General features: G+C 61.2%; 39 protein-coding genes and 8 pseudogenes (1 of these 47 running past the window's edge). 25 read left to right on the forward strand and 22 right to left on the reverse strand.

The features are described 5' to 3' along the window. From B0G75_RS35555 to B0G75_RS35570, 4 genes and pseudogenes are all read left to right on the forward strand, one after another. Positions 1 to 275, forward strand: a 275-nt coding sequence (locus tag B0G75_RS35555) for a TetR/AcrR family transcriptional regulator C-terminal domain-containing protein (RefSeq protein WP_181309421.1), incomplete at its 5' end; no start/stop codon positions are given. After that, positions 269 to 364, forward strand: a pseudogene (locus B0G75_RS35560) (IS5/IS1182 family transposase); the annotation flags it as partial. The gene B0G75_RS35555 and the pseudogene B0G75_RS35560, both read left to right, overlap by 7 nt. Before the next feature lie 33 nt (positions 365 to 397). Then, positions 398 to 484, forward strand: a pseudogene (locus tag B0G75_RS35565) (IS6 family transposase); the annotation flags it as partial. Positions 485 to 1244: 760 nt separating this feature from the next. Continuing rightward, positions 1245 to 2344, forward strand: a pseudogene (locus B0G75_RS35570) (exo-alpha-sialidase). Positions 2345 to 2521: 177 nt separating this feature from the next. Here B0G75_RS35570 and B0G75_RS35580 read toward each other — a convergent pair. Beyond that, positions 2522 to 2982, reverse strand: a pseudogene (locus tag B0G75_RS35580) (DDE-type integrase/transposase/recombinase); the annotation flags it as partial. A 462-nt stretch (positions 2983 to 3444) separates the two neighbouring features. Here B0G75_RS35580 and B0G75_RS35590 point away from each other — a divergent pair. Next, on the forward strand, positions 3445 to 4380 hold the full coding sequence (locus B0G75_RS35590) for a substrate-binding domain-containing protein (RefSeq protein WP_106314429.1): 936 nt from the start codon (positions 3445 to 3447) through the stop codon (positions 4378 to 4380). Positions 4381 to 5023: 643 nt separating this feature from the next. Here the strand turns inward: B0G75_RS35590 and B0G75_RS35595 are convergent. The 4 genes from B0G75_RS35595 to B0G75_RS35610 all read right to left on the reverse strand — a co-directional run bounded on the left by B0G75_RS35595 (position 5024) and on the right by B0G75_RS35610 (position 9693). After that, positions 5024 to 5953 (reverse strand): D-2-hydroxyacid dehydrogenase, encoded by a 930-nt coding sequence (locus B0G75_RS35595; protein ID WP_258194858.1) that lies wholly within the window; start codon positions 5951 to 5953, stop codon positions 5024 to 5026. 17 nt (positions 5954 to 5970) lie between these two features. Further along, on the reverse strand, positions 5971 to 6681 hold the full coding sequence (locus B0G75_RS35600; protein ID WP_106314431.1) for a GntR family transcriptional regulator: 711 nt from the start codon (positions 6679 to 6681) through the stop codon (positions 5971 to 5973). 34 nt (positions 6682 to 6715) lie between these two features. Further along, positions 6716 to 8587, reverse strand: a complete 1872-nt coding sequence (locus tag B0G75_RS35605) for a TRAP transporter large permease subunit (RefSeq protein ID WP_181309426.1) — start codon at positions 8585 to 8587, stop codon at positions 6716 to 6718. A 77-nt stretch (positions 8588 to 8664) separates the two neighbouring features. Then, a complete protein-coding gene (locus tag B0G75_RS35610; RefSeq protein WP_146142580.1) occupies positions 8665 to 9693 on the reverse strand; it encodes a TRAP transporter substrate-binding protein in 1029 nt (342 codons plus the stop codon). A 241-nt stretch (positions 9694 to 9934) separates the two neighbouring features. Between B0G75_RS35610 and B0G75_RS35615 the strand changes: the two genes are divergently transcribed. The 9 genes and pseudogenes from B0G75_RS35615 to B0G75_RS41670 all read left to right on the forward strand — a co-directional run. Beyond that, entirely contained in the window at positions 9935 to 11416 is a 1482-nt protein-coding gene (locus tag B0G75_RS35615) for an NAD-dependent succinate-semialdehyde dehydrogenase (protein WP_106314433.1), read from the forward strand. Between the two features lie 12 nt (positions 11417 to 11428). After that, positions 11429 to 12253, forward strand: a complete 825-nt coding sequence (locus B0G75_RS35620) for an HpcH/HpaI aldolase/citrate lyase family protein (protein ID WP_181309423.1) — start codon at positions 11429 to 11431, stop codon at positions 12251 to 12253. Between the two features lie 20 nt (positions 12254 to 12273). Beyond that, positions 12274 to 13455 carry an acyl-CoA dehydrogenase family protein gene (locus B0G75_RS35625; protein ID WP_106314435.1) on the forward strand — a complete coding sequence of 394 codons (1182 nt, stop codon included), beginning with the start codon at positions 12274 to 12276 and terminating at the stop codon, positions 13453 to 13455. Between the two features lie 12 nt (positions 13456 to 13467). Next, the gene (locus B0G75_RS35630; RefSeq protein ID WP_106314436.1) at positions 13468 to 15246 is read left to right on the forward strand and encodes an FAD-dependent oxidoreductase; all 1779 of its coding nucleotides are present in this window, start codon (positions 13468 to 13470) and stop codon (positions 15244 to 15246) included. Continuing rightward, positions 15239 to 16462, forward strand: a complete 1224-nt coding sequence (locus B0G75_RS35635; RefSeq protein WP_106314437.1) for a CaiB/BaiF CoA-transferase family protein — start codon at positions 15239 to 15241, stop codon at positions 16460 to 16462. The genes B0G75_RS35630 and B0G75_RS35635 overlap by 8 nt, the downstream gene beginning before the upstream one ends. Continuing rightward, on the forward strand, positions 16459 to 18099 hold the full coding sequence (locus tag B0G75_RS35640; protein ID WP_106314438.1) for a GMC family oxidoreductase: 1641 nt from the start codon (positions 16459 to 16461) through the stop codon (positions 18097 to 18099). The genes B0G75_RS35635 and B0G75_RS35640 overlap by 4 nt, the downstream gene beginning before the upstream one ends. Continuing rightward, positions 18096 to 18845: an electron transfer flavoprotein subunit beta/FixA family protein gene (locus B0G75_RS35645; protein WP_106314439.1), complete on the forward strand. Its 750-nt coding sequence runs from the start codon at positions 18096 to 18098 to the stop codon at positions 18843 to 18845. The genes B0G75_RS35640 and B0G75_RS35645 overlap by 4 nt, the downstream gene beginning before the upstream one ends. 31 nt (positions 18846 to 18876) lie before the next feature. Then, a complete protein-coding gene (locus B0G75_RS35650) occupies positions 18877 to 19812 on the forward strand; it encodes an electron transfer flavoprotein subunit alpha/FixB family protein (RefSeq protein WP_106314475.1) in 936 nt (311 codons plus the stop codon). 379 nt (positions 19813 to 20191) lie between these two features. Beyond that, positions 20192 to 20338: pseudogene (locus tag B0G75_RS41670) on the forward strand (DDE-type integrase/transposase/recombinase); the annotation flags it as partial. 96 nt (positions 20339 to 20434) lie between these two features. Here the strand turns inward: B0G75_RS41670 and B0G75_RS35660 are convergent. After that, the gene (locus tag B0G75_RS35660) at positions 20435 to 20914 is read right to left on the reverse strand and encodes a hypothetical protein (protein WP_106314440.1); all 480 of its coding nucleotides are present in this window, start codon (positions 20912 to 20914) and stop codon (positions 20435 to 20437) included. A 328-nt stretch (positions 20915 to 21242) separates the two neighbouring features. Between B0G75_RS35660 and B0G75_RS42115 the strand changes: the two genes are divergently transcribed. After that, on the forward strand, positions 21243 to 21461 hold the full coding sequence (locus B0G75_RS42115; protein ID WP_374956945.1) for a hypothetical protein: 219 nt from the start codon (positions 21243 to 21245) through the stop codon (positions 21459 to 21461). Between the two features lie 223 nt (positions 21462 to 21684). Further along, positions 21685 to 22173, forward strand: coding sequence for a GNAT family N-acetyltransferase (locus B0G75_RS35670; RefSeq protein WP_106314476.1), 489 nt, complete (start codon positions 21685 to 21687; stop codon positions 22171 to 22173). 394 nt (positions 22174 to 22567) lie between these two features. Here B0G75_RS35670 and B0G75_RS35675 read toward each other — a convergent pair whose 3' ends face one another. The 3 genes from B0G75_RS35675 to B0G75_RS35685 form a co-directional block, all read right to left on the reverse strand. Continuing rightward, positions 22568 to 24754, reverse strand: a complete 2187-nt coding sequence (locus B0G75_RS35675; RefSeq protein ID WP_106314441.1) for a TonB-dependent siderophore receptor — start codon at positions 24752 to 24754, stop codon at positions 22568 to 22570. A 198-nt stretch (positions 24755 to 24952) separates the two neighbouring features. Further along, positions 24953 to 27271 (reverse strand): sensor histidine kinase, encoded by a 2319-nt coding sequence (locus B0G75_RS35680; RefSeq protein ID WP_106314442.1) that lies wholly within the window; start codon positions 27269 to 27271, stop codon positions 24953 to 24955. Between the two features lie 7 nt (positions 27272 to 27278). After that, a complete protein-coding gene (locus tag B0G75_RS35685; protein WP_106314443.1) occupies positions 27279 to 28088 on the reverse strand; it encodes a response regulator in 810 nt (269 codons plus the stop codon). A gap of 363 nt (positions 28089 to 28451) precedes the next feature. On the opposite strand from B0G75_RS35685, the gene B0G75_RS35690 reads away from it, so the two are divergent. The 3 genes from B0G75_RS35690 to B0G75_RS35700 all read left to right on the forward strand — a co-directional run bounded on the left by B0G75_RS35690 (position 28452) and on the right by B0G75_RS35700 (position 38600). Next, the gene (locus B0G75_RS35690; protein WP_106314444.1) at positions 28452 to 30419 is read left to right on the forward strand and encodes a YadA-like family protein; all 1968 of its coding nucleotides are present in this window, start codon (positions 28452 to 28454) and stop codon (positions 30417 to 30419) included. A 952-nt stretch (positions 30420 to 31371) separates the two neighbouring features. Next, on the forward strand, positions 31372 to 37797 hold the full coding sequence (locus B0G75_RS35695) for an ESPR-type extended signal peptide-containing protein (RefSeq protein ID WP_106314445.1): 6426 nt from the start codon (positions 31372 to 31374) through the stop codon (positions 37795 to 37797). A gap of 80 nt (positions 37798 to 37877) precedes the next feature. Continuing rightward, the gene (locus tag B0G75_RS35700) at positions 37878 to 38600 is read left to right on the forward strand and encodes an OmpA family protein (protein WP_106314446.1); all 723 of its coding nucleotides are present in this window, start codon (positions 37878 to 37880) and stop codon (positions 38598 to 38600) included. 11 nt (positions 38601 to 38611) lie between these two features. On the opposite strand, the pseudogene B0G75_RS35705 reads toward B0G75_RS35700, so the two are convergent. Next, positions 38612 to 38806: pseudogene (locus B0G75_RS35705) on the reverse strand (IS6 family transposase); the annotation flags it as partial. A 189-nt stretch (positions 38807 to 38995) separates the two neighbouring features. Here B0G75_RS35705 and B0G75_RS35710 point away from each other — a divergent pair. Further along, entirely contained in the window at positions 38996 to 39787 is a 792-nt protein-coding gene (locus tag B0G75_RS35710; RefSeq protein ID WP_106314477.1) for an IclR family transcriptional regulator, read from the forward strand. A 13-nt stretch (positions 39788 to 39800) separates the two neighbouring features. Here the strand turns inward: B0G75_RS35710 and B0G75_RS35715 are convergent, their stop codons facing one another. Continuing rightward, entirely contained in the window at positions 39801 to 41132 is a 1332-nt protein-coding gene (locus B0G75_RS35715) for an MFS transporter (RefSeq protein WP_106314447.1), read from the reverse strand. 284 nt (positions 41133 to 41416) lie between these two features. Here B0G75_RS35715 and B0G75_RS35720 point away from each other — a divergent pair, with 284 nt between their 5' ends. Continuing rightward, entirely contained in the window at positions 41417 to 42199 is a 783-nt protein-coding gene (locus B0G75_RS35720) for an enoyl-CoA hydratase/isomerase family protein (RefSeq protein WP_106314478.1), read from the forward strand. Between the two features lie 23 nt (positions 42200 to 42222). Continuing rightward, entirely contained in the window at positions 42223 to 44337 is a 2115-nt protein-coding gene (locus tag B0G75_RS35725; RefSeq protein ID WP_181309424.1) for an acetate--CoA ligase family protein, read from the forward strand. 186 nt (positions 44338 to 44523) lie between these two features. Here the strand turns inward: B0G75_RS35725 and B0G75_RS35730 are convergent, their stop codons facing one another. From B0G75_RS35730 to B0G75_RS35770, 9 genes are all read right to left on the reverse strand, one after another. Continuing rightward, positions 44524 to 46392 carry a serine hydrolase gene (locus B0G75_RS35730; RefSeq protein ID WP_106314449.1) on the reverse strand — a complete coding sequence of 623 codons (1869 nt, stop codon included), beginning with the start codon at positions 46390 to 46392 and terminating at the stop codon, positions 44524 to 44526. Between the two features lie 455 nt (positions 46393 to 46847). Further along, positions 46848 to 47570, reverse strand: a complete 723-nt coding sequence (gene arsH / locus B0G75_RS35735; RefSeq protein WP_106314450.1) for an arsenical resistance protein ArsH — start codon at positions 47568 to 47570, stop codon at positions 46848 to 46850. A 30-nt stretch (positions 47571 to 47600) separates the two neighbouring features. Beyond that, positions 47601 to 48671, reverse strand: a complete 1071-nt coding sequence (gene arsB / locus B0G75_RS35740) for an ACR3 family arsenite efflux transporter (RefSeq protein ID WP_106314451.1) — start codon at positions 48669 to 48671, stop codon at positions 47601 to 47603. 22 nt (positions 48672 to 48693) lie between these two features. Then, positions 48694 to 49188, reverse strand: a complete 495-nt coding sequence (locus B0G75_RS35745; protein WP_106314452.1) for an arsenate reductase ArsC — start codon at positions 49186 to 49188, stop codon at positions 48694 to 48696. Between the two features lie 23 nt (positions 49189 to 49211). Then, complete coding sequence (locus B0G75_RS35750) at positions 49212 to 49688, reverse strand: ArsI/CadI family heavy metal resistance metalloenzyme (RefSeq protein ID WP_106314453.1); 477 nt, start codon at positions 49686 to 49688, stop codon at positions 49212 to 49214. A 12-nt stretch (positions 49689 to 49700) separates the two neighbouring features. Next, the gene (locus B0G75_RS35755) at positions 49701 to 50024 is read right to left on the reverse strand and encodes a helix-turn-helix transcriptional regulator (RefSeq protein ID WP_106314479.1); all 324 of its coding nucleotides are present in this window, start codon (positions 50022 to 50024) and stop codon (positions 49701 to 49703) included. 201 nt (positions 50025 to 50225) lie between these two features. Further along, positions 50226 to 50852, reverse strand: coding sequence for an NADPH-dependent F420 reductase (locus B0G75_RS35760; protein ID WP_258194864.1), 627 nt, complete (start codon positions 50850 to 50852; stop codon positions 50226 to 50228). A 69-nt stretch (positions 50853 to 50921) separates the two neighbouring features. Next, on the reverse strand, positions 50922 to 51893 hold the full coding sequence (locus tag B0G75_RS35765) for an SDR family oxidoreductase (RefSeq protein WP_106314455.1): 972 nt from the start codon (positions 51891 to 51893) through the stop codon (positions 50922 to 50924). A gap of 46 nt (positions 51894 to 51939) precedes the next feature. Continuing rightward, entirely contained in the window at positions 51940 to 52575 is a 636-nt protein-coding gene (locus B0G75_RS35770) for an NADPH-dependent F420 reductase (RefSeq protein WP_106314456.1), read from the reverse strand. A 126-nt stretch (positions 52576 to 52701) separates the two neighbouring features. On the opposite strand from B0G75_RS35770, the gene B0G75_RS35775 reads away from it, so the two are divergent. After that, on the forward strand, positions 52702 to 53154 hold the full coding sequence (locus B0G75_RS35775; RefSeq protein WP_106314457.1) for a helix-turn-helix domain-containing protein: 453 nt from the start codon (positions 52702 to 52704) through the stop codon (positions 53152 to 53154). A gap of 240 nt (positions 53155 to 53394) precedes the next feature. Here the strand turns inward: B0G75_RS35775 and B0G75_RS35780 are convergent, their stop codons facing one another. Then, positions 53395 to 55608: a response regulator gene (locus B0G75_RS35780; protein WP_258194861.1), complete on the reverse strand. Its 2214-nt coding sequence runs from the start codon at positions 55606 to 55608 to the stop codon at positions 53395 to 53397. A 142-nt stretch (positions 55609 to 55750) separates the two neighbouring features. Between B0G75_RS35780 and B0G75_RS35785 the strand changes: the two are divergent. Further along, positions 55751 to 56164 (forward strand): annotated as a pseudogene (locus B0G75_RS35785) (formate dehydrogenase); the annotation flags it as partial. A 585-nt stretch (positions 56165 to 56749) separates the two neighbouring features. On the opposite strand, the pseudogene B0G75_RS35790 reads toward B0G75_RS35785, so the two are convergent. Continuing rightward, positions 56750 to 57311: pseudogene (locus B0G75_RS35790) on the reverse strand (NAD-dependent epimerase/dehydratase family protein); the annotation flags it as partial. Positions 57312 to 57663: 352 nt separating this feature from the next. On the opposite strand from B0G75_RS35790, the gene B0G75_RS35795 reads away from it, so the two are divergent. Continuing rightward, positions 57664 to 57671, forward strand: the beginning of a protein-coding gene (locus tag B0G75_RS35795) for a transposase (protein WP_258194865.1). The gene runs 304 nt beyond the window's last position; the window shows 8 of its 312 coding nt (coding positions 1-8); its start codon is at positions 57664 to 57666; its stop codon lies off the right edge, out of view.

Genomic DNA, 57671 nt, shown 5'->3' on the forward strand with positions numbered 1-57671 from the left:
CGAATCAAAAGTCGTTAAGCAAGCTCCATTACGAAGCCGGGCCCGCCTATGTCATCGCCCAAATCGAGGCTCTATTGCGTCAGTTGCACGCGAAGGCGGTTCTGAACGTGCCCGATCCTCTCCGGTCCGCCCGCTTGTTTGCTGCGCTTTTCAAAGGATCCGATCTCCTGCTTATCGCACGCTTCGATGACGCGAGAGCAGAGGACGACAACGAAATCGAATCCTATTGCCGGTCGGCCGTCGCCATGTTCATCGCCGCGCACGGTGGCATCTAAAGGCGCGCTATCGCGGCTTGATGAAGAACCCGCAGCAGTTGCACCCGCTGTTCGCTCTGAGCAATCTGTGGATGACACGCGAACGACTATGCACGAGTCCACTGCATGAACGCAAAAGCCGCCCGATCCGACAGCACTTCTCGCTGAAGCGGCATCTGCTGCGCGCTTCGCTCTATCGGAAACATCTCGCGGTTCGATTCACGGCTTGACACGAATTCACGGAAGTCACCCAAAATTCGCCCGCGGATTTCTGAGCGGCGCCGCCTGCCGCAACTTTGTCTCGCTATGGGCAACGTGACAGCGCCCTGAAGAGATATACGCTTCCATTACGTGACGATATGTGTTTTTGTTCTAACGTCAAAGCTCACCAGGAAGCCGACGGCATCGAAGTTGGTTTCAGGATATCCCTACAGAAAAATCATCCATTGCGGTCTTGATTCATGCGGAAGACTAGGCAAAACTGACTGCACCGCAATTAGCGTATGCGGCTCCCTTGCCTGCTCGACCACAGGTTTCCTGTGCAGATCAACGCATCGCAGAAAAATGATCGACCATGTGCTCTTGGGTTCTGGCATGCCCCTCAAGCCGGAATCTCTTAGCCGACCTTATGGGTCGGTTTTTTTTGTGCAATATATAAGAATTGCTTAGTAATTTGGTTGCAAAAAACGCTCGCCCCCGGGGGGGTATTGACACGAGAAGCCACGTCAACATATGTGGCTAACCGTCGCAGATCGGCCCAAAGGGCGTCATCCGATCTGGCTGTTCTGTGTTGGCCATGTTGCAGCAACGACGGCTTTGACAAACATGCTGGCGCTGAAGACGCCAGACTCATAATCGCGCCAGCTCAGAGAGTTTCAAAGGAGGTTTTGGAAAGAAATTGAGCCTCTTCCGAAACAAAATATTCGGATCGGTTCTCATCCCCAGCGTCTCTGAAAACCAGTCCATAATCACAATACCGGCTCAATCTGTATGACGCGGCAAAGAATTTCATATTTTCGACATATATATTTCGTTATCCTTTCTTTTTTGTCTGTGCAATCTTCTGCGAAAAGCGGAAATAATTTTGATGTGATCGTATCGACGGAAGTCGTGAATCCCTCGCAGAATATTGCATTTTGTCATGCTTCGACGGTCGCATTTTCGGGAGGCCATTTGGTGGCGGCATGGCTGGCTGGCAGCAAAGAAGCGGCGAACGACGTTGGCGTCTGGGTGGCGCGCTTCTCCGGCAAGCAATGGAGCACGCCTGTCCGCGTCGCAGACGGTCGCTCGCCTGACGGTGAAGCGCTGACGGTAATTAACCCGATTCTCTTTTCGCCCAAACGCGGTCCGTTAATGTTGTTCTACAGCCGAGGGAAATTGCCGGCTGATTGGCATCCTCTCCGGATGACCTCACTTGACGGCGGCGCGACGTGGTCGAAACCAGTTGCTCTTGGTCCAGGTGTCTCTGGGCCAGCGAAAGACAAGCCGCTCGAGTTATCAAACGGAATCGTGATAGCAGGAAGCAGCACCGAGTATGACGGATGGAGAATCCACTTCGAGCGTTCCATGGATGGAGGCAATACGTGGCATGTCGTGTACCCCGCAGTCGGGCCGCGTACGGTTCAGGCTATCCAGCCTACAATTCTCGACCATAGTCACGGGCAGTTGCAGGCGCTAGTTCGGACGAAAAGCGGCTTTGTATTCAGCACCAAGTCGAGAGATTGGGGGAAACGTGGAGCGTTCTCGCGCCGTTAGATATCCCTAACTCAAATTCTGGTCTGGACGCGGTGACCTTGACTGACGGCCGCGATCTAATCGTCACGAATCCTCTACCTTACGTCGAAGGTCGTTGGGACCGACACAAGCTGTCTGTCTTCATCTCGGCTGACCACCAGACTTATCGCGACGTGTTGGACCTTGAGAACGAGGCGAATCAGGAGTTTTCCTATCCTGCGGTAATTCAGGCCCCTGACGGGATGGTTCACATTACCTACACATGGAAAAAGATTCATATAAAGCATGTCGTGCTTGATCCGAGGCGAATCTACGCGCCTCGTTCGACGTTGTCAGCCGCGACCGACCATCAATAGCTGGTTCCAATCAGCGCTCAAGCTGTTGGTGCACACAATTGCCGCTAGGCGTGTTCACTGAAATGCTAGCGGCCAAAACGCCGGATGGTTTTCTGCCTAATGCGTTGCGTGCAATTAGCGCCATTCGTCACCTATTGCGCCGGTACAACAATTCATGAAATTCGCCGGGCTTCGCCGTCAATCGCATCCCTGGTGCCGATGATCAACGAAGCGGGCAACGAGCTGTTTGTATGGGGCGCGGCGCGCAACAGATGCCGCTTGAGCGCGAAATGTTGCCGGATCGGACCGAAGCACGATAGGAATTTATGCGTGCGTTCGGGTCGCGAAAGCCGCGTATGCGGCGCTCCCGTTCGCGCGTCGGTCGATGACTGCTCTTGGCCCGGTTGTTCAGCCGGACTGCAGCTTTGACGAACACGTGCTTCACGCTCGCGAGCTCCGGGATTTCGGTTTTGGCCGCCGGGTGGCTGCGCAACTGATCAGTGACGATCTTGCGCGGAACCGGACTCGACCGCAGCACACGCTTGAAAAAGCGTTTGGCCGCGACTTTGTCGCGCCGCTTTGATGCGATGAGCAAAGCCTTTACCAAACTGGTCCCACCAGCCTCGAATGGTCTCGTATGTCACGATCACACCGCGCTCGACGCGCCATCTTCTCCGACTGGCCTCGCAACCTGGCAACGCCGTCCACGCATCTGGTGGTCTTGCATGGTGCGTGACTTGGCTAGCAGTGAACACATACGATGCAAGGCGAGTATGGCCTGCTGATCGGCCGTCTTCGGTGCCACCGACCGCATGCCGGTTGCGGCCCTCGACGGATCGCTTAGCCCGCTTGTCGGTGATGCCTTCGAGCTTCGTCTTGTACGCCTGGGCGACGAGCGACTCCGGATCCTCGCGAAAGACCTCTAAAAATCAGATGGCGTTGGAGTTCGTCATCGATAGGTGAAGATGGCAGGCCGCCGGTCATCGGCTTATTATCCTGAAAAAGGTCGCTGAATTGGCACGGGGCAACGATTCTGCTTGGTGGTGCGATTCTTCATAACAGGGAAATGCCTTCCCGCAAGCTTATGCGGTCAGGTCGAGGCCACTTCCAGTGGACACGCCATGCTTGGACTTCTGAGATTTTTTGTGCTGCTTTGGTCGTTGGCGGGGATGGTGCCGACCGCGCACGCCATCACAATCGGTGTCGTGCTACCGGGCTCATCGCTTGTCTTCTACCAGACATTGCTTAAGGGAATACAACGGTCGGCCGATGATCATCATGTAGATCTCCTGATTCGCAGCCCGTCCGATGGGGAATCGCTCGATACATCGAATATCCAGCTCCGCATTATCGATTACATGGTGACGCAGGGAGTCTCGGGTGTGCTACTGGCACCGGAACCATTGGCCGGCGACACGCGGGTTTCAATCCCTGTCCCTGTGATACTTGTGGATCGGTATAGCGCCGATTACGACGGCCTCTCGACCGTCTACACAGACAATTTCGGCGCAGGCAGGAAGGCGGCGCTCAGCCTGCTGCCGGTTCTAAAAAAGGGCGCGAAAGTGGCAATGCTGCGACTCGCGCCCAACGTGAGTTCGACTGCCGCGAGAGAAAGCGGATTCTTAAGCGTTGCCCGCAAAGAGGGTTGGGACGTGGTGATCGATACCTACGTAGGGTATCGACCCCGCGATGCTGAAGTGTCGATCGCTGAGGCGATAAACAGCTATCCAGGCCGCCTGGATGCCGTTTTCGCGCCGGCCGAACCAATTGCCTACGGCGCTCTGCGGGTAATCGAGACCGCGCCTATCGCCCAGCGCCCGCGCCTCGTGCTATTCGACTGGCGACCGGAGTTCCTGGAAGGCCTCAAAAGAGGAATCGTGTATGCCGCCATATTGCAGGACCCTTACCGCATGGGTTATCTCGCCTTGGCGTCTATGGTCGAGGCACTGAAGGGTCATCCGCCACCCCGCACTCTATTCGTCGGAGTGGCCACCGTTACGCCACAAAACATGAACGACCCAGCGATACGGTCGTTGTTAGCGAAGTACGCGAAATAAGCGGCGTGAGTCACAAACGTCATCAATAACGCGAGGCGGGGAACGGTACAGCTTAGATGCTTGCCGTCGGTCTGTTAGCCTTGAGCTTTTGACGATCACGAGCCAATGAGCAAGTTGAAAGATCCGGAGTGCTTGTTCAACGGCGTCATTTCGACCGCTAAGTCATCGTCCTTTGCGTTGGTATCCGCGCTACAAGCTCGGTCCTGGCTAACCGGCGATACGGTGCGCTTGTCCACTGCAGAGTCACGCCTCGTGTCCTTTCCACTTCGAGGAGCACCTTTGAAGGAACCTGAATTCGTTGCGATTGTTCAAACCTTGGCTCGGAATCAAGATCGCGACAGCGGGTTGCTCATCACGGCCGCCGTCCACGAGAGATATTTGATTGGCCAGTGTCGGCCGAGAAGTCTGCTGCGCGATTACGCACTGGGCTCCCCGGCCTCAGGACTGTTTCTATTGAAGACGACTATATCGAGAAGCGATGGCTGGCTGCATTTGAGGAATGCATGCACCCCGTAACGGTCAAGTGGATTCAGGCCATGCTCATAGACGGCCGTCACGGCAAGTAAGATCGGATGGCTCGTGCGTCGGTACGATTAGCATTCGCTCGCACGCTGACGCGGAACGGCCCCTCCAAGTGCTGTTCTCAATGCTGCGCATAATGCTCCGCGATGCCTCGTGCGAGTTGCGTGACGAGCCGCGTCATGGCCACCTGGGTCCGCCATGCAACATGCGGCGTCACGATCAGATCGGTCCGCGCGCTGGATAGCAGCGGATGATCGGCCGCGGGCGGTTCCTGCTCGAGGACGTCGAGCGCGGCATTCGCGATCAGCTTGCGGTCGAGTGCTTCGATCAGCGCCTCCTCGTCGACGATACCGCCGCGCGCGGCGTTCACGAGTGACGCGCTGCGCTTCATTCGCTCAAATTCGGCGAGACCGAACAAATGCCGCGTTTCGTCCGTAAGCGGGCAATGCAGGCTGATCGTATCGGCCTCACGCAGTACATCGTCAAATGCCACATAGCCGTCGCGCACGTAACTCGCGCGCTTGCGCTCCGCGAACAGCACCCGCATGCCGAACGCACCGGCCAGTTCGGCGAGACGTTTTCCACCGTGACCCGCACCGACGACACCGAGCGTCGATCCGTGCAGATCCTGGATCGGATGCAGTTCGGCGTAAAAGGTGGGTGATCCGCTCCAGCCGCCAGCATAGACGTCGTGCCAGTAAGGCATAAGGTTGCGGCGGAGCGCGAGCATCAACGCGAACGCGTGCTCGGGCACGGAAATCGTCGAATAGCCCGGACACGCGACGACGCCGATGCCCCGTTTGCGACATGTTTCGGTATCCAGATGATTGACGCCCGCGGCCGGCACGCCGATCAGTTCCAGATGCGGCAACTGATCGAGCACATCGCCCGACAGTGGAACCTTGTTGGTCACGACGATATGCGCAGCGCGGCAACGCTCTACCACTTGTTCCGGCGTCGAAGACTGATATTCGACCCAGCGATGCGGAAACGGAAAATCCGGTAGACCGGCCGACAGCGTCGCGCGGTCCAGAAAGACGATGGTTTTCAACAAGCTGCTCCACTTCATTAACGTTCGGACGGGCTCGTGGACACAGTGTCGAGCATGCGTTTCTTTCCCGTCTGCACGTGGTTCTCGAAAGCCTCCGCAGCCGCGTCGGCTTGGCCCGCGCGCAGCGCCTCGAAAAGTTCGCGATGCTCTTTCGAGGAGCGCTGCATCTGCGCGAATGAATACACGCCCTTGTGAAGGTAGAGCGTCAACTCGTCTTCGACGGCCTGATTGATCGTGATCAGCCGTGGATTCTTGGTCGCCGCCATTAACTGACGGTGGAACTCGGTGTTCAGGGTCTGATACTCACGGCTATCGCGATCGGCCACGGCCGCGTCCATCTGGTCAAGGATGAGCCCGAGCAGATGCTCCTCGTCGGTCGTCAGGCGCAGCGCGGCGAGGCGTCCCGCCGTGCGCGCGAGTCCGGCGCGGATTTCGTAGAGGTCCATTGCCTCTTCTAGCGACAGCCGCCGCACTTCCGCGCCCCGGTTCGGCACAATGCGAACGAGCCCCGCCTGCTCAAGCGAGCGTAACGCCTCACGCGCCGAATTACGGCCGACGCCGATCTGGTTGGCGAGCGCCTGCTCGTTCACGCGTTCACCGGGGCGCAACTCCCCCCGCTGGATCATGGCGCGCACCTGATCGCGGATGTCGTCGAGTTTCGACGCGATCACCTCCGGTGCGCGGGCGTTCACCTTGCTGTTCGGTTCACCATTGAGCGCGCTTTTCATGACGATTGCCTTGTCTGTGCCATTTTTTCGCTACCTATTTTACGTACAGAAAACCTACCGATACCCATGGAACCAGCACTATCACAACGAGAGCCCCCGCCAATGCCCCCAGATACGGCCAAACGCGGCGCATCGCGGCGGACGGGTCGACCTTGCTGACCGCGCACGCCGCATAAAAGCCAAGGCCAAGCGGGGGGGCGAACAGGCCCAGTCCCATCGCGAACACCACGACCATTGCATAGTGCACATCCGAGATGCCCATGGCGCGCGCGATCGGGAACAGTAGCGGCCCGAATAGTACGATCGCCGGGATCCCTTCAAGAAAGCTGCCGAGCATCACGAACGTAATCGCGGAGATCGCCAGGAAGCCGAGCTTGCCCCCCGGCGCAGCCATCATCATAGAGGCGAGTTGGGCGGAGAAGCCAGACTGCGTGAGCGCCCATCCCATCGCGGTTGCACACCCGATGATGATCAGAATCGCGCCGGACAGCGACGCCGTTTCCACCAGAATAGGGTAGAGCCGGCTCCAGTCGAAGCGGCGATACAGTAGCAAACCCACCACACAAGTGTAAGCCACGCCGATTGTCGCCACCTCCGTCGCCGTCGCGATGCCTTCCACCACGGCCGCGCGAATCACGAAGGGTAGTGCGAGCGCAGGCAGCGAGATCAGGAGCGCGCGGCCGACCTCGCGCCGGGAGGCCCGTTGCACGCCTTGCAGGCTTTCCCTGCGGCTCTTGAACCACACCACTGCCGCGAGCGCTACCGCGCCGACCACGGCGGGCATGAAGCCGCCTGTGAACAGCGCCGCGATCGAAACTCCCGTCACCGAACCGATCGTGATCAGCACGAGGCTGGGCGGAATGGTTTCCGACATGGCAGCCGCCGAACTGAGCATTGCGACGAGGTCGCCTTCGTTTGCGCCGCGCTTTTTCATTTCCGGGAACAGGCCGGGCGCGAGCGCGGCCATATCCGCCACTTTCGAGCCGGAGATGCCGGACACGAGGTACATAGCGCCGATTAGCACGTAGGCGAGGCCGCCACGCTTGTGTCCGATCAGTGAAGCGAGGAAACGGATCATCGCTTCGGCAAGTCCCATCGCCTCCATCAGTGCGCCCAGCAGGATGAACAGCGGGACGGCGAGCAGGATCAGGCTCGACATTCCTTGATTCATCGTGCTCACGACAATGGTCAACGGCGCGCCAGTGACGGTTGCGAGATAAGCAAACGTACACACGCCGAATGCGACCATGATCGGCACACTGAGACAGATGATCGTGATCACGCCGACGGCGAAAAACAGGATCAGGCTCAGCGCGGTCAGTGGCGCGAGCGCTTGCCGTGCGATGTAAAGCGCAATTGCAACACCGGCCACGAGCGCGAAAGCCTTCAGGCAATCGCGAAGCGACGAGCGCTCGAGCAACCGCGTAACGGCGAGCACGAGCATCAGCGCAGCCGCCACGGGAATCGCGGCCGCGGGAATGGCGTTGGGCAGATCGAGCGCCGGCGTGCTGATGATCCATTCGTTCATCGCCCAGTCGGTTGCCGGCCGAACCAGCAGCAGCACGAAAGTCATCACGATGAAATTGCCGACCGTCTCCGCAAACGCACGGTTTTGCGGGGACATTCTGGCGACGAATATCGTCAGCCGCATATGTTCGCCGCGGCGCAACGCCACCACTGCGCCCAGCATCGACATCCAGATGAACAGGATCGACGCAAGTTCGTCACCCCAGATCAACGGATCCTGCAACACGTAGCGGCAGAAAACGTTGGTGAGGAGCAGCACCACTTCGGCTACCAGCAGCAACGCGGCGGGCACTTCGGTGATCCACTTGATGACCGTGTCGAGTGTGCTGCCGACGCGCACGACCTTCGATGCCGCATGTCGTTCCTTCGGCGCGCCCATGTCGTGGGCGAACACCTGCTCGGGATGAACTCGGGAAGTCATGACTCGTTCTCCAGAAACTCTTCGGTGGTCCGCGCTCATGCGAGCTTCTGCGTGTACTTCTCGAGCAACGCCCAGGCTTCATCGCCGTATTTCTTGCGCCACTGGTCGTAGAAGCCGGCCCTTTGTAGCGAGGCGCGGAACGGCTGGGTGTCGGGCTTGTTGAACGCCATGCCGTGCGATCGCAACGTTTCGACGAGCGATGTGCTCAGTGCGGCGACGTCCGCCCGTTCGGCCACCGCAGCCGCATTCAGGTGTTTCGCCACAATGGTCTGTAAGTCCGGTGGCAGGTTGCCCCACGAACGCGCGTTGCCAAGGAACCAGAAACCGTCCCAGATATGGCCGGTCAACGAGCAGTACTTCTGGACTTCATAAAAGCGGCCGGTTTCGATCAGCGCGAGCGGGTTTTCTTCCGCGTCGACCACCCGGGTTTGCAGTGCCGAATAGGCTTCGCTGAAGTTGATGCTGGTGGGCGATGCGTCGAGTGCCTTGAACATCGAGGTCCAAAGAGGGCTGACCGGCACACGGATTTTCAGGCCCTTGAGGTCGGTCGGACTCAGCACCGGCTTGACCGAGCTCGTGAGATGGCGAAAGCCGTTGTCCCACGGTTTTTCCATCGCGATGAGTCCCACCTTCGAAATCGCCGTGCGGATGTAGCGCCCGAGGTCGCCGTCCATCGCCGCCCACACCTGGTTGTAGTCCTTGAACGCGAAGCCGATGCCGTTGATCGCGGAGACCGGCACCAGCGTCGACAGCACCACGCCACCTTGAGTGAGGAAGTCGATGGCCCCCGAACGAACCTGCGACAGCATATCGGTATCCGTCCCCATCTGACCGTTCGGGAAAATCTGCAACTCTACGCGGCCGCCGGTTTCTTTCCTGATGGCGTCCGCCGCTTCTTTTGCGCGGACATTGAGCGGATGGGACAGCGCCAGGTTGTTCGCGTACTTCAGCTTGAACTGCGCGGTCTGGGCGCGGGCCAGCGATGGAACGAAACCGGTCCCGGTTGTCGCCACCGCGGCTGCTCCGAGGGTTTGAAGAAAGGTACGACGGGAATACGAACTCATTTTGTCTCGCTCCATGGAAAAGGGAGGGCTGCATGACGCATTCGGCGGCGCCGCGGCGTTCTTTTTAGCGATCCGTCGGCTTCGCAAGTGCATGCGACAGATCGTATTTCGCTGACACACACTTTAAAAGTGTTGACACTTAGCTGTCAAGGTGTTGATATAAGAAAAAGAGTGCATGCACTCAAACACCGGGAAAGCACCTGGAAGGTGGGTGGTCCGTGATACTTATCAGGAGGAGGCAATGGAACTAGAAGGGCACTATCGCGAGCACGGCTTGCTGATCGCCGGTCGCTGGCAGTCTGCGACGGCTGACAACGGGCAGATCTCGATCAATCCGGCGACCGAAGAGCGGCTGGGCTATATGCCGCTGGCCACGCAGGCACAGGTCACAGAGGCCATCGATGCCGCGGCCGAGGCTTCAGCCGCAATGCGCAAGCTCACAGCGTGGGAGCGCACAGCACTGCTGCGCCGAGCCGCAACGCTCATCCGCGAACGCGCGCCGCAGCTCGCACGAGTCGTGGCACTGGAAACCGGCAAGCCGATCGCCCAGGCCACTGGGGAAGCTAACGCGTCAGCTGAGTCGATCGACTGGTTCGCCGACGAAGCACGGCGCGTGTTCGGCATGTCATACGAAAGCCGCGTCAAGGGCGGGCGGTATCTGGTGCATTACGAGCCGCTCGGTGTGATCGCCGCCTTCACGCCGTGGAATTTCCCGTTGCTGCTGCTGGCCCGCAAGATGGGACCGGCGCTGGCCGCGGGCAACGCGATCGTGATCCGGCCGTCAAACGAAGCCGCCGGTGCGACGATGGGACTGGTGCGCTGCTTCGTCGACGCCGGGTTCCCCGAGGGCGCGATCAATCTGGTGATCGGCAAAGCTGACGCAATTACGCCGACGGTCATGGCCGATCCACGCGTGGCGAAGATCAGCTTCACCGGCTCGGTGCCCATCGGTCGTCAGATCGTCGAGATGTCCGCGAAGACGCTCAAAAAGGTCACGATGGAACTCGGCGGCCATGCGCCCGTGATCGTGCATCGCGACGCAGACATTGATGCTTTCGCGCATCTCGCGTCGCTGGGCAAGTTCCGTAATGCGGGCCAGGTTTGCGCGTCGCCGACGCGGTTCTATATCCACGACTCGATTTTCGACAAGACTGTGAAGGCGCTGGTCGAGCGCTCGACGGCGCTACGCGTCGGCGATCCGCTGCAGCAGAACACCGACCTCGGTCCGCTGACCACGTCGAAGCGCCGCGAGGCGATCGAACGCCTCGTCGACGAAGCCGTGAGTGAAGGCGCCAGCGTGCTATGCGGTGGCCGCCGTCCAGCGCAATTCGGCCGCGGCTGGTTCTACGAGCCGACACTCATTGCTAATCCCGCTCCGCACATTGGCCTGATGAACGACGAGCCGTTCGGCCCGGTCGGCACTCTCAACCGGTTCACGACGATGGACGAAGTCATCGCCGAGGCGAACCGGCTGCCATTCGCGCTTGCGGCCTATGTCTTTACGCGCTCGATGCGCAACACGCTGGAAACAACCGAGCGCTTGCAGGCCGGCGTCGTCGGCGTGAATACGTTCGTGGCGTCGACGGCGGAGACGCCATTCGGCGGCAGTAAGGACAGCGGGTTTGGACGTGAAGGTGGTCCGAACGCGATCCGCGACTATCTGGACACCAAATTCATCAACCTCGAACTGGCTAACGACGAGCCGCTCGACGCAACCGCCTGAATGGAATCCATCATGCAAACCATCAAGAACCACGCAAAAGCGCAATTGGCCGCAGGTGAATTGGCACTCGGCATGGGGCTGCGCCAGGCTCGCACGGTCGACATCGCGCAGATCGCGCAGACGGCCGGCTTCGACTGGCTGTTCATCGATATGGAACACAACTCCATGGACATCGACACCGCCGCGCAAATTTGCGCGGCGGCTCTGGTGGGCGGTGTGACGCCGATCATCCGCGTGCCGGGCCATGAGCCGTTCCACGCCACACGACTGCTCGATACCGGCGCGATGGGCATCGTGGTGCCGCACGTCAGTACGCCCGAACAGGCCATGCAGATCGCCAGTATGTGCCGCTTCCCGCCAGCCGGCGGTCGGTCGATCCCGGGCATGCTGCCGCAGGTCGGCTTCGAGGCTCTCCCGATCGCCGATGTGGTTCGGGCGATCAACGACGAGGTGCTCGTGGTAGCAATGATAGAAACCCGCGAAGGCCTCGAGAACGTCGACGCGATCGCGGCGGTGCCGGGCATCGACGTGCTGCTGGTCGGCGCGACCGACCTTGCGGCGGATCTTGGTATCACTGGACAACTTGGCCATACGCGTGTGGCGGCCGCGATCGACGCCGTGTGCGCCGCATGCCACCGGCACGGCAAGGTACCGGGCGTGGGCGGCGTGTACGACGAAGCGCTGATGACCGCCTACGTGCAGAAAGGCGCGCGGTTCATTCTCAGCGGCTCGGATCTCGCGTTTCTGATGACGGGGGCGAAGTCGCGTTCGCAAATGTTGCGTGCCATTCCGCTCGAGCACGCAGAAGAAGTCTTGGCGCAACGCAAGGTGTCCTGATCGGACAAGGAGGAGACACAGTGAATCCCGAATACGCAAGCAATCTCGTCAACCGGCGCGACCTTAAACCGTATCTGAACGCCGATCAATTCGAATTCCGCGATTCAGTGAATCGTGTGCTGACGCGCCATGCGTCGCCGGAATACGTCCGCCAGTGCGACGAAGAGAAGCGCTTCCCGGAGGAACTCGTGAAGGTGGCCGCCGAACAGGGTTGGTTCGGCATCACGCTGCCCGAAGAGTACGGTGGCGTCGGTGGCTATCTCGACATGGCCGCTTATCTGGAGATCGTCGCCTATCACACCATTGCGCTTGCGCGCTTCTGGAACGCGAACGTGAACATGGTGGGCGGCGCGCTGGCTCGTTTCGCGCCGGACGATATCAAGGGCGAGGTGTTGCCGAAGCTCGCTGAAGGTCGTGCCTTTCTCGCCTTCGCCCTGAGCGAAAACGGCTCCGGCTCGGATGCTGCCTCGCTGACGACGCGCGGCGTGGCTGACGGAAACGACTTCATATTGGACGGCACCAAGATGTGGATTTCCGGCGCGATGCAGGCCGACTATATCTTGACCGCTGTGCGCACCAATCCGGAAGCGAAGAAGCACGACGGGATCAGCCTCTTTCTGGTACCTAAAGAATCCAAAGGCCTGACGATCAATCCGATCGACCTGCTCGGCGGCCACGCCATTCGCACCTGCGAAGTGGTGTACGACGGCGTCCGTGTTCCGCGAGAAATGATTGTGGGCGGCTTGCACGTGGGCTGGAAGAAACTCACCACGGTGCTGTCAAAGGAGCGCATCGCTTTGTCGGCGATGTGTGTGGGCGGCGCTCAGGCCGCGATCGATCTTGCACGCTGGTATGCGAACGATCGCAAGCAGTTTGGGCAGTCGATCATCGATTTCCAGGCGGTGTCGCACTTGCTCGCCGACATGCAGACTCGCGTCGATGCTGCTCGCATGATGGCGTTTCGCGCGGCCAAACTGCTCGACCAAGGCGAAACGTGCGACGTCGAGTCGTCACAGGCGAAGTACCTCGCATCGGATACATACGTGCAGGTCGCCACTGACGGCATCCAGATCATGGGCGCCAATGGCTACTCCGCCGAATACGCGATGCAGCGCCATTACCGCGAAGCCAAGATGTTCCAGATCTTCGGCGGCACCAATCAAATCCAGCGCAACATCGTGGCGCGCGCGCTTAAATCGTAAGCGGAGACAGACGTGACGGCAGTTCAGACATTTGAGAAACTCGGCTTTGGCGTCGACTACGCGCAAGCCGACGTAGTAGTGGTTGGCGGTGGCGGCGCGGCTTCGCGTGCAGCGGTGTCGGCGGCACAGGCTGGTGCGAAGGTCCTCGTGCTCGCAAAGGCGCCGGTCGGGCAGGGCGGTAGCACCGTGCACGGCGCGAGCGAAATCATGAGCATGGGAGCGGCCGGCTATGGCAGCGCCGACGACAGCGCCGCGGTGCATTACGAAGACACGATGCGTCCGGCGGGCGGTTTCATCGACCGCGAGCTGGTGCGCGTGCTGGCGGAGGACGCACCGAAGCGCATTGCTGACCTGATCAAACTCGGCGTGCCGTTCGACCGGGTCAACGATGGCTATAAACTCATCCGCAGCGACTTCGGCACGTATGCGCGTGCGCTGGGCGTCAAGGGGAAAACTGGCAAAGCCTTCGTGAGCGCGCTCGCGGACGAAGCGAGGAAGCTCGGAGTCGAGACGCGTCAGCCAGCGGCGCTCATCGACCTTTTGCGTGATACAAGTGGGCGCGTAAGCGGCGTGGTTGCGATGGATCTCGCATCGCGGCGGCTGCTGGTGGTTTCCGCGAGCGCCGTTGTGCTTGGCACCGGCGGTGCGCATGGTCTGTTCTCGCAGCAAGTCTCGACAGCCGAAATGACCGGTGACGGCCAGGCCATCTGCTTCCGCCATGGCGCCGAACTTGTAAACATGGAGTTTCACCAGTTCGGGCCGGCGATGGTGCACCCTTACGTGCAACTCTTCAGCAAGTCCTGCTTCATTCTGCATCCGAGGATGCTCAATCGCGACGGTCACGAGTTCCTGGCAGACTACCTGCCGGCAGGCGTGACGCCTGAAGCGGCGATGGACGAGAAAGTGTTCCCGTTCACGATCTCGAATGAATCGCGCTACATCGATATCGCGATCGCAGCGGAAATCGCTCAGGGCAGAGGTACGGAACGCGGTGCGGTGCACTTCTCGTTCGCCGGCATTCCGGACGAGCAGTTGGCGGCCACTATTCCGAACACCCTGCGCTGGATGCGCGCGAAGGGACTCGACCCGAAGCGCGATCTGCTCGAAGTCGGGATTGCGTTCCAATGCCTGAACGGTGGCGTGCGGATGACGAACACCGACGCGATGTCGACCATCGAGGGGCTGTTCGTAGTGGGGGAACTCGCTGGCGGCGTGCGTGGCCCGGATCGTCCGGGCGGCAACTCGCTTGCCGAAGGTCAGGTTTTCGGACATCGCGCAGGCGTCGGCGCGGCCGTGTTTGCGCGCGACAGTGGCGCGCCGGGGAAGCACGACGTAGCACCGCTCGCAACGCGCCTCGGAACAGCGCTAAAACCGAACGCCTCGTTCGACGCTCAACGTATCGCCGCCGATCTGCGCGCGGCGATGCAAGCGCATTGCCTCGTCGAGAAGACGGGGAGTGGTCTGAACATCGCGTTAGCCGCCGTTCGCGAGGCGCGCGCGCAGTTCGCCGCGGGTGGCGCTGCCTCACCGCCGCAAGCGATCGATGCGTTGACGATCGACAACATGGCGACCACTGCCGAAGTCATCTTGCAGGCGTGTATCGAGCGGCGCGAGTCGCGCAGCAGCCACTACCGCACCGACTTTCCCGAGCGCGACGATGCCCGTTTCGGCCATGCGTTGACCATCACGCGTGGTGAGGCCGACCCGTTCCGCCTCGCCTTCGACGTGCTCGATTACCCGCGGGCCGAATTGACGGACGCATCGCATTTGCAGGCGGCACACCATGGATAAGAAACAAGTCGGCCCGTTGTCGGGTTACCGCATTCTCGATCTCACCGTCATGACCGCTGGTCCGGTCGGTACCGTGCTGCTTGCTGACCTCGGCGCGGACGTGGTCAAAGTCGAGGAGCCAATGGCGGGTGACCTCTCGCGCAAACTGGGCAATCAGTTCGTCCAAGGCGAAAGCGTGCAGTTCCTTTCGCAAAACCGCAACAAGCGCAGCATCCGCCTCGATCTGAAGTCGCCGCAAGGGCGCGATGCGTTTTTGCGCATGGCGGAGCAGGCGGATGTCGTCGTTGAGAACTTTCGGCCGGGCACGGTGGATCGGCTGGGCATCGGCTACGCGGCCGTCAAGGCGCGCAATCCTAAGATCGTCTACGCCAGCGTGTCGGCGTTCGGACAAAGCGGTCCCTACGCCGCATGGCCCGCGAACGATCCGATCGTGCAGGCAGTGGCCGGCCTCATGGACATGACGGGCGAAGCTGGCGGCAATCCGGTCCGGCTCGGTGCGCCGTTGCCGGACTTCGGCGCGGCGGCGCTGCTCGCGTTTGGGATTTCGGCCGCGTTGCTACATCGCGAACGGCATGGCGAAGGCCAGCGAATTGATACGTCGCTGCTCTCAGCCGCGCTTTTCAGCACCATCCCGCGCGACGGCGAGACGCTGAGAAGCGGCAAAGCGCCGGAGCGTCTCGGCAGCGGTCATCCAACGATGGTGCCGTACCGCAACTATCAGGGCTCCGATGGCCGTTATTTCTTTGCGGCCTGCTTCACCGAGAAATTCTGGCAGAACCTTTGCCGCGCGCTGGGCCGCGAAGAATTGCTGAGTGATGAACGCTTCATCGGCAACACCGCGCGAACTGCGAATCGGCATGCACTCGACGTGATCCTCGAGCAGCACTTTCTGCTGCACACCGCGGAACATTGGGTAGCGCATCTGAGCGCCGCGGACGTGCCATGCGCGATCGTGCAGGACTATCACACCGCGCTGACGCAGGACCCGCAGATCTCGCATAACCATGCGGTTGTCGAGATCGAGCATCCGGTCGCGGGTAGGGTAACGAACATCGCGAGTCCGGTGAATTTTCACGCCAGCCCCGTCGCCTACCGTCGTCCGCCGCCTACGCTCGGACAACATACGGCTGAAGTACTTGCCGAATACGGCTTCGGCGAGGAGGAGATCGCAGCACTGGAAGGTCGCGAATTAGCCGCTGCCGGAGCGAAGTCATGAAATCGTACACAGCGGATTATGTGATCGTCGGCGCGGGGACGGCGGGCTGCGTGCTCGCAAACCGTCTGACCGAAGATCCAACCATCAACGTGATTCTGGTCGAAGCCGGCGAGCGCGATCGTCACCCGTTCATCCATGTGCCGGCAGGCTTCGTGCGATTGCTCGATCATCCCACTGTGACATGGCGCTATCGCACTGAGGCCGACGCCGAGACGAATGGCCGTGCCATCCTGTTTCCACGCGGACGCGGGCTCGGCGGCTCCAGTGCCATTAACGGCCTGCTGTATGTGCGCCCGTTCGCGGAGGATATCGATAGCTGGGAGCAGTCGGGCGCGAATGGTTGGAACTTCAAAAACTGTCTGCCGTTTTACAGCCGCTCGGAAACGTGGACCGAGGGCAGCAGCCCGCAACGAGGCACTCACGGTCCGATCCAGGTCAGCCGCGTGAAGAACCCGCCGGAGATTTGCGGTGTTGTCGTCCAGGCCGCCCAGATGACGGGTCTCGATTTCGTCGACGATCCGAACAGCGACACGCGCGGTCCGTCGATCTGGTACTACCAGCAAACGCGCGACGGACGTCGCCGGTCGAGCGCAGCGCGCGGTTATCTACGGCCGGCAATGGCGCGCACGAATCTTACGGTAGTGACCGGCCTTCAGGTGTCCAGTCTCGAGATGAACGGCACGCATGTGAGCGGCATCAATGGGACGACGGGCGCGGACATTCCGGTGCAGATCCGCGCGACCCGCGAGGTGATTCTGAGCGCGGGTGTGGTCGGCACGCCGAGGCTGCTCGAAATGAGTGGCATCGGCGACAGGGCTGTGCTGGACAATGCAGGCGTTAAGACGCGGGTCGCGTTGCCTGGCGTGGGCAACAATCTGCAAGACCACTATGTCGTTCGGCTCGGCTATAGAGTGCGCGGTGCCGGTACCGCGAACGAGCGCGCCCACGGACTTGCGCTCGCGCGCGAGATGATGCGCTACGCCGTGTCAGGGACCGGCGTATTGACCTATAGTGCGGCGCTAGTCGGCGGCTTTGCGCAGACGCGCCTCGCCACCCGGCCGGACGTGCAGTTCGTGATTGCGCCCGGCAGCTTTGCCGAGGGACGAATCGGCGTGCTCGAGTCGGAGCCCGGTGTCTCGTGCGGCGTCTGGCAGATGCGCCCGGAGAGCCGTGGGCATGTGCATATCACTAGCAGCGAGATCACGGCAGCGCCGACCATTGCACCGTCATACCTGAGCAGTGAACTCGACCGCAACACGATGGTGGAAGGACTCAAGATTGGCCGGCGGATCTTCGCTCAACCGGAGATCGCCCGCTATATCGTCGATGAAACCGTACCGGGCCGTCAGGCCGACACCGATGAAGCGCTGCTGCAATACGTGCGTGACAATGGCTCGACTGTGTACCACGCGGTTGGCACGTGTCGGATGGGCGAGGACGAAATGAGCGTTGTTGATTCTGAAATGCGGGTGCGCGGAACGACGGGCCTGCGCGTCGTCGACGGCTCGGTGATGCCGACGATAACCTCGACCAACACCAATGCGACGGTGCTCATGCTGGCTGAACGCGCGGCTGACATGATCCGTTCGCCAAAGGCGGCGCACGCGTCGTCGATATATTCGAAGGAGACGATATGAAAATCCTGGTGAGTGTAAAGCGGGTAGTCGATTACAACGTGAAGGTTCGAGTCAAGTCGGACGGCACGGGCGTCGACGTTGCGAACGTGAAGATGTCGATGAATCCGTTCGATGAGATCGCGGTTGAAGAAGCGGTGCGTCTGAAGGAAGCGGGCGTGGCGACGGAAGTGATCGCTGTGTCGGCGGGTGTCACGCAGTCGCAGGAAACGCTGCGCACGGCGCTGGCGATCGGCGCGGATCGCGCGATCCTGATCGAGTCTTCGCAAGAACTGCAGCCGCTGGCCGTGGCCAAGCTGATGAAGGCGCTGGTCGACAAGGAGCAGCCGCAGCTGGTCATTCTCGGCAAGCAGGCTATCGACGACGATTCGAACCAGACTGGCCAGATGCTCGCTGCGCTGGCTGGTCTGCCGCAAGCGACGTTTGCATCGAAGGTGGTCGTCGCTGACGGCAAGGCAACCGTTTCGCGTGAAGTCGATGGCGGCGCTGAAACGCTGTCTTTAAAGCTGCCTGCTGTCGTCACGACCGACCTGCGCCTGAACGAGCCGCGCTACGTCACGCTGCCGAACATCATGAAGGCGAAGAAGAAGCCGCTGGAAGTTCTCAAGCCGGAAGACCTCGGCGTCGATGTCACACCGCGCCTTAAGACGCTGAAGGTTGTCGAGCCGCCCAAGCGCTCCGCCGGTGTGAAGGTGCCGGATGTGAAGACGCTGGTCGAGAAGCTGAAGACCGAAGCCAAGGTGCTGTGAGCAGCCCACGGAGACGAATGAAATGACGAATCTGGTGAATCTCGTAATAGCAGAACACGACAACACGTCGATCAAGGGCGCGACGCTGAACACGATCGCAGCCGCGCAGAAAGTCGGCGGCGATATTCATGTGCTGGTCGCAGGTCAGAATGCGCAGGCTGCAGCGGATGCGGCGGCGAAGATCGCCGGTGTTTCCAAAGTGTTGCTGGCCGACGCGCCGCAACTGGCTGAAGGGCTCGCTGAAAACGTCGAGGCAACGGTGCTGAACATCGCGAAGGACTACTCGCACATCTTCGCGCCGGCCACCGCCTACGGCAAGAACATCACGCCGCGTATCGCAGCGAAGCTGGATGTCGCGCAGATCAGCGATATCACCGCAGTCGATTCCGCCGACACGTTCGAGCGTCCGATCTATGCGGGCAACGCAATCGCAACGGTGCAGTCGGCTGATCCGATCAAAGTCATCACCGTACGCACGACGAGCTTCGACGCAGTTGCGGCCGAAGGCGGCAGCGCGACGGTGGAGAAGACCGAAGCAGCCGCGGACGCGGGCATCTCGCAGTTCGTCAGTCGTGATGTGACAAAGCTGGATCGTCCCGAACTGAGGTCCGCGAAGATCATCGTCTCGGGCGGCCGCGGTCTGGGCAGCGGCGAGAATTACACCAAGGTTCTCGAGCCGCTGGCCGACAAGCTGAACGCGGCGCTCGGCGCATCGCGTGCAGCCGTCGACGCGGGCTTCGTGCCGAACGACTATCAGGTGGGACAAACCGGCAAGATCGTCGCGCCGCAACTGTACGTGGCTGTCGGCATCTCGGGTGCGATTCAGCATCTGGCCGGCATGAAGGACTCGAAGGTGATCGTCGCGATCAACAAGGACGTGGAAGCGCCGATTTTCAGCGTCGCCGATTATGCTCTGGTGGGCGATCTGTTCACGGTCGTGCCTGAACTTCGCGATGCACTGAAGTAGCTAAGCCCTCACCACTTACACGACTAAGGTTGCGGCTAGGTGTGTTCACGACCCACTTGAGGTTGTAGGTATATCCGACCGACCGGAATACGAAGAGCAGGCCCCCATATACCCGAAGATGGAGCAGTTGGGGCCTTTCGCTGATCCTGCGGAACGCTTCGTTGTTCGCCTCTTTGTCATCTGCGATGAACAGATCGTGGAGCTTGATGCCGGTGTGCCATGCATCCAGCCTCGCGCGGATCTTGTTCGTCGTAGACCGGGCGAAGGCGATCAAAACTCAGCGGCGTGCTCCAGCGACGATTACCCTGGACGGCTGTGCGGCATCGCATCGAGCCGTCCGCGAAATGAAGACTGACGAGTCGCTGCCCCGACGAACAAATTGCGATCCTCGAAATACCTGAACAATCTGATAGAGCAAGATCATCGGTCCATCAAGTCGCGGGTAAACGTGATGCTCGGGTTCAAACGCTTGCGCAACGCGGCCGTCACCATCTCCGGCACCGAGCTGATGCATCGCATTCGCAAAAGGTCAGTTTGGTCTCAGATGAAACCGTCCGAGGCCTGGCCATCCGTCGGGGCGCGCGCCGTGGCCCCGACGACGGGGCCGTCCGGCGCGCTCTCCTTACTGCTTCTTCGCTGCATCGACCTTCGCATCGGCCGCCTTCTTGTTAGCGTCGTTCTGGGCCTGAACCTTTTCTTTGTCAGCTTTCGCTTGCGCTACGTTGGCATCCTGAGCGGCATCGTGCTTTTTCTTGTCGGCCTTGAGCTGGGCGTCATGCTTTTTCTTGTCCGCCTTTGCTTGCGCCTTGGCGGCATCACCGCGCGCCTCCGACGCCTCGCCTACGGTGGTCGCCTTCTCGACCTTCGCTGCCTTCTTGTCAGCTGTGGCTTGCGCTGCGGCCTTATCTTCATTCGCAGAGGCCTGCGCCTTGTCTGCATCGCTTTGTGCTTCAGCCTTCTTTTTGTTAGCCGTAGCCTGCGCTTCACTCTTTTCGCTATTTGCCTTCGCCTGTGCCTTGGCACTGTCAGTAGGTGCGGCCGTTTGCGCGAATGCCGACGTAATGATCAGGGCAGACGCAACAGCGGTGATAATCTTCTTCATAATAATAGACTCCCTTGAAAATGCACTGCACGAGACAGTGCTATCTGTAGCAACGCCGACAGTCGCGTCGACGTTGACCCTCCTCCCCTGGCAAATCGTAACAAGTCGAAACCAATTGCAACGCCCCTGCCGCCATACCACTGCGCCTTTTAACGGCGATGCACTGGATAACTGTCGGTCAGCCAAAGGTAGAACTCCTGCGTGCAGTCCGCGCGTCTGAAACTCATTTCTCACGGAGCAATTTGCGCGCCCGACGGCAGGCCGACATCGTAGAGACGGCTCGATTCGGCGCAGTCGTTGGCAGCCGCGCTTTCGCGACTCGATCGTCGTGCGGGAGGACGTTACTGGACTTGCGTACCGCATTGACCGCAGCATTGTGACGCAGCGTCACGCCGGCATCCTGGCCGGCGCGCGCGATTGTGCTCGAGAGTTCGTCCGCTGTCCGTTGCCAGCCGGGGCCGACTACTCTCTCGCGGACGTGCTGCTGGATGTGCTCGCGCCGCTCGGTGTCCCAATCTACGGGGGGCTTCCCTGTTGGACATGGTGAGCGCAATCTGTCATGGGTGGTGGGGCGGCAAGTCGAAATCCGCGAAGGCGTGTTGCTGCGATAGCGTTGCCTTTCGCATACCCTTACGATCCGTGATCGATGGGTCGGTGGAGGGGGTTCGGCCAATTGCGGGCCTTCGGGATGAAGGCGTAGATTGGTGACAATCGATTTGTGGCGTTATTATTGGCAGCGCCGCATGACCGTTTTCCGGAAGCCGCCTTCAATGAACATCGCCTATTCCCCTACGGCGCAGTCCGATGCCGAAACACTCGTTGCCATTCGTATCGCCGCGATGCGCGAGAGCCTGGAGCGTGTCGATCGTTTCGACCCGCAGCGCGCGCGGGAGCGGTTTCTAACGTCGTTCGATCCTGCGTTGTGTCGATTCATCGAGGTCAATGGCGTTCGCTCTGGCTTCATTCTCATTCGCCCGCAAGCCGATCACTGGTTACTCGATCACTTTTATATTCTGCCGGAGCACCAGGGAAAGGGTATCGGCGCGACCGTCCTACGCGACGTCTTCACGAGCGCGGACGCGCAAGGCATGCCAGTCCGTCTCGGCGCCTTGCGCGGCAGTGATTCGAACCGTTTTTACAGACGGCACGGCTTCGTACAGACTAGTGAAGACGAATGGGACATCTACTATGCTCGTCAACCGGTCGAGCGAAGGCAAGCAGCAAGGCTCCATTCATCTTATAGCGACAGGCGTGGTTGAATCGCGGCCGCAGGCCCAGCCGTAACGGCCCTCCATGCCGCACTGAGATCGGCACTACCCGAAACGGCACGCGTAAGACATCGGCGTCGGGCTGGATTGCGGTCCACACCTTCGACAGATCGACTCATCTTCGCATTTCGTTTAGGTTTATTCGATGCCTGCCCTCAAGCACAGGCTCGTGAGCGAACGACGGCACGCGCGGGCAGGCGTTGGATAAACCTAAACGAGAGGGCTCATTCGTCGATATCACAGCGGCCCTTCGCGATTGCCGCTGCCGACCGACCGCTGTGCCGGAGTCGCCAATGCCGGTCTGGAACGCGTCGGTGCTCAAGGACGCCGGCGGGTGCGACAACTTAAGCCGCCGCTGGAGTCACACAAAATCGGGGATGCGTTACTACCAGGTGTATTTCGCGTTGGCCAGCACGGTCCGTTCATTGCCGAATGCGCAAATCGAGTACGATTGGCAGCCGCTGATGTAGTGACGGTCGAACAGGTTTGCGGCGTTCAGTATGAAACGCCAGTTGCGCATCTGATAGTGGAGTGCCGCGTCGTACAGCGTATAGCTTGCGACCGTCAGCGAGTTATCCGCCGCACCCGCGGACGCGCTCTGGTAGCGGATCCCGCCGCCGATCCCGAAGCCGGCGAGCGCTCCTGTATGCCACGTCCAGTCGGTCCACAGCGACGCCATCTGGCGAGGGCGGGGAATGTCGACCGGCCAGTTGTTCAGCGATGCGTCGTTTGCCTTTACGTTTTTCACGTCCTGATAGATGTACGACGCGATAATGGAGAGTTCGCGCGTCACGTTTCCGACCGCGCTCAGCTCGATGCCGCGTGAACGCACCTCTCCCGTCTGCACGGAAGACGTTCCTGTGGGGTCGAGATTCGTCGGTGCCGGTGTCACGACGTTCGTCTGGTTGATCTGATAGACAGCTGCGCTCAACATCAGGTTCTTGCCGGGCGGCTGCCAGCGCAGGCCGGCCTCGATCTGCCTGCCGCGCGTGGGCTCGGGCAGTCCGCCGCCGAACATCCTCACACCAATGACCGGATTAAACGATGTCGAATAGCCGATATATGGCGATAGTCCGTAGTCGCCCTCGTACGTGAGGCCGACGCGACCGGAAAACGCGCTGACATCCTGTTTCGTTTGCCTACCGGCCCTGTGGTCGTCCAGGTGCGTGTCGACCCAATCCTCGCGGCCGCCGAACGTCAAGGTCCAACGATTCCATTTGAGCTGGTCCTGCGCGTACACGCCGAACGTGTTCATCGTGGTGTACTGGTCCTGGCGGCCGAGTGACGTCGGGCCCGAGAAGATCGCGGTCGTGACCGGCGTGTAGACCGGGTTGTAGATGTTCAGCTCCGGCGCCAGCGCGAGCCACACGCTGTCGGTCGTCGTCTGCCGGTTGTACTGAAAGCCGAGCAGCACAATATGCTCGAGCTGGCCGGTACCAAAACGTGCCTGCGCGTTGTTGTCTATGTCGAAGCGGCTGTAGTTGGGCTGAAACAGCCCTGCATAACGCGTGATGTCGGTCGTACTACCCTCCGCAAGGCCACCGCCAAAGACCGTCGCGTCGCTGAGCGACAGGTGCATCCAGCGCAGGTTCTGGCTTAACTTCCAGATGGAATCGAGGTCGTGCGAGAACTGGTAACCGAGCGACCACTGCTTCTTGCGGTAGTCATTGAATGTGGGTTCTCCCGTGTAGACGTCATGCGACAACTGCCCATTCGGGTTGGGCACTACGGTGCCTTGCGCGGGCAGGAAGTTATGCGAAATATCATTCCAGTCTTGCAGGTAGGTCGCCGTGAGCGTCAGCGAAGTGCCGGAATCCGGTCGCCAGCGAAACGACGGCGCAAGCGCGACGCGCTGGTCCGCATTCGGTCCGGTCACCGCGTTGCCGTCGCGTGCGTCCCCAACGAAGCGATACGCGTACTTGCCATCGGCGTCGAGCCTGTCGCCGATGTCGAACATTATCTGCTTGCGCGCGTAGTTGCCGACCTGCACGCCCACCTCGCGCACGCGCTCGCCGTCGGCTCGCCTGGTTTGCACGTCGACGATCGCGCCCGGATCTCCTGCCCCATACAGAACCGATGTCGGCCCGCGTAGCACAGTGATGCTGTCGATCATGTACGGGTCGACGCGCCAACTCGCGATGGGTGTTGTATTCGGCGCCTGCAATCCGTCGATGAACAAGGTGGGGGTAAAGCCGCGCAGCACCGCATACAGGTCTGTGCGGCTGTCGGATCCAAACGATGCGAAGCCTGGCACGTAGCGCAGCGCCTGGTTGAGGTCGGTTGCGCCAGTCATTTCGATCTGTTGCTCAGTGACGACGTTGATCGTTTGCGGAACTTCGGTAATCGGTGTGTCGGTCTTCGTGCCGGTCGCGGTGCGTTTGCCGACCAGCCCGACTGACGCCGCGCTTGCCGCGTCTTGCACTTTGATCTCCGACAGCGTGACCTCGGGTTTCAGATTGTCATTCGCTGACTGTGCCGCCTGCGCGTACGCGTGACCGGCTGCCGCTGCGCAAAACATCCCGTTAACTGTAACTGTGATCGCACGCTGCCTCGCCCCGGTTGTCCACACCATCTTCTGCTGCTCCCTTTCTCTTGGCAGCCTGCTCGGCCGGCCTGTTTCTCAAAGAGCGACAGCCGTCCGGCCGCCGCCTCATTTTTCCGCGGTGAGCGTCGCGCGCTTCAGTGGTGTGTCTCTCTTCGTTGCATTGCGCACGAATGTTTCGAGGACATCGGCCGAAGTTGTACTAGCTTGAAAGCAGCCAAGGCTACGTTAGCAGGCGCGTGAGCCTTCATACGTTTCGTGCGGTGCGAGAGCACGAGCCTCGATGCCTGCGAAATCCAACGCTTCGAGGCAATGCCGCATGTCGGTCAGAAACGCGACGCAGGTGGGGTGGGCGGTGGTCATGTTTTCTATCCATCGCTCTATGTCAGTCAGGCGTCCGTTCTTCGCAAGAACGGCCAGTTCCCGGCGATCGCTTTCTGGAGGGACGGCAACAGCGAACCCGTGTTTGCGTTGTGAGCGAATAGGAACTGAACCGCCAGAAGAATGCTCTACGATGTTCGACGGCAGCGCATCCTCATCTGCCTCAGATGGAACGATGAGTTCGAAAGTAAACGAGGTGCCGCGATGCGGCGCACTTGACACGCGCAAATCGCCGCCCATGGTGTTGACAATGCGCTGCGCAATGATAAGGCCAAGCCCCGTGCTACCGTTCACAGCCTGTATCCGGCGAAAAGCCGTAAAGAGTTTCGACTGCGTTTCGATGTCGATGCCAATGCCGGTATCAGCGACTTCAAAACTCATGTGCCATTGATCGTCCTGCAGGCGCGCGCTCACTGTCATCGTGACGGAGCCGTCGCGGGTGAACTTGGACGCGTTCGAGAGCAGGTTGAGCAGTACCTGTTGCAGCCGGCGGCCGTCGATCGTCAGTCGACGGGGCAACGACGTCAGTGCCTGATAGTTGAACTGGTTGTTCAACTGCGAGCAGAGTGCGAGCGCATATTCTGCAATGTCATCGAGAAGTGCAGGCAGGTCGGTTGCGACCGGAGCGATCTCCAACGGCTGCAACTCAGTTTTCGCATACCCGACCAGTTCGTCGATCAGGCCGAGTTGATAGTTCACGCTGCGCTCGATTGCCTGGATCGGCTTAACCTGCTTCGAATCCGCCATTTCCCGCAACTGTCTGGCATAACCCGTGATCGTAGCAAGCGGCGCACGGAGGTCATGACTCACGTAACCCAAGGTTTCGATCAGTTGCTGGTTTTTCTCCTCGACGTAAAGCAATGCTTCGTTCAACTCCAGTGTGCGCTGCGCAACTTGTTCGCGCAGGCGGTCGCGTTCGGTTCTTTGCAAGTCTGCGAGTTCAGTTCTTGCCGCTATTCGCTGCTTTCCCACGTGGTTTATCCACGCTGCAAGCACAATGAGGTTGGTGGCCAAACCAATGATTGCAACGACGGGGTTCGGATGAATGTCGGACTTCAACCAGACGAGCGCCGTCGGCAATGAGCCAAGCGTTTCGAGCATGCGCAACGCAAAGCTGAACAGCGAGAAGATCATGACGAGCAGCATGATCCGCGCGGTGGGGGTCGACTGACGCGCGAGGTGTGCAGCAATAATCACCGTGAAGACGCCGAACAGGGCATTGACATACACGCCGACTTGCGCGAACGCGAATAGATTGCCGAATGCGGCGCCTATCGCCGCGACACACTCCAGCAACGCAAACCCGAACAGTATGTAGCGCGCGGGCAGATTTGCTTTTTCACTGCGAGAGATGCGCAAGATGAAGACGATGAACAGCATGACGGCAGTACATCCAAGCACCGTCACACTTCTGGCGCTCCACCCGGTTGCGAACGGCCACAGATATATCTTCGTATAGCCGCGATCCGCAGCTTCGAACAGTGCTGTCACGGCACACAGCGCGGCCAGTACAAGGAACGAGATACTGCGGGAAAAATAGGCGATGAGCAGCGCGCACCATGCCAGCGCGAGCGTGCCGCCAATCAATCCGCCGTCCCAGAGCGCTGCGCGCATCTGCAGCGCGTCGTATGCCGCTGCGGAATACAGTTTCGGTTCGAGCGTGAGCGCAGTATCGCTGGCTGCCCGGACGAGAAAAAGGCGCTGTTCACCGGGAGCGAGCGTGAAATCCATCAACCGATATCGCGCCGGAGAGGACTGGGGCACTGAGCGAGCGGGATCGATGCCGGCGTGTGTCCAGTGGTTGCCGGACCGGGTGTAAAAGTCCACTGTCTGAAGGCGCGCGTCCGGGAACACGAGCACGAGCGAAAGGGCTGTTGGGCCACTATTGCTCACCGACATGCGCAGCCACCATGCCGAGCGGGTGAACCCTGGTGTCAATCGGCTCCGCTGCACGGGACGGAAGCCTGGCGCGGGTCTCGCGGACAGTGTGAGGATATCGTCCAGGTTCATCTTGCCCGAGACGTCTTCGAATACCTGCAGTTGATCCAGGGTGGGAACTGCTTGTGTCCGCGCCCCCGAGGTGTCGAGACCGATGGCCGACGAATGGGTGGTCCACCAGCTCAGACACAACACCAACAACAAGCGAAGCCACCGGGTCGTCGTCATGATGTCGTCACTCTGCCTCGAGGGCGGATTCCACGGTGTCAGCCAGATCCCGGCTGCGAAATTCCTCCCGATAGCTCGACGGGGGCATACCGAATCGTTCGCGAAACGCAGTGGCAAAATTCGCGGCACTGGAAAAGCCAATTTCTTCGGCAATGCTGGCGATACTCAATGACGTGCTGCTCAACAGCTTTTGTGCAATCCGCAGCCGTTCGTCCCGGAGATGCTCGAATACTGTCTTGCCAAGGTTGTCCCTAAACGCACGCGACAGCCGTTTTTCGTTGGTCCCCACCAGGCGCGCGAGTTGTTCGACCGTCGGCGCGTCGTTCAGCCTCTGCGACAAGTGCCGGATGGCAGCGCGAACGATGACGCTGTTGCCCGTGAAGTCCGAAGTGGACACTTCTTGGTCGGCATACCGGTTGCCGCGTGTTCGGGCGAGGTGGACACGAATCCGTGCAAGTACCTCGTCGGGCTCGAAAGGCTTCAATACGTAGTCCACGCCCCCGATTTCCAGACCGTTGATCCGATCTTGAAGGTCTCCGGCCACGGTGAGGAATATGACCGGAATCGCGGAGGTGCGAGGGTCCGCGGCAAGCAGCCGGCAGGCGGCGAATCCATCCATGCGTGGCATTCGTACGTCCATCAGGATCAGATCGGGTGAGATCGCCAGTGCTCGCTGATAAGCCTGCGACCCGTCGAATCCGACGCTGATCCGGCACCCGGCGTTGCGCAGCACATCGATTAGCAATCGAAGCTGATCCGGCTGGTCGTCTACCAGAAGAAGATGGGCGTCCGTGAGGGCATTGTTTCGGGGCGACATCGTGTAGGCGGAAGGAGCTGACAGGTGAACTTCTGATTAACGGCGGCGGATCGCGCGGCTTGAATTTCGCGGAGATCGGTCGACAGCTTAGTGCCGCGAAGAGTACCAGATTGTTAATTCAATTTAAATCGAGCGCTTTCCGCACGGATAGCAAAAGAATTTTCCCTCCGGCAAAGCACTTCGTCCCTCCGGCAAAACGATTGCCGCAATAACGCTGCACATAATTCCTCGCGGCCTTACAAAAAGTTGCTCATTAATGCATTTGTAAGCATGGGCGCAGTGGCGTGTTTCCGGCGATAGAGCGGGGCGGAGACCGGATATGGATCCTTTTATTGACTATCAGACAAGCGAGAGCGGAACGTAATGAACAAGAGCCGATATAAGTTGGTTTGGAATCGTCGAGTTGGCGCGCTAGTCGCGGCAGCCGAGACGCAGCGCGGCGTGCAGGGCGAGCCGGGGCAAGCAGAAATGGGTAAGACCGGTATCCCACTGAAATCAAAGGCGGCGCTGGCAGTACTGACGGCAGTGATACTGCTGCCGGTGGGTCAGGCGTACGCAGATAACCTCGCTGTCGGTGGCGAAAACGCTGGTCAGACTGCGACCATCGGGGGCGCCACGGCGCCCTCCGCGAGCACGGGCGGAGTGTTCCCCGCGGTCGCTGGTGCGGACGGTTCAAGCCAGAATACGGCTGTCGGCATAAATGTCTCGGCGCAAGGCGGTGCCGCAACTGCAGTGGGTGATACGGTCACAGCGAATGGTACGAATGCCACGGCGGTCGGCGCCAATTCGGTCGCAAATGGCGCGAGAGCCGTTGCGATCGGCGGCGGGGCGACCACGACGACCGGCGACGCGACTGCAATCGGTGCTCTTGCACACACTACTTCTGAATTTTCAACCGCTGTCGGTACCAATAGTTCGGCCGCTGGCGGAACGGCGCTGGGTTTCCAGGCAAGTGCGAACGCGTCTGACGCTACGGCAGTCGGAGTGGATTCCGTTGCGTCAGGGATCGGTAGCGTTGCAATTGCCCGCGCACAGGCGACCGGCCAGAACGCAATTGCGATCGGTGAGTCTTCAGCGGCAACCAACGTAGCTGCCGTGGCCGTAGGTGCCGGGGCGAACGCGAGCAACAACAGCGCCACGGCAATTGGTCCCTTAGCGACGGCAAGCGGCGGTAGCTCGACGGCGCTCGGCAACTCCAGCGTGGCGAGTGGCGGATCGGCCATTGCAATTGGCCAGTCGTCAACTTCATCATCACTCACTTCCATCGCAGTCGGATTTAATGCGAATGCCGCATCGGCCAATGCGATCGCGCTGGGCACGCTCACACAGGCCACAGGTGCAAATTCAATCGCGATTGGTAACGCGGCGGCGGCTTCGACCGCAGAATCGACAGCGCTCGGTTCCGGCGCGGTTACACGTGCAGCAACGAACGTGAGTAGCGTCACGCTGAACGGAGTCACCTTCGGTGGCTTCGCCGGCGCAACGCCGACCGGTGTCGTGAGTATCGGCGCGGTCGGTCAGGAACATCAGTTGCAAAATGTCGCCGCCGGTCGAATAAGCGCCACCAGCACGGACGCGGTAAACGGCTCGCAGCTTTTCTCGATTGCTTCGCAGGTCTCGGCACTCTCGACCAATCTGGCGTCAATCACCACTACGGTCGACAAGATCTCGACGTCCGGCTCGAATGGCACGGCCACTGACGACACCGGCACCGCAGTGGGCAAAAATTCGGTGGTGTCAGTTCCGAACGGAACCGCTGTGGGCAACGGTGCGAACGTTTCGGGGCAAGACGGTACGGCAATCGGCACGAACACGACAGTCACGGCTGCACGTGCAACCGCCGTCGGCACGAATTCCAGAGTCACAGGGACGGATTCGACTGCAATCGGCACCAACAGCCAGGCCACCGCGAATAATTCGGTTGCCCTGGGTGCAAATTCTGTCGCGGACCGGGACAACACGGTTTCGGTCGGCGCGCCGGGTGCTGAGCGTCAGATCACCAACGTTGCAGACGGTACGGCTCCGACTGACGCAGTCAACGTGCGACAGATGAATGATGCAATCAACAGCGTTCGCGATGACGTGCAGAAATATCGTCGTGACGCGAACGCTGGTACAGCGTCCGCAATCGCCATGGCGAATTTGCCGCAAGCTGTGTTGCCGGGTGAGAAGGTTGTTGCACTCGCAGGCGGCAACTACGGTGGACAGTCCGCAATGGCTGTCGGGCTGTCGGTCGCGACGCAGAAGTGGATGGTGAAAGGCTCCGTCACGACGGGTGTTTCGGGTCACGGTTCCGTGGGTGCTGGCGCGGGCGTCGGCTACCGCTGGTAAGTAGCTTGACTGTCTTCCGCTGCTGCCGCCCTTGTGCTGCAGCAGCGGGCAGACAGGCAAGAAACAGAGAACCTGCCGGGCCGGCCTCCCTGAATGGATTTCTTCTTTCCTTACCCTTAACTGCCTCGCATTTTTTAATGCACCTTGCTACACGCAACTGGCGTTAAAAAATAGAGAAATAATTGCAAATTTCCTGAAATGATTGTCAGGAAATCCTGACCCTTTTCGGAGTTGCTAATAGGGTTAGTGGAATCTGGTTGTTACATTTGGAATAACCGGATATCGCCAAAGGCTTTTTGTAGACAAATGAAAAGACCTATGAGAAAGTTCGCGCGGGCACTCATCTTTCCTTTCATTACACGACTCAAATAAAGGGAGCCGCCGCATTCCATGCGAATAGCGCGCCGGCCTTCGTCTCACATAGTGCTCAATGCGTTGCGAGAAAGAAAAACGGTGCGTGTAGCTGGCGCAAGACTACTTGTCATGCCACGGGCCGGCGAAACGTTGCAAGAGGCTACTGAGGGGGCAGTATCGATGAGCATCCCAGTCGGAACAGGGTCGGGCGCTGCCCCGGCTAAGAAATCACATCAGTCTGGCCGGCAACTGGTGCTCCGCCACGCGATCGCCTTTCCTTTGCGTCTCCCCTTCGGACCTTCATAAGCCAGGCATTCGTCAAGCGTCTGAGGAGCCAGTGTTTCGAAAACCGGCGCTCTGATCGACCTTCGATATTTACTTAGTCATGCGAATCGCATTGCCAGCGCGGGTATGCGCTCGTGCTAGGGATTCATGAGTCGCCCGGGGTAGGAGGAGTTTGCCGCAGATCCAAAGCCAAGGTGGCGCGCGCCGAAGCTAGACCATTAAACAAGATAAGTAGGCATCCTGAATATGTGAGATGCATGCACATGCTCGTACTTGTGAACTTCGAATTTCAATTAACTGGTGAGGCAACGACATGAACAGAGCATATCGGACCATCTGGAACAAGGCGCTAGGCGCCTTCGTAGCCGCGTCGGAGCTGGATACGTCGCGCGGCAAGGGGAAATCGGGAGCGGCTGCTTCCGTATGCGACGCACGCGGTGGCGAGCAGGATGCCGCGGCGTCGCCCGGTTCGGGACCGCGTGTCGTTACCGTACTGTTGCTAATGGGTTTCGGGGGATGGGGCGCGCAGGCGCAAGCGCAGGTGAGCTGCGCGTCGGCACCCTATAACTTCTATAGTGGCAGCACGACGTGCGTGGGTTTTCAGTCCACGGCGTCTGGTGGCGGAGCCACCGCGGTAGGTTATGGCGCCAGTAGTACGGGCATTAATGCCTTGTCCTTCGGTTTTCAGGCCATTGCTAATGGTGTAAATGCCATTTACGTGGGGGCGCGCACTGCTCCGGGCACCGGCGCAACCTCGCAATCGGCGATCGGCATCGGTACGGATGTCACCGCCAGCGGAACGTCGGCTATCGGGATTGGCGTCGATGTTGTCTCGAGCGGGAATGTGTCCACTGCTGTCGGCCCGTTGGCGAAAGCAACCGGGGACAACAGCGTTGCAATGGGTTCGAGTGCCAACGCTGCCGCCTCGGGCGCGGTCGCATTGGGCAGCGGAGCCACTGGCTCCCAGACCAACGGCATAGCCGTTGGCTCGGGAGCCAGCGCCACCGGTGCAAACGCCCTTTATCTGGGCGCGCGCACCGCTGCAGGCACCGGTTCGACCGGAACGGCCTCCATCGCCATCGGCACTGATGTCACCTCGACCGCCGATTATGCTGCGGCGATTGGCTTCCAGGCCGTGGCAAGCGGACCCGCAGCCGTCGGAGTCGGTTATATCGCCGCAGCCTCCGGGACGCATGCTGTCGCTGTCGGCTTCCAGTCCATCGCCAGCGGACTCAACGCCGTTTATCTCGGACCGCGCTCTGTCGCCGGCACGGGCGCGACGGCTGCGGGCGCGATTGGCGTCGGCACGGACGTGACTGCGTCGGGTCCCTCTTCACTCGCCGCCGGCACAGTGTCCAAAGCGACGGCCCAGAATGCCGTGGCTTTGGGAGCAGGCGCCGCCGCCTCGGGGCTCAACGCGCTCGGCATGATGAACGGCTCGCAAGCCACCGGTGCTAATTCAATAGCGTTGGGGTCATCCGATACCGTTGCGGAAGGCGGGGCGTCTGCCCCGGCGACGGTGGCAGGCGCCGCGGCGTCGGGCATTCGCGCAATTGCGATCGGCTCCGGCGCGAGCTCGGCGGGTTCCTCGTCCATCGCAATAGGCGATTCGGCGCTGACCGGCGCCAACACAGATGCGCTCGCCATGGGTACCTCCGCAACGGCTAACGCGGCTAATGCTTCCGCCATCGGCAATGCGGCAAGAGCGCTCGCCGCCTCGACGGTTGCGATCGGCGACGGCAGCACCGTCACCGCGGCCGCCGGCGCCGGTTCGTTCGCCGGCGGCCATAACTCCCAAGTACTCGGCGGGACGGGCGCAGTCGCACTCGGTCAGGCGCAGACTGCGAGCGGCAACGGCGCAGTCGCGATTGGCGATCCCAATACCGCGAGCGGCAATGGCGCGGTCGCCGTGGGCGCGAACAATACCGCCACGGGCGACGGCGCGGTAGCGCAGGGCAACGGCAATACCGCCAATGGTCAAGGCGCGGTCGCGCTGGGCAACGCGAGCACCGCGAACGGCGCGAGCGCGCTGGCATTCGGCGATTCGGCGGTGGCCAACCAGACCCATGCGGTCGCACTCGGTGCCGGCGCATCGACCAGCAACGCGAACGACGTCGCGTTGGGCGCGGGCAGTGCGACCGCAGCGCCCCATACGGGCACCACTGCGCTTTACGGCGGCACCGCAGCCGGCATCGCGAACGCGGCCAATGGCGTGGTGTCGGTCGGCTCTGCTGGCAAAGACCGGCAACTGCAGAACGTGGCAGCCGGTGTAATTTCGGCTACCAGCACCGACGCGATCAACGGCTCGCAACTGAATACTGTTGTCACCGGCGTCAATAACCTTGGCGCGTCGACGGCTGGCTCATTAGGTGGCGGCGCCAGTTATAGCGCGACGACCGGCGCTATCACCGGCTTTAGCCAGCCGGTCAACGCCGTCAGCGCTACCGGAGCCGTCAGCGGACCCAACCCGCAGACGACGGTTGCCGGTGCATTAACCGCGCTGAATACGAATATCGACAACACGGCCAATATCGCGGTGAAGTATGACGCGGCGGGTGGTACGAAGATCACGCTCGGTGCGACCGGCGGGGCGGGAGCCGGGTCTCCGGTGACTATCACCAACATGGCGCCGGCCGCATTGAATGCCACGAGCACGGATGCGGTGAATGGGTCCCAGCTGTTCGCCACTAACCAGCAGGTGTCGACCAATACCACAGCGATTGCCAACATCAACAATGGCGGCGGGATCAAATATTTCCACACCAATTCGGTGTTGGCCGACAGTGTTCCCACCGGCACTGACGCAATCGCGGTGGGACCAGTCGCCAATGCGTACGGTAACGGTTCGATCGCCCAGGGCCTGAATGCGGTGGCCGGCGTAAATGGCGCACCGACGACAGCTAACGACATAGCGTTGGGCAACGGGGCTCAAGCCACGGGTGGCGACTCGATCGCTCAGGGCACCGGAGCAATCGCGAACACGGCCGGCGCCATTGCGATCGGTCGGACGGCAACCGCCACCGGCGGCAAGGCGGTATCGATCGGCGTGGGCAATACCGCCAGCGGTAACGGCGCGGTCGCCATCGGCGATCCGAACTCGGCGATCGGGACCGGTGCGATAACCATGGGCGCGAACAATACGTCAAACGGCCAAGGCGCGGTGGCGCTCGGCAATGCCAATATCGCGACCGGCCAGGGCGCCGTCGCGCTGGGCAATGCATCGCAAGCGAACAACGCGGGTTCGATCGCGTTCGGCGACGCCGCAACGGTGTCGGCCGCGGCGACGCAAGGCGTGGCGATCGGCTCGGGCGCCGCAGTCACCAACGCCGGTGCTGTGGCTCTGGGCGCGGGAAGCACGACAGCCGCCGCGGTGGGGACGCCAGGCGCGACGATCAATGGGACCGCGTACACGTTTGCCGGCACCGCGCCGGCAAGCACGGTCAGCGTCGGCAAAGCGGGCGCCGAACGCACGGTGACGAATGTTGCGGCAGGCCAGTTGAACTCGGCCAGTACCGACGCGGTGAACGGCTCGCAGTTGTACGCGACCGATCAGGCCGTCGACGCGCTCGCCACGACGGTAACCGCCAACAAGACGCACTACTACAGCGTCAACGACGGCGGCACGCAAGGCGCCAACTATGCCGACGACGGCGCCACCGGCGTCAACGCGCTGGCTGCGGGTGTCGGCGCTCTGGCTTCCGGCGTAAGCAGCACGGCGTTGGGTAATGGCGCGCAGGCGCTGGCGAACAACGCAACCGCATTCGGGCTGCAAGCGACGGCTTCGGTTGTCGGCGGCGTGGCGATCGGCTCGGGCTCGGTTTCGGATCGCACGGTGCTGCCCGGAGCGGGATCGATCGCCAACGGCTCCCACGCGATTCCGTTCAATACCTCCGATGAGACATTGCTCGGCGCAGTGTCCGTCGGCAGCAGCACGGCCTATCGGCAGTTGACCAACGTGGCCGACGGCACGCAGGCGCAAGATGCGGTCACCGTCAGGCAACTGGCGGGCGCATTGTCGTCGTTTTCGGTGACGGGCACGAACTATTTCCACGCCAATTCGACGGCGGCCGATTCGCTCGCTGTGGGCGCGGAGTCGATCGCGGTCGGACCGACGACTGTCGTCAACGGCGACAACGGCGTAGGTGTCGGCAACGGAGCGGCGGTCGATGCAACGGCGCCCGGCGGTGTTGCGATTGGCCAACAATCGCATTCGGCCGCGGCCGACGCCATGGCGCTTGGCAGCGGCGCGGTCGCGAGTGGCGCGCAATCGATTGCGCAGGGCGCCAACGCGAATGCCGCGAACCAGGGCGGCGTGGCGGTCGGCTCCGGCGCGCAAAGCAGCGCTACCGACGCTGTAGCGCTAGGTGCCGGGGCCAGCTCGACGTTCGCCAATAGCGTGGCGCTGGGCAGCGGATCGACAACGGCCGCGGCGGTGGCGACACCGGGTGTCACCATCAACGGCACGGCCTACACCTACGCGGGTACGGCTCCGACCAGCACGGTCAGCGTGGGCAGCGCGGGTCACGAGCGTACGGTGACCAACGTGGCGGCAGGCCGGGTGAGCGGGACCAGCACCGACGCAGTGAACGGTTCGCAGTTGTATGCAACCGATCAGGCAGTCAGCAGTCTGTCCACGGCGGTAACCGCCAACAAGACGCACTACTACAGCGTCAACGACGGCGGTACTCAGAGTGCCAACTACGCCGACGACGGCGCCACCGGCACCAACTCGCTTGCGGCGGGCGTGGCTGCCAGCGCGAGCGGCTCTGGCAGCACGGCTTTGGGTCGTGGTGCAGTGGCGAACAATGCCAACGCGGTCGCGCTTGGCAGCGGTTCGACCACCGCTGCAGCAGTGGCAACGACCGGCGACACGATCAACGGCACGGCCTACACGTACGCGGGGACAGCCCCGACGAGCACGGTGAGCGTGGGCAGTGCAGGCAATGAGCGCACGGTGACCAACGTGGCGGCAGGCCGGGTGAGCGCGACCAGTACCGATGCAGTGAACGGTTCGCAACTGTACGCGACGGATCAGGCTGTCGACAACCTCGCCGGTGTAGTCACGGCCAGCAAAACGCACTACTACAGCGTCAACGACGGCGGCACGCAGGGTGGCAACTACAACAACAATGGCGCGACCGGCGTCAATGCGCTGGCGGCGGGTGTGGGGGCGACGGCCGCGGGGGGGAGCAGCTTCGCCGGCGGCAACGGCGCTGCCGCGCAGGCGGACAACGCGCTTGCATTGGGCGCGCTGTCGAGCGCATCGGTGGCGGGCGGAGTCGCGATCGGCTCGGGGTCCGTGTCCAATCGCGTAGTCCTGTCCGGTATCGGTTCAATTGCGAATGGCACCCATGCGATTCCCTTCAACACGTCTGATCAAACCTTGCTCGGCGCCGTGTCTTTCGGCAGCGCGGCGGGCAATACCTATCGCCAGTTGACCAACGTCGCGGACGGCACGCAGGCCCAGGACGCGGTCACGATCAGACAGCTTGCGGGCGCGCTCTCGTCGTTCGCTGTTTCTGGACAGTTGTACTTCCATGCGAATTCGACGGCGGCGGATTCGCTGGCTGTCGGCGCGCAGTCGATTGCCGTCGGACCGACCACCGTGGTCAACGGTGACAACGGCGTGGGCATCGGCAACGGCGCCATCGTCGACTCCACGGCGCCAGGCGGCGTCGCGATTGGCGAGAGCTCGAACGCGGCCCAGGCCGATGCGATTGCGCTCGGCAGCGGCTCGATCGCAAGTGGTGCGCAGTCGATCGCGCAAGGCGCGAACGCAAAGGCCGCCAACGCGGGCGGCATTGCTATCGGCTCGGGGGCGCAAAGCAGCGCCGTCGATGCGGTCGCGATGGGCTCGGGAGCGATCGCGACGATGGCAAACAGTGTTGCGCTGGGCGCGGGATCGGTGACGACGGTTGGCGCGTTGAGCAATTACATCGCGTACGGATTGAGCAGTCCGCAGTCGTCCGCGGGTGAAGTCAATATCGGCAATCGGCAGATTACCGGTGTGGCTGCCGGCAAGGCCGGAACCGATGCGGTGAATGTCTCGCAACTGGACGCGGTGTCGACCCGACTGACCACTCTGATCGACCAGCGGACCACCAACAACGGCGGCAGCTTCTCGTCCTCGCCCGGCACGCCGACGCCACCGTCGTCCACGGGTTCGAATTCGTCAGCGGGCGGCCAGGGTGCATCGGCATCCGCGTCGAATAGCACGGCGGTCGGCAACAGTTCGCAAGCGAGCGCGACGGGTGCGACCGCTGTCGGGGTTGGCGCGGCCGCGAGTGGGAATAACTCGGTGGCGCTAGGGGCGGGCAGCACGGACGGAGGCCGCAGCAACGTGGTGTCCGTCGGCTCGCTTAACGATACGCGGCAGGTGGCGAACGTAGCTGCGGGAACGCAAGGGACGGACGCCGTCAACGTGGACCAGCTCAATGCCGGGCTCGCACAGGCCAACGCCTATACCGACCAACGCGTGGATCAGTTGCAATCGGGCATCAACTCGGTCGCGCGCAATGCCTACTCCGGCATCGCCGCGGCGACCGCATTGACGATGATTCCGGAGGTTGACAAAGACAAGACGTTGTCATTCGGCGTCGGCACAGCGGGCTTCCGTGGCTACCAGGCCGTGGCGCTGGGCGGAACCGCTCGTCTCACGGAGAACATCAAGATGAAAGCGGGTGTCGGCATGAGCCCTGGCGGCACAACCTTCGGCATGGGCGCGGCCATGCAATGGTAGTGCGCGGACGCCTTCGCTCAAGTGCGGAGAACGTGATCGCGCACCGAACCGGGCGTGCGAAAAATAATATGGAGAACACAATGAATCATCTTTCTGGATGGAGTTTGTCGCTGAGCCTGGTTTTTCTTGCGGGATGTTCGAGTGCTTCCGGGCCGGCGTTTAACGCATATACGGTTACGGCCGCGGACGGCTCGCGGCTTCATCAGGTCGAATGTCATGGGATATTCGAAGGACCTGCTACCTGTATGAAGGTCGCCCAACGGATATGTCAGGGAGAGCCGGTTCGCCCGGTGCAGAAAGTCGGACGCCTGCTGCCGGACAATGATCAGGCCGATGTCACGCGGCGGCTCACCTTCGCGTGTGGTGACGCGCCGGATACCCCGGCTTCAGCGGCCTCGCAGCCGGTCGCACCTGTGGCGCAAACGGTCGATGAGTTCGTGCTGCAAAGCGATGCCCTGTTTGCCTTCGGGCGGTCAAGCCGCGCTTCGATCTTACCGGGCGGAGCGTCCGCTCTTGACCAGGTCATTGCGCGTATCAGGCAAAGTCGCGGCGTTCAGTCGATTTCGGTTGTAGGTCACACTGACCGTCTGGGGCCTGAAACGGTCAACTATCCATTGTCCCGCGCGCGTGCCCAGACAGTGAGGGAGTACATGATCGATCATGGACTGAACGGTGAGTTGATTCACGCAACGGGCGTGGGCTCCAGCAATGCAACAGCGCATTGTCCGGACGGCGGCAGCAAGTCGCTCATCGCTTGCTTGCAACCGGACAGGCGGGTTTCCATCGAAGTTCGCGCAGAGTGAGATAGCCCAGCGAGATGCCATGTACTACCGGGCTTACGTCGCGCCGCTTTGGCGCGATAAGCAAAGCCCTTATCAAACTTGTCACACCAGCATCGGCTGGTCCCGTATGTCACGATTACGCCGCGCTCGAACGGCAGCTCTTCGATGTCACGCAGGCTCGACTGGAAGCGGAAATACCATCGAACCGCGCAGCGGTGTTGCTGAATAGCTCGACAGGTCGCTGTTGCGTCTTGTAGAGCCGGGTCGAATGTCGGCTGGTGCATCGCCGAACGAGCGGGTCGGTAACCGGCCTCGCCGTCGGGCGATAATGCTGGACCCGAGGTTCCGAATCGAAGTGGAAAATGTGCAAAGACAACGCCCACTTCAGGACCCCGCAATTTATTGGAGACTGTTCGATGCCGGAGCGAAAGGCACCTCAAAAACAATCGCGGGGAACGGTGTCGAACCGGTCACTCGAACGTGGTCTTGAGATACTCAGCGCGTTTGGCCCAGGAGCCGCGTTGCTCGGCAACGGGGACCTCGTGGAACGCACAGGTCTGGCCAAAGCGACAGTGAGCCGCCTCACCCGCACGCTCGCTGAGGCTGGCTATCTCGAACATGACGTGGGCCGTAAGGCGTATCGGCTCGGTGTGCCCGTGTTGAGCGTCGCGCAAGCGATGCGTAGCGGCTCGACGATCCTCCTTGCCGCCGGCCCATTGATGCGCGCTGCGGCCCAGGAGCGTCGCATTAACGTGGGGCTTGCTGCCGCAGATCGTGAAGACATGGTCTATCTGGAGTCTATCCGCTACAACCAACGTGCGTCGTTGCGAACGATCGTGTCTGGACAACGTATTCCGATGGAGCTGACTGCGCTCGGGCGCGCGCATCTGTCGACCTTATCGAAAGAAGAGTTTGTCAGGATGATGACGAGATTTGAGAAACGGGAGCGTGGCCAATGGGCACGTGTCCGGGCTGAAATCCGGGAGGCCGTGGACAGCGTCCGCGCTCACGGCTACTGCGGGGCAAGCTGGCAGCCAGAGGTGGTGGCCATCGCGGCACCTTTGACAATCCCCGGTCATCGCACGGTTGTCGTCAATTTCAGCGTGCGGTCCGTAGAGCCCATGCAGACGATAGTCACCGAGTTGTCAACGCCTCTGCTTGAATTGCGCGATCAGATCCTGGCCGAAGTCGCCAGGATCGAAAACTGACTGCCTGGCATGCCTACCGTTCATTAATGGCACGAGCGGGAATGCAGAGCACGACCGCCAGGCCGCCCAGCACGGAAACGATCGCTACAGCGTAAAGCCCTATGGCGCTGCTCCCAAAGTGGGTGGACGCGAAGCCGATTGCTGTCGGCGCTGAAATGCCACCGAACTGGCCGAGACTACTGATAAGACCGATACCGCTGGCTGCGACCGTGCTGGACAGGTAGGCCGGTGGGATTGTCCAGAACAGCGAGAGCATTCCCAGATAGCCCGCGGTAGCGACGCATAACAACACCATCAGCAGAACCAGATTGTTCGCGGCATACGGGAGAAAGACAACGCCCAGTGCTGCGAGAAGTGCGCTCACCATGAAATGCCATCTACGCTCCAGCATGCGATCCGAGTTCCTGCCGAGAAGGTACATCGCGATGGCGCCGGTAATGTACGGAATTGCGGACAATAGGCCGATATGCCAGAAGTCTGTAACGCCGCTCTTCTGGATCACACTCGGTGCCCAGATATGCACGACGATGCTGGCCCACGGCACGCTGAAATAGGCGAACGTCAACGCCCAGAATTTCGGCTCCCTGAGCGCTACCCAGATGGATGACTGTGCCCGTTCTGTTTTGGCGAGTGCCTCGCGTTTCAGTTCGCCAATCAAAAACTCTTTCTCGGCGGAACTCAGCCACGTGGCCTCTTCAGGCCTATCGGTCAGGTAGACATACGCAAAAAGCCCGGCGACAGCAGACGGCAGGCCTTCGATTATGAACATCCATTGCCATCCCTTCAGATTACCCACGCCGGACAGGCTATGCAGGATCAGTCCGGACAACGGACCGCTGATAATCCCCGACACGCAGATTGCCGTCATGAAAATCGACGTAATACGCGCGCGGCGAGCGGACGGAAACCAGTAGGTGAAGTAGAGAATGACACCCGGGAAAAAGCCGGCTTCAGCGGCACCTAAGAGAACTCGTGCGATATAGAACTGGGTAGGAGTCTGTACGAAAGCCGTACCCGTTGACACCAGACCCCACAACACCATGATGCGCAGCAAGGTGCGCCGTACGCCGACCCGTTGAAGCCACAGATTGCTGGGCACCTCGAAGAGCATATAGCCGGCGTAGAACAATCCGACGCCGAGCCCGAAAGCAGCCTCCGACATCCCAATGTCGCGCGCAAACTGCAGGTGCGCAAAGCCGATGTTGGCGCGGTCAAGGTACGCGAACACGTAGCAGACAAACAGGAAGGGCAGCAGCCGCCACGTGACTTTGCGATAGATCGCACGTGCGTCCGCATGCGGCTCGATCGCTATTGGCTCGATCAATGTGGTCCGGCTTGCTTGCATGATGTCTCCGTCTTTATATCGTGTTGCAACGCCTCTCGATTGCTCGGCGCCGCCTCTGCCCAGGAGCCAATTATGGGCGGGATGCAGGCCCTGCCAAGAGGCTCGTTTCACAGAGTGGAACGATGTGATTCGGCGAAATGGTTTGATGGACCGCGTTGTTTCACTGGATGGAACCGACGGGGTGTCTTTCCGACCGACGAGGGCTACTCTTCCTGGCATCGGCTGACGGACAGGCACGCCTGCAGATGCCGCCGCTCACACAAATGTTCCTGAAAGGTAGAGTCATGAGCACATCGAATATTGAACTGACAATCACGTCGCGCATCGCGACGATCACGCTGAATCGTCCGGAGAAGCGCAATGCAATCTCCGACGATATGCGCACCGAACTCATTGAAGCGTTGGCCCGGGTGTCCACCGACCCGGAGGTTCGAGCCGTCGTACTGACAGGTAGCGGAAAAGGATTCTGTGCGGGTGGCGACGTCGGTGGCATGGCGAAGCGAATGGAGGCGCCTGCCGGCGAGGTGGCCTTTAACGGATGGTCGCGTCAGCAGCGCGTGCATCACACCGTGAACCTGCTGTTCTCCATGCCGAAGCCAACGATTGCCGCTGTGAACGGCGCTGCTGCGGGTCTCGGCGCCGATATGGCACTCAGTTGCGACTTTGTCCTAGCGTCGGAGGAGGCCAGCTTTGCGTGGAGTTACATCAAGCGTGGCTTGATTCCCGACGGCGGCGGCATGTATTTCCTTCCGCGCCGTGTGGGTCTTTCGCGGGCCAAAGAACTGATATTTAGCGGTCGTAAGGTTGAGGCGCCTGAGGCATTGGCTCTCGGGATTGCGGATCGAGTTAGCCGATCGGACGCGCTCCTCGCCGACGCGCAGGCGTGGGCGGAAGAACTCGGTCAAGGCTCGCCGACCGCGCTCGCGCTCGGAAAGTCGATCCTGAATCAGAGTTTTGAACTGTCGGCCCATCAGGTCTTTGCGCAAGGCAGCCAGGCACAGGCGGTCTGCTACACGAGCCATGAGCATCGGGAATCCGTCCTCGCCTTCCTGAACAAGAGCCGGTGAATGTCATGAGTGGAGTGGTCAAGATGAATGCAATTTCACGCCTTATCAGCCCGCGCAGCGTGGCCACCATCGGCGCGTCGGCGGATGCCGCGAAGACGTCTGGTCGCCCGATAGCCTATCTGAAGAAGCACGGCTTCAATGGACGGATATATCCCGTTAACCCGCGCTATGAAAAAATCGACGGCCTGCGTTGTTACCCGGACGTCGCGTCGCTGCCCGAAGCGCCGGACGTGGGCATTGTGTTGCTCGGTGCGGAGCGCGCGCACGCGGCGGTCAGGGAATTGGCGCGCCTTGGTACCGGTGCGGCTATTGTATTGGCCAGCGGCTACGCAGAAACAGGCGAAGAGGGCGCACGGCGGCAGGCGGAATTGATTGAGGCCGCCGGGTCGATGCGTCTGCTCGGCCCCAATACCATCGGGCTGGTGAACCTGACTGAGGGCATCATGCTGTCGGCGAGCGGCGCGCTTGAGACCGCATCGTTCACCGCCGGCGGCATTGGCGTTGTTTCCCAGAGCGGTGGCATCCTGGGCTCGCTGCTATCGAGGGCGGCGTCTCGCGGTATCGGTCTGTCCAAGCTGGTGTCGACAAGCAATGAGGCAGACCTCGACGTTGCCGATTTCGTCGACTATTTCGTCGACGACGACGCGACGTCGGTTATCGCGTTGTACATGGAAGGTCTGCGCCATCCTGAGCGCTTCCGCCTGGCCGCATTACGCGCGGCGGCAGCAGGCAAGCCGATTGTCGTGTTCAAGATCGGGCGCTCGGAATCAGGAGCACGCTCGGCCGTTTCCCACACCGGTGCGCTCGCCGGGGCTGACCGGATGTATGACGCGCTGTTCCAGCAACTCGGGGTGATTCGCGCGGAAAAGTTTTCGGATCTGCTGGATATTCCCGCTGCGCTCGCCGTGCGCCGCCCGTTGTCTGGGAAGCGGGTCGCTATCCTCACCTCTACAGGTGGCGCCGGCACGCTGGTGACTGACAGCCTCGGCATGGGCGGCTTTGATACACCTGCGCCCGACGAGGCGACCGCAACCGCATTGCGTGCGCTGCAGACCGGGGACCACGCCGTGCTCGATCGCAATCCCATCGATGTCACGCTGGCCGGCCTTCAGCCGGACCTTCTGCGCGGAGCCATCCGGACCTTGCTGGCAAGCCCAGGTTACGACGCGGTGGTCGTGATCGTCGGGTCGTCCGGTCTGGCAATGCCGGATCTGATGGCCGGTGCAATTCGTGATTCGCTGCCTGGCAGCGACAAGCCGCTTGTCGCATTCGTCAGTCCGCACGCGCCGGAAGTCACCGCGTTGCTCAATCGTCAGGGCGTGCCCGCTTTCGTCGATCCGGAGAGTGTCACGACGGCGCTGGGCGCCATGCGGCGGCACACCCGGAATCGGCTTGATGTCCCGCAGCAGGCCAATTCGGTGGCCCTCCAGCAGGTCGCACTGGATGACCTTCCGGTTGGCTCCCTCAATGAAGCGCAGGCCAAGACTTTGTTCAGCCGCTTCGGCATCACGCCGGTGCGAGAACGGATCGTGAGCAATGCGAGCGAGGCGAAGGCAGCCGTGCAGGAGTTTGGCGGCAAGGTCGTGCTCAAGCTTCTGTCCAACGAAATCACCCACAAGAGTGAGGTGGGTGGTGTCGCGGTCGGGTTGAGCGTTGAAACGATCGACGCGAGACTCGAACGGATGCGCGACGACGTCCATACGGCGACCGGTACCGTACCGAATGCTTTCCTCGTTCAGGAGATGGTGACTGGCGGCGTCGAATTGATCTTCGGCCTGCACCGCGATTCGCTTGGGACGGCGATGCTGCTCGGCATGGGGGGTGTCACAGCTGAACTGTTCAAGGATACGACGATGCGGTTACTCCCTGACGGCACGGCGCTGACGCAGGACGATGCGCTGCAGATGCTGCATGAACTGAAGACGTGGCCGCTGCTTGACGGGTATCGAGGCCGCGTGCGTGCCGACGTAGACGCGCTCGTGGAGGCGATCGTCGCGTTTTCAGGGATGGCCGCGCAACTCGGAGACCGCATCGTCGAGGCGGAAATCAATCCAGTTTTCGTGCTCCCTGTAGGGCAGGGTGTGAAGGCCGCCGATGGAGTTGCCGTGCTGGCTGAGCGGAATAGTCGGGAGGGTTGATCGAAAGAACACAACCTGGTCGACGCTGGACTCTCGCCTCCTGGGCGGAGACGAGAGTCAGCTCAGCATTTCAGTCAATCCACCTGTTGTTGCGTAACAGTTACGTTGGCACGGCAGGCGCCTCGTGCGCGAATGCCATGCCGTCGACGGAGACCGTGAAGCCCGGCGTCACGGAACGACTCACCGTCATAACCGCGCGTAGATCGAACTGCCGATCGTCAGCGAAGTTGCCGCGGTCGACGCGAAACGGATCTCATAGAGGTCGCGTCCAAAATTGCCCGGCACCTTGATCGACATGCCGCCGAGCGTATCGCTCACCGGCACGAACAGTTGATAGCGAAGGTCTTCGTTGCCGTACAGCACGTAGCCCGGGAGTTCGGCGAGTGTCGCGAAGAACGCCGGCGGATTGCCAAGAACGACAATCGGCACGGCGCTGGGCGAATCGTTGGTCAACGTCCATTGTGTGCCGACGCGTTGCTGCCAGGCGCTGTCGAGCACCGCCAGCGGGGCGAGTTGCTGACCGACCGGCAGCGTCAGATAGGCGTAGCCCGCGCCCGGCACGACCCGCTTCATCAGGTAGCGATAGTTGAACGCATTTCCTTCGCTGTCGTTGCCTGACACGACTGCAAAGCGATACGACGCCGTATCGGTATCGCTCCACCACCAGCCGTCGCTGCGGTATTGGTACCCGCCGATCTTCGCCCAGCCTCGCGTTGCGGCGTCCCACTGGTTGATCTGCAGACTACCATCCGCGTTGGCGAGCACTTGATACGGCAAATCCGAACTGCCGTAGATGCCGACGCCGCTCGCAATGCCCGGCCCCGATGCGACCGGCGGCGCGGTGGTGCCAAGCTTCGCCGGCAGCGACGAAATCGTGCCGTCTTCCTTCAACGCCGACAGCACCAGCGTTTCGGCAATCGCCCGAGCGTTGTAGCCCGCATTGCCGGTCACCAGCAGCGCGAACTGCGAGTTGGGCACGACGAAAAATTCGGTTGAGTAGAAAGCAGTGCCGCCGTCCTTTTCCCAGCCGAGCACGCCTGCAGCGTTGAGCGCCGGCTGTACGACGCTGTCCCAACCGAGACCCCAGCGCCATTCCGGCGACGGGTTGATCGTCAGGCCTTTTGTCTGATCCATGCCCATCTCCGCGATGCCCGCCGCGGACACGATGCGCTGTCCCTGGAACACACCACCGCCGTAGATCATCTGCGCGAGATTCATCATGTCGGCGGGCGTCGAACTCAGTCCGCCGGTCGCGTACGCATTGACGAATTCCTGATGCTGCGTGCCGTTCACGTACGGCAGCGAGAACGATCCGCCGGACGGCACGCTCGTCAGATAGCTCGACTGGGTCATCTTCAGCGGCGCGAGGATAGCCGACTGGACGAAGTCCGCGAAGCTCTGGCCCGTCATGGCGAGCACGATCTGCTCGACCATCGTGAAGCCGTCGTTGCAATAGACGGCCAACTCACCTGGCAAATGCTTCAGGTGCGAGTTGGCGAGTTCGGCTTGCGTGTCGGCGGCGTATCCGGCGACCGGTTCGAACGTGAAGAGATTGCGCCCATTTGTGCCGGGCAGACCGGATGCATGCGACAGCAGATGACGCGTGGTGATCCGCGCGTATTCCGGCGACAGCATCGTGAAGGTCGGTAGATATTTGACGATCGGCGTGTCGAGCGTGATCAGACCGCGATCGACGAGGATCGTCGCCGCCAGTGCTGGGAACAACTTGCTGACCGAGCCGATGTTAAAGCGCGTCTGCGGCGTTGCCTTGATCTGCCCCGGAACCGACGCCAACCCGAACGCCTGTTGCCAGACCACAGTGTTGCCCTTGACCATCGCGATCGAGATCGCCGCGACGGGATTCGACGGATCGCTGACGGCCTGCTGGATCATCTGCTGACCGAGCGCAATGGTCTGCTCATAGGGCGCCGACTGGATGTCGCCGTTGCCGCAGCCGGGCAGCACCGCCGCGAGCATCCCGGCGCCGGTGTAGCCGAGAAACTGCCGCCGGCCTACGCTGAAAAGAATCTGGTGATTGCGATCGCACTTGGCCACAGTATTCCCTTTGCTCTAGTTATTAGGACCTGCAAAAAAGCGCTTTTCTTCAGCTACGGCGCCGCCAACATGGCAACGACGATCTTCGCAATTTCGACGCGGCGGGGCAGCGTCTTTTGAACGGGCCACCGTGCCCCAAATCATAGGCGTGCGGGCGAACTTGAGTAGCAACGTGACGAGATGCTACGAAGCTTTGGCTTAAGAGCGCGCCCCTAAGGTACCAAATTCTGCTCGGCGCAGCACGTGATATTGTCTGGCGCAATCGCCGCCATACGATCTCTTTTGAATCTATTCGCGGTAGTTGAAAGCGGTCGATGCGCCGTTCGTCACGCTCGATGGCGCGTAGCGTGATTGCTCACGCGAAGCGCTTCCTCATGCGCACGGCGGTAGATGCGCAGCGCCCATGTCGCGGTGTTCTCGCCTGGCTTTCGATCCGAAGCGGCGGGCGCCATGGGTCAGATACTGGTCTGGTTGACGCGCTTCATCAGTTCCTCGGCGCTCTCCTTGCGTTCGCTGTACCGGTCTACGAGGTACGGACCGATGTCACGCGTCAGCAGAGTGAACTTCACCAGCTCTTCCATTACGTCAACGACGCGGTCGAAATACGCTGAAGGCTTCATGCGACCGGCTTCGTCGAACTCCGTGAAGGCCTTCGCCACCGACGACTGGTTGGGGATGGTCAGCATGCGCATCCATCGTCCAAGCACGCGCATCTGGTTGACGGCGTTAAACGACTGCGAGCCGCCGCTGACCTGCATCACGGCGAGTGTCTTGCCCTGGGTCGGCCGCACCGCCCCAACCGAAAGCGGAATCCAGTCGATCTGCGCCTTCATGACGCCGGTCATCGCGCCGTGCCGCTCGGGCGAGCACCAGACCATGCCCTCCGACCACAACACCAGCTCGCGCAGTTCGGCCACCTTGGGATGGCTGTCCGGCGCGTCGTCCGGCAACGGCAGGCCGCTCGGATTGAACGTGCGCACTTCGGCACCCATCGCCGTGAGCAGGCGTGCAGCTTCCTCGCTCAGCAGGCGGCTGAACGAGCGCTCGCGCAACGAACCATAGAGCAGCAGAAAGCGCGGTGGATGCAGCGAGGCCTTCGCAGGCTGCAGGCGATTGATATCGGGCACGCGAAACAGCGTCGCGTCCACCTGCGGGAGGTCAGTCGTAAGATCAGACACGTTTGCCCTCTGTGATCGTTTCCGGATTCCTCAGGTGCACTCGTACCAGTCCTTTGAGCGGTTGACGATGCGCACGACGAGCAGCATGATCGGCACCTCTATGAGCACACCGACGACAGTCGCGAGCGCCGCACCTGAGTTGAAGCCGAACAGACCGATCGCGGTTGCGACAGCCAGTTCGAAGAAGTTCGACGCACCAATTAGCGCCGACGGACAGGCAATGTTGTGCTTCTCGCCGACCGCGCGATTGAGCACGTATGCAAGAGCCGAATTGAAAAACACCTGGATCAGGATCGGCACGGCGAGCAGTACGATAACGAGCGGCTGCTTCAGGATGGCCTCGCCCTGGAACGCGAAGAGCAGCACCAGCGTCGCCAGCAACGCGGTGATGGACCACGGGCCGATCTTTGCCATCGCGGCGTCGAATGCCGCCTGCCCCCTGACAAGGAGCACCTTGCGCAGGATCTGCGCGAGGATGACCGGAATCACGATGTAGAGCATGACAGACGTGAGCAGCGTCGCCCACGGCACCGTGATCGCGGAAATGCCAAGCAGCAGGCCGACGAGCGGCGCAAACGCGACCACCATAATGCTGTCGTTCAGCGCGACCTGGGAGAGCGTGAACAGCGGATCGCCGCCGGCCAGGCGGCTCCAGACGAACACCATCGCCGTACAGGGTGCGGCGGCGAGCAGGATCAAACCTGCGACGTAGCTGTCGAGTTGGTCTGCAGGAAGCATCGGCGCGAAAAGGTGCTTAATGAAGAGCCATGCGAGCAGCGTCATCGAAAACGGTTTGACCAGCCAGTTCACGACGAGCGTCACGCCGATGCCCTTGACGTGCTGGCGCACCTCATGCAGCGCGCCGAAGTCGACCTTGACGAGCATCGGGATGATCATCACCCAGATCAGCAGGCCGACCGGCAGATTGACATGCGCATATTCCACCCGGCCGATCATCTGGAAGACACCAGGCAGCACCTGTCCAAGCAGGATGCCGGCGACGATGCACAGCGCGACCCAGACGCTCAGGTATCGCTCAAAGAAGCTGATGGCCGGCTTCGCTGCGGGCCTCCCTGAAGCGGCAACATTGGGGGTGTTCATGGGGTGACTCGATGGAAAGGGTTTAGCTCCGAACGATGCCGTCCAGCGCGTGCCGCAGTTGCGCGTTGTCCAGTCTTTCGAGCGGGAGCGCGAGCAGTTGCAGCAAGCGGTAGCCGATCGCTTCGCGAGTGAGTTCGAATGCGCGCCGCTTGCCTTCATCGCCGCCCGGCGCGTTCGACGGATCGGCGTAGCCCCAGTGGACCTTGACAGGGCTGCCCGGCCAGAACGGGCACTGTTCGGCCGCAGCGCTGTCGCAGACGGTGATGACGATGCGCATCTCGGGTGCGCCGTCCTGCGCGAATTCATCCCAGCTTTTGCTGCGATAGCCTTCCGTATCAATACCGGCGTTCGTCAGCGCTTCGAGCGCGAACGGATTGATGCTTCCGCTCGGGGCGCTGCCCGCGCTGTACGCGCGGACGTCCTTGCCGAGCTTCTTCGCCCAGTGGTTCAGCATGCCTTCGGAAAGCACGCTGCGCGCGGAATTGTGCGTGCAGAGGATGAGTACGTTTGTGGTCATGGTGTTATCTGTGCGCAGCGTGATCAGCAGCAGGCCGAACCGGCGGGTTTAACAGGAATGCCAATGGGTTTGCCGCTCGGGGCACAGCAGGACGTTGCCCCTCCCGACGACGATGTTTGCCTGCTTTCTCCATATACCGGAGCGCCGTCCAGCGTATGGAAGTGCTCCCAGGCAATCCCCTGCGGATCAAGAACCCAGTGCTTGTCGCTGCGCGCATAGCAGCAGGTGGTTTCGCCCTGATCGAGCAGGACCATGTCCGCAGCCTCCGCCCGCGTTGCGAGTTCGGCAAGCTCGGCCGGGTCGTCCACCTGGAAGCCGAGGTGGTCCACACCGGCTTTCGTGCCGCGCGTTGAAATCGCAAAGTTCACGCGAGGATCGTCCAGCATCCATTTCGCGTAGTCCACCGCGACGCGCGCCGGTTCCGCATCGAACAGCTTTGAATAGAACGCGATACTGGCTGCGAGGTCGTCAACCCGGACGTGGATGTGAAACCGCTTCATGGTGGTTCTCCGTCAGCATTTGCATGAGGCCGCGCCAGGTTCAAGGCAAGGCTGCCCCTGACAGCAGTTTTCGGTCAGGAAACCCAAGACTGCGTTCATCTGGTCATAGGCGGCCCGATAGATCAGGCTGCGCCCGTCGCGCTCCTGCGTGACGAGCCCCGCGTGCATCAGCTCCTTCAGGTGAAACGAGAGCGTCGCATTGGGAACGTCGAGCTGTTCCGCCATGGCGCCCGGCGTCAAGCCGGTCGGACCCGCGACGACCAGCATGCGGAACACACGCAGGCGTAGCTCGTGGGCGAGCGCCGCAAGGGCACGGATAATGTCTTTATCTTCCATAATTCCAATATATTCGAAATGTTGGTGGAAAGCAAGCCACTGCGGCGGTTCAGCGGGGGCATACGCTCTCTGACTTTTCATGCGCGGCTAAACCGCCGCGTTAGCTAGATAACGCCGACGCAGTGAGGTCAATGGCGGCTATCGTTTTTGACTTGCTCTCAAAGGTGTCCCGCACCTGCTGATGAGGCCGTGCTTGGTGATTCAGCCAAGATCGACGTTCAAGGCAAAGTCCCAGGTGCCGGCGCCATTTTTGGCCAAGCCGATCATCATCAGGCCGAGCGCCTCGAGCGTCTGCGCCATCTGCAAGCCGCCGACATCAAACGGACGCAGCCCAAGACTTTCGAGGAAGGTCGAGACGCGCGCCTTCGCCTCAGCATCGTCGGCTGCGATGAACGCGTCGAGGTGTCCACCCTTGGCGAGTACGTGACCGAAGATGGTATTGAAGGCCTTCACCACATGCGCGCCGGCGGGGAGGCCCTTGGCGGTCTCCTGCGCACTGGAACTGCCGGGAGGGGTCAACAGGCCCGAAAGGTCGGGGGCAACCGGGTTGGTGATGTCGATGATGACCTTGCCGCCGAGCGCTTTCCCAAAGTCGGCCACCACTGCCGCCGCGCTGGCGTACGGCACGGCGAGGATGACGATGTCGCCCGCCGGCGCGGCGCCGTACTTCCCGGTGATCGCTCCGGACGCCAACTGGTTGGCCAGTGCTTGCGCTTTTGCGTTATCGCGGCTGATCACCTCGACAGTCTGTCCAGCCTTGGCGACACGGCCAGCGATCGCAGTGGCCATCCCTCCTGATCCGATAATGCTGATAGTGCTCATGTGCAGCTTCCTCGTGAGTTGGGGTATTGGCGTCTGCCGGGCCAGTTCCGACCCGGCTCCCTGCTGTCAGTCCAGTCAGCCTGCGGGGAAGTAATGACCGTTATCCATGTCCTCGAGCAGGCCTGGCTGAGCAGGCTCCCAGCCGAGAGACTTGCGCGTGATGGCGTTGGACGCCGGGAAGTCGCCCGTGACCACAGCCGAGAGGAACCCGAAGTAGCCCGGCACCATCAGTTCGTCAGCGGGAATGCTCACAGCGGGCACGCCCAGGCGAGCGGCGATGGCCTCAGCAATCTCGCGGAACCGGATACCCTCGTCGGCAACCGCGTGCCAGGTTTTGCCGGCAGGACCTTTCTCCAATGCCAGTCGGAACAAAGATGCCAGATCGCGGATGTGCACGGCGGGCCACCGGTTCTCGCCGTCTCCGGGGTAGCCGATGACGCCCTTCTCCTTCGCAAGCCCGATCAGGATCTGGAGGAAGCCGACGCGATCGGCCGTGCTGTGTGCGATGAGGGGAATCCGCACGACCGAAGACCGCACGCCTCGCTCGGCAAGGCCGACGACAGCGGTCTCCACGACGTTGCGAGCCCGCAGTGTGCCTGCGTCGAGGGGCCTGGCGGGAAGGGCGGGGTCATCCTCGGTTGCCGGTCGGCCCAGGCTGACCGGTGCGACAAGAGGGGCCTCCCGACCCACGTTTGTCGGTGCGCCGATGCTGCCTGCAACGACCAGCGGTTTCCCGGTCCCCGCCAGCGCCTCGCCGAAAGCGAGCACGATCGAGAGCTCCGAATCGCCTAAGGCTGCGATCCCACCGGCCTGAAGCAGGTCAGCCCGGTATCCCACGTGGATGACGCCGTCGAACTCGGCCGCTGCCGTCTTGAGCCCATCGAGGTCGCTAAGATCCCCGCGACGCGCCTTGGCGCCGAGAGCGGACACCGCAGCCGCCGACTCGTCCGTTCGGGCCAAGGCGGTGACCTCGTGGCCGGCCGCGACGAGGTCGGGGATGATGTGCGAACCGGCGTGGCCGGTCCCGCCAGTGACGAAAACGTGCATGTACTGCTCCTTTTGAGTGACGTGAGAAGTGGTGATACCCGTGCGCTCAGCCCGGAAGGCCGATACCGAGTGAGAAGTTCGTGTGATTGACGGAGTGGGTGGCGAGGCCCAGCGTCAGCAGGGCGGCGTGCTCCAGCGTTCGCGCCATGCGCATCGGCCCGGTATCCATCGGGCGCAGTCCGAGGCTCTCGATGAACGCCGAGACGCGTGCCTTTGCCTGCGCGTCGTCCCCGGCGAGGAACACGTCCAACCGGTTGCCTCCGCCTGAACCGGCAGCCAGTACGTGAGAAAACTGGGCATTGAACGCCTTGACGACATCCGCATCGGCGGGGGCGACCTTGACGATCTCCTGCGCGCCAAAGCTGTCCTCAGGGGTTACAAAGCCCCTGAAGTCGGCGTCGATGGGGTTGGTGATGTCGACGAGGAGCTTGCCTGCCAGTCCCTCGCCGTACTGCTTTACCACGTCGAGAACGGCTGCGTAGGGAACCGCCAGGATGACGATGTCTCCGGCCGGGACGGCGCCGAACGGTCGTGTCGTCGCGCCTGCTCCGATCTGCCCGGCCAGCGCCAGCGCCTTGGCGGCGTCGCGACTCGTCACCTCGACGGTGTATCCGGCACTGGCGGCGAGGCCGCCGATCGCAGCGGCCATGCCACCTGCGCCGATGACGCTGACAATGCTCATGCGCAGTCTCCTTGTGAATTGGTTGGTGTTCGTATTCCCTAGAAGTCATGCTATCCACATCACTTGCAAAAAACAAGTAAACATGAAAAATTACTTGCGTCATGCAAGCGATGTTAGGATCTAGCTATGAAGACGACATCTAAAGAAGACGTTCGGTCCCATTGCGCAGTGAACTACGGCGTGGAGGTCTTCGGCGACCGGTGGTCGCTCCTGATCATTCGCGACATCGTTTTTGTTGGCAAAAAGACGTATGGCGAGTTCCTGAAATCGGAAGAGGGCATCGCGACCAATGTCCTTGCTTCCCGCCTTGCGTTTCTTGAGGAGCAGGGAATTCTCTCGAGGGCGCCCAGCCCCGGCGACAGGCGCAAGGACTTCTACACTCTGACCGAGAAGGGCCTGGACCTCATTCCAATCATGTTTAACATAGTCATGTGGAGTGCGAAGTACGATTCGAAGTCCTACGTGCGGCGCAGCAAGGAGTTTTTTGCCCGATTAAGTCGAAACCCCATGCAGGTCAGTGACGAGGTAAAGATGCTGGTCCGCAATGGCGGCTGTGTCTTTCCTGAGAACAAGGAATGAGCGAGACGGCAAGCGAGCCGTGTCGGGTCGCGCGAACGCGCCAGGTGAGATCCAGCGCCTGAAAACCGCCCAGCGAGCGGTCACGCATCAAAATCGCGCTACGCTTAAGGCGGTAGCGGCGCCGCGCATCCGGGGGGCGGCGACGTGGTTCGGCCCCTCGCGAATTTACGAATTCATACACGTAAATTGCAACGCGCGATCGGAGCGCCCGATATGCACCAAGTCGCACAAAACCGCTTGTCAGTCTTCGAATTTGGTGCGCACGTGCTCCGCGAGCACCTCCGGCCGAAACGGTTTGCGAATGACCTCCATGTCGGACAGCGCATCTCCCGGTGCGTAGCCCGTCACCAGGATGACAGGAATATCGGCATATCGGGCCTTGACGATCTCAGCGACCTCGCGGCCGTTCATACCGCCGGGCAGCGCGACATCGCTGATCAGCAAATCGAAACGGGCGCCTGCATCAAGGAGTCGCAGGGCAGCTGGGCCACTGTCCGCTTCGAGCACGCGATAGCCCTGTTCGCGCAACTGCTCGGCGGTCACTTCCCTCACGATCTCCTCATCCTCGACCAGCATGATAGTTTTGCCGGTATCGCGGTCGCTCGCCCCGCAGTCGTCCCGTTCAGCGGGCGCTGGCATGCATAGGCGCACCGTCGTGCCTTTGCCCAGCGCAGTGTCTATCTGGACGATGCCGCCTGATTGCCTGACAAAGCCGTAAATCTGACTCAGGCCAAGACCCACGCCCTGGCCAGGCGGCTTGGTCGTAAAAAACGGTTCGAAGGCCTTGTCGAGTACCTCCTGCGACATGCCCAAGCCTGTATCGGACACAGCGATGCAGCAATAACGTCCGGGCTGCGCATCCTCGAACGACGCGAGCTCTGATTCAGCCAAGATGACGTCGGCCGTGCTGATGGTGAGCCAGCCGCCATCCGGCATGGCGTCACGAGCATTGACACATAGATTCAGCAGGGCACTTTCCATCTGGTTCGGATCGCACATAGCGAGCCATTTGCCGTCGGCGAGCTTCAGTTCCACATTGATGGATGCGCCGACGGCGCGGCGGATCATGTCCTCCATATCGCGTGCGATAGTGTCCAGACTCACTAGCCGCGGTTCGAGTGTCTGCTGTCGTCCGAACGCCAGCAGTCTGTGCGTCAGCGCCGCCGCTCGCCCGGCGCCCCGTTCGGCGCGTTCCACGAGGCCGATGACCTCGGTCGGCCGTCCCTGCTGCATGCGTACGCGGATCATGCTAAGACAGCCGATTATCGCCTGGAGCATGTTATTGAAGTCGTGAGCAATGCCACCCGCGAGCTGGCCAATCGCTTTCAGTTTTTCGCTATGACGCAGGCGTTCCTCTGCGCGTGAGCGCTCGCGGCTTTCGCGATGCAGCGTGTCGAGCGCCGTCTGCAGCTCCGCTGTTCGCTCCCGTACGCGTGCCTCGAGTTCTTCGCCGCTGCGCTCCAATGCTTTGCGAACGCGCGCCTGATCTTCGACATCGGTGGACGTGCCAAGCCAGCCCACAATCCGGTCCTCGGCACGCACCGGTGTGGCGCGGCTCTGGAACCAGCGGTAAGTCTGATCGGCGGCCCGGCGAATCCGGTGCTCCACGGAAAACTCACCCGTGGTTTCGCATGCTGCCCACGCTGCCATGGTCGCGCGACGGTCGTCCGGATGAATGGCTGCCAGCCAGCCGAGTCCCAGGCTGTCTTCTTCGGAAATGCCGCTGTATTCGACCCATTGAGGACTTCCCCAGGTTAGCTCGCCCGAACTGCTTGAAGTGAAGACCAATTGTGGTATCTGCGTAGCCAGCGTGCGATAGCGTTCTTCGCTCTCGCGCAGTGAGATCGCGTGCCGCCGCGTTTCCGCGGCGATGCGCAGCCGCTCGACAGCGGCCGCCAGCAGGTTGGCATAGGAGCGCAGAAACTCGGTGTCCGGGCGGGAAAAATCTCGAGGCTCGAGGCTGTCCACCTGGAGGATGCCGTAGGGGGGTCGGCCTTTTCCGCCGAGAATGACGACATTGACCAGCGCCTTCACGCCCGCATCGACGATGAACTGTGGGTAGCGAAAGCGCTTTTCCGTGGCGATGTCGTGGGAGACGGCCGGCTCGCCCGTTTGCAGTGCATAGCCCTCTGACGAGCCGGACTCCGCTTTGGCCGTTGCATGTCCGACGACCCCGGGTGGCCACCCAACGCCGGCCCGCACGAGCAGGGTCGTGCCGTCGTCCTGCAACTCCATGACCTTCGCCATGTCCGTCCTCAACGCTTCGGCGACCAGACGACAGGCTTCCGTCAATATTTCGTCAAGATCGTCCGAGCGCAGCGCCAGTTCGCCGAACCTCGCCAACACGGCCTGTTGATGAACCAGAACAGCTTCGCGGTCGACTGTACTCACTTCAGATCTCCGTTGACAGAAACTGAATCCTTGCGAGTAACCAGCGAGAATCGTTCCTGCCACGGGTCGTTCAGCGGAAAACAGGACGCGTGGAGGAACGTGGCTTGCTGGAGAAGTAGCAGATTTCGTCGCGGAGGAATATCCACGGACAAGAAGGAGCGGGGCGTATCTCTACTCTTCCGGCAGCTCGGGATCGCTTAAGGCGGTGACGAGGAGGCTTTCGCAGGAGAAGGTCGCGTTGAAGGACAGCACGGTGCTGCTGCGCCAGAACACCGGATGGTTTCATGTGCGTCGGTTGTTCATGGGCGAAGCCGGCCGAGCCGCACACCTTCGAGTTCTGTGAGAGCGGCGCGAAAGCGACTGCCTGGATACCACGGCCAAACGGGTCACGCACGATTTCTTCGACGTCCACTCGGTGAGCGAGCTCTTGAAGTGGCATGACCACGACTCGGAGGAAGCCGGGCGCCTTACTGAACTGTTGCGTTATGAGGCGGCAACGGATCGCTACGTGCCGGTGAGCTGGCAGGAGACATTCGACGAGATCGGCAGGGAATTGAACGTTATGGATCCGGACCGCGTGGTGCTCTACACCTCAGGTCGGGCGTCACTCGAAACCTCAGGCTGCCGATGCAAGACCTGGCGGTATCGATCGCAAATTCGCTAGACAAAAGAAATCTGATCACGCCACGGGGAATGTTTTTTTCCGTCCTGGGCTGTCCGGCGTTGCCAGTCTCGCCTGTTGGTGCAGTCATGCTCCCGCTATAGCACCCGACCAGAGTCGATCAGGTGATACACCTGTTCCCTTGCATGCCCGGCGCGCGCGGCATGGGGCTTGCTCGGCAAGGTGGTCCCTCATACGGACGCGTTGGTTGCTTGTTCGGTTCGGCTCGCCAATCGGCGAGCCGTTTTTTCGTTGCCCGCTATCTTCCATTGCTCGAATGACCGGGCTCTTAAGTTGCCTATTGGCTGGGTTTTGAGCTGCTGCCGCTGGCCGCCGTTGCGGGTGCGGTAACCTGCGCGGCGCTGTTCTGCGCCGCAGCACTCGCGGCCACATCGTTACTACCCTGCGCGCCCGCAGACGAACCCGAGGGTTTGCAGGCTGAAATGCAGAGGATGGCTGGCATCAAGGCAAATACAAGCGAATATTTGAGGCTGGAACACATGATCTGACTACTCCAGTGGCAAGGACCAAAGCCGCGTGACGTCAATACGCGGGACTTGTCGCAGTGGCGGATTCAAGTTTTTGCCGGAAATAGTCGGCTGTCAATTGGAGCCCGAAATCGAGCGCGGTCGGTTCCCAACCGAGTAGCGTGCGGGCCCGCGCAATGTCTGGTGGGCGGTGCCACGGATCGTCTGCCGGCAACGGACGGAAATCGAGCGTGGAAGCGGAACGCGTTGTCCTCACGATGCTCTCTCCAATCTCGCGCATGCTGACTTCATGCGAGTTGCCGAGATTAATCGGGCCGCCGGATCTTCTTCGACGTTCATCGGGCGGATGAACGCGTCGATCATGCCGTCGCCATAGCAGAATGAACGGGTCTGCGAGCCGTCTCTGTAGATGGTCGGCGGCTCGCCCTGCAGCGCCTGCATCACGAAGCTGGACACGGCGCGTCCGTCCGCCGGATGCATGCGGGGACCATACGTATTGAAGACGCGAGCAAGGCGAATCGAAAGGCCGTGCTGTCGCCCGTAATCCATGAAGAGCGTTTCCGCGCAGCGCTTGCCTCGTCATAACAGGACCGTCGTCCAATCGGATTGAAATGGCCCCGAGTTCCACACAAGCAGGACCCACATCAGACGGACAGGCAGGTTTTTGGAATGTCGCCGTATTCCGATAGAAGTCACCCAATACCTCCTCCATTGCCGAGCGGTCGCACACCGGAGCCTCGTTCCGCGAGTCGACGCCCGCTATACGGTTCCGGTATTTGTTGCTTATCGCGGAAGAATCGGTAACTTGTTCTTGCTTTTAAAGTGACTCGACATTACATTTTCTGCATACGAAGTCGTACGCGCTGGAATCTGAGAGCCCGCAAATAGCTGTGTCTACCGATCATGTGCACTACTCGGATAGGCCAGTGGCATGGGAGCCGTTGAACGCTTTTGAATGTAAAGGTCATGATGCAGAT

It is taken from the genome of Paraburkholderia sp. BL18I3N2, assembly GCF_003001875.1.
GTDB lineage: Bacteria > Pseudomonadota > Gammaproteobacteria > Burkholderiales > Burkholderiaceae > Paraburkholderia > Paraburkholderia phytofirmans.

Bases quoted from the DNA above. Each gene is read 5' to 3' on its own strand.
- B0G75_RS35600 (WP_106314431.1), bottom strand. From the start codon at position 6,681: ATGAAAAGCGCGCTCAATGGTGAACCGAACAGCAAGGTGAACGCCCGC.
- B0G75_RS35615 (WP_106314433.1), top strand. From the start codon at position 9,935: ATGGAACTAGAAGGGCACTATCGCGAGCACGGCTTGCTGATCGCCGGT.
- B0G75_RS35620 (WP_181309423.1), top strand. From the start codon at position 11,429: ATGCAAACCATCAAGAACCACGCAAAAGCGCAATTGGCCGCAGGTGAA.
- arsB (WP_106314451.1), bottom strand. From the start codon at position 48,671: ATGAACACCCCCAATGTTGCCGCTTCAGGGAGGCCCGCAGCGAAGCCG.
- B0G75_RS35715 (WP_106314447.1), bottom strand. From the start codon at position 41,132: ATGCAAGCAAGCCGGACCACATTGATCGAGCCAATAGCGATCGAGCCG.
- B0G75_RS35765 (WP_106314455.1), bottom strand. From the start codon at position 51,893: ATGCACGTTTTCGTCACTGGCGGGACCGGCCACGCCGGTTCGCACATC.
- B0G75_RS35640 (WP_106314438.1), top strand. From the start codon at position 16,459: ATGAAATCGTACACAGCGGATTATGTGATCGTCGGCGCGGGGACGGCG.
- B0G75_RS35635 (WP_106314437.1), top strand. From the start codon at position 15,239: ATGGATAAGAAACAAGTCGGCCCGTTGTCGGGTTACCGCATTCTCGAT.
- B0G75_RS35700 (WP_106314446.1), top strand. From the start codon at position 37,878: ATGAATCATCTTTCTGGATGGAGTTTGTCGCTGAGCCTGGTTTTTCTT.
- B0G75_RS35750 (WP_106314453.1), bottom strand. From the start codon at position 49,688: ATGAAGCGGTTTCACATCCACGTCCGGGTTGACGACCTCGCAGCCAGT.
- B0G75_RS35695 (WP_106314445.1), top strand. From the start codon at position 31,372: ATGAACAGAGCATATCGGACCATCTGGAACAAGGCGCTAGGCGCCTTC.
- B0G75_RS35755 (WP_106314479.1), bottom strand. From the start codon at position 50,024: ATGGAAGATAAAGACATTATCCGTGCCCTTGCGGCGCTCGCCCACGAG.
- B0G75_RS35660 (WP_106314440.1), bottom strand. From the start codon at position 20,914: ATGAAGAAGATTATCACCGCTGTTGCGTCTGCCCTGATCATTACGTCG.
- B0G75_RS35710 (WP_106314477.1), top strand. From the start codon at position 38,996: ATGCCGGAGCGAAAGGCACCTCAAAAACAATCGCGGGGAACGGTGTCG.
- B0G75_RS35670 (WP_106314476.1), top strand. From the start codon at position 21,685: ATGAACATCGCCTATTCCCCTACGGCGCAGTCCGATGCCGAAACACTC.
- B0G75_RS35590 (WP_106314429.1), top strand. From the start codon at position 3,445: ATGCTTGGACTTCTGAGATTTTTTGTGCTGCTTTGGTCGTTGGCGGGG.
- B0G75_RS35680 (WP_106314442.1), bottom strand. From the start codon at position 27,271: ATGACGACGACCCGGTGGCTTCGCTTGTTGTTGGTGTTGTGTCTGAGC.
- B0G75_RS35745 (WP_106314452.1), bottom strand. From the start codon at position 49,188: ATGACCACAAACGTACTCATCCTCTGCACGCACAATTCCGCGCGCAGC.
- B0G75_RS35675 (WP_106314441.1), bottom strand. From the start codon at position 24,754: ATGGTGTGGACAACCGGGGCGAGGCAGCGTGCGATCACAGTTACAGTT.
- B0G75_RS35645 (WP_106314439.1), top strand. From the start codon at position 18,096: ATGAAAATCCTGGTGAGTGTAAAGCGGGTAGTCGATTACAACGTGAAG.
- B0G75_RS35775 (WP_106314457.1), top strand. From the start codon at position 52,702: ATGAAGACGACATCTAAAGAAGACGTTCGGTCCCATTGCGCAGTGAAC.
- B0G75_RS35725 (WP_181309424.1), top strand. From the start codon at position 42,223: ATGAATGCAATTTCACGCCTTATCAGCCCGCGCAGCGTGGCCACCATC.
- B0G75_RS35770 (WP_106314456.1), bottom strand. From the start codon at position 52,575: ATGAGCATTGTCAGCGTCATCGGCGCAGGTGGCATGGCCGCTGCGATC.
- B0G75_RS35720 (WP_106314478.1), top strand. From the start codon at position 41,417: ATGAGCACATCGAATATTGAACTGACAATCACGTCGCGCATCGCGACG.
- B0G75_RS35610 (WP_146142580.1), bottom strand. From the start codon at position 9,693: ATGAGTTCGTATTCCCGTCGTACCTTTCTTCAAACCCTCGGAGCAGCC.
- B0G75_RS35690 (WP_106314444.1), top strand. From the start codon at position 28,452: ATGAACAAGAGCCGATATAAGTTGGTTTGGAATCGTCGAGTTGGCGCG.
- B0G75_RS35685 (WP_106314443.1), bottom strand. From the start codon at position 28,088: ATGTCGCCCCGAAACAATGCCCTCACGGACGCCCATCTTCTTCTGGTA.
- B0G75_RS35605 (WP_181309426.1), bottom strand. From the start codon at position 8,587: ATGGGCGCGCCGAAGGAACGACATGCGGCATCGAAGGTCGTGCGCGTC.